At 42.2% G+C, this 57,671-nt stretch carries 49 protein-coding genes and 1 riboswitch (2 of these 50 cut by a window edge); of the genes, 38 read left to right on the top strand and 11 right to left on the bottom strand.

Annotated features, from left to right (window positions below; all coding sequences use genetic code 11):
* The 3 genes from MHI51_RS29985 to MHI51_RS29975 all read left to right on the top strand — a co-directional run.
* Positions 1 to 128, top strand: the 3' portion of a protein-coding gene (locus MHI51_RS29985; RefSeq protein WP_076276301.1) for an ABC transporter substrate-binding protein. It extends 1,459 nt beyond the left edge of the window; only the last 128 of its 1,587 coding nucleotides appear in the window; the start codon falls outside the window, past its left edge; it ends in the stop codon at positions 126 to 128.
* Positions 129 to 697: 569 nt separating this feature from the next.
* The gene (gene helD / locus MHI51_RS29980) at positions 698 to 3,124 is read left to right on the top strand and encodes an RNA polymerase recycling motor HelD (protein WP_405173464.1); all 2,427 of its coding nucleotides are present in this window, start codon (positions 698 to 700) and stop codon (positions 3,122 to 3,124) included.
* Positions 3,125 to 3,138: 14 nt separating this feature from the next.
* The gene (locus MHI51_RS29975) at positions 3,139 to 3,723 is read left to right on the top strand and encodes a Crp/Fnr family transcriptional regulator (RefSeq protein ID WP_405173463.1); all 585 of its coding nucleotides are present in this window, start codon (positions 3,139 to 3,141) and stop codon (positions 3,721 to 3,723) included.
* A gap of 8 nt (positions 3,724 to 3,731) precedes the next feature.
* On the opposite strand, the gene MHI51_RS29970 is transcribed toward MHI51_RS29975, so the two are convergent.
* Both MHI51_RS29970 and MHI51_RS29965 read right to left on the bottom strand, forming a co-directional pair.
* Positions 3,732 to 4,451, bottom strand: coding sequence for a DUF4386 domain-containing protein (locus MHI51_RS29970; protein WP_341004150.1), 720 nt, complete (start codon positions 4,449 to 4,451; stop codon positions 3,732 to 3,734).
* Positions 4,452 to 4,532: 81 nt separating this feature from the next.
* Positions 4,533 to 5,114: a TetR/AcrR family transcriptional regulator gene (locus tag MHI51_RS29965; RefSeq protein WP_341004149.1), complete on the bottom strand. Its 582-nt coding sequence runs from the start codon at positions 5,112 to 5,114 to the stop codon at positions 4,533 to 4,535.
* Positions 5,115 to 5,408: 294 nt separating this feature from the next.
* Between MHI51_RS29965 and MHI51_RS29960 the strand changes: the two genes are divergently transcribed.
* The 5 genes from MHI51_RS29960 (at position 5,409) to MHI51_RS29940 (ending at position 10,473) form a co-directional block, all read left to right on the top strand.
* A complete protein-coding gene (locus MHI51_RS29960) occupies positions 5,409 to 6,596 on the top strand; it encodes an MFS transporter (protein WP_076276341.1) in 1,188 nt (395 codons plus the stop codon).
* A gap of 75 nt (positions 6,597 to 6,671) precedes the next feature.
* A complete protein-coding gene (locus tag MHI51_RS29955; RefSeq protein ID WP_076179251.1) occupies positions 6,672 to 6,956 on the top strand; it encodes an alpha/beta-type small acid-soluble spore protein in 285 nt (94 codons plus the stop codon).
* A gap of 300 nt (positions 6,957 to 7,256) precedes the next feature.
* Positions 7,257 to 8,333 carry an ankyrin repeat domain-containing protein gene (locus tag MHI51_RS29950; protein ID WP_076220471.1) on the top strand — a complete coding sequence of 359 codons (1,077 nt, stop codon included), beginning with the start codon at positions 7,257 to 7,259 and terminating at the stop codon, positions 8,331 to 8,333.
* 118 nt (positions 8,334 to 8,451) lie between these two features.
* Entirely contained in the window at positions 8,452 to 9,369 is a 918-nt protein-coding gene (hprK, locus tag MHI51_RS29945) for an HPr(Ser) kinase/phosphatase (RefSeq protein WP_076140599.1), read from the top strand.
* A gap of 222 nt (positions 9,370 to 9,591) precedes the next feature.
* On the top strand, positions 9,592 to 10,473 hold the full coding sequence (locus tag MHI51_RS29940; protein WP_076220470.1) for an SMI1/KNR4 family protein: 882 nt from the start codon (positions 9,592 to 9,594) through the stop codon (positions 10,471 to 10,473).
* 448 nt (positions 10,474 to 10,921) lie between these two features.
* On the opposite strand, the gene MHI51_RS29935 is transcribed toward MHI51_RS29940, so the two are convergent.
* Positions 10,922 to 11,359, bottom strand: a complete 438-nt coding sequence (locus MHI51_RS29935) for a MarR family winged helix-turn-helix transcriptional regulator (RefSeq protein WP_076124207.1) — start codon at positions 11,357 to 11,359, stop codon at positions 10,922 to 10,924.
* Positions 11,360 to 11,480: 121 nt separating this feature from the next.
* On the opposite strand from MHI51_RS29935, the gene MHI51_RS29930 reads away from it, so the two are divergent.
* The 7 genes from MHI51_RS29930 to MHI51_RS29900 all read left to right on the top strand — a co-directional run bounded on the left by MHI51_RS29930 (position 11,481) and on the right by MHI51_RS29900 (position 19,013).
* Positions 11,481 to 12,068 (top strand): NAD(P)H-dependent oxidoreductase, encoded by a 588-nt coding sequence (locus tag MHI51_RS29930; RefSeq protein WP_036682318.1) that lies wholly within the window; start codon positions 11,481 to 11,483, stop codon positions 12,066 to 12,068.
* A gap of 523 nt (positions 12,069 to 12,591) precedes the next feature.
* Positions 12,592 to 13,833, top strand: a complete 1,242-nt coding sequence (locus MHI51_RS29925) for a cysteine desulfurase family protein (RefSeq protein WP_081387424.1) — start codon at positions 12,592 to 12,594, stop codon at positions 13,831 to 13,833.
* 16 nt (positions 13,834 to 13,849) lie between these two features.
* Positions 13,850 to 14,323: a hypothetical protein gene (locus MHI51_RS29920; protein WP_076220712.1), complete on the top strand. Its 474-nt coding sequence runs from the start codon at positions 13,850 to 13,852 to the stop codon at positions 14,321 to 14,323.
* A 22-nt stretch (positions 14,324 to 14,345) separates the two neighbouring features.
* A complete protein-coding gene (locus tag MHI51_RS29915) occupies positions 14,346 to 14,759 on the top strand; it encodes a hypothetical protein (RefSeq protein WP_076220711.1) in 414 nt (137 codons plus the stop codon).
* Between the two features lie 29 nt (positions 14,760 to 14,788).
* Positions 14,789 to 15,187: a hypothetical protein gene (locus MHI51_RS29910; RefSeq protein WP_076220710.1), complete on the top strand. Its 399-nt coding sequence runs from the start codon at positions 14,789 to 14,791 to the stop codon at positions 15,185 to 15,187.
* The gene (locus MHI51_RS29905) at positions 15,180 to 16,982 is read left to right on the top strand and encodes an ABC transporter ATP-binding protein (protein ID WP_076276297.1); all 1,803 of its coding nucleotides are present in this window, start codon (positions 15,180 to 15,182) and stop codon (positions 16,980 to 16,982) included. Before MHI51_RS29910 ends, MHI51_RS29905 begins: the two co-directional genes overlap by 8 nt.
* A gap of 618 nt (positions 16,983 to 17,600) precedes the next feature.
* Positions 17,601 to 19,013, top strand: a complete 1,413-nt coding sequence (locus MHI51_RS29900; RefSeq protein WP_076276296.1) for a sodium:alanine symporter family protein — start codon at positions 17,601 to 17,603, stop codon at positions 19,011 to 19,013.
* A 67-nt stretch (positions 19,014 to 19,080) separates the two neighbouring features.
* On the opposite strand, the gene MHI51_RS29895 is transcribed toward MHI51_RS29900, so the two are convergent.
* A complete protein-coding gene (locus tag MHI51_RS29895) occupies positions 19,081 to 19,479 on the bottom strand; it encodes a hypothetical protein (protein WP_076276295.1) in 399 nt (132 codons plus the stop codon).
* Between the two features lie 211 nt (positions 19,480 to 19,690).
* On the opposite strand from MHI51_RS29895, the gene MHI51_RS29890 reads away from it, so the two are divergent.
* From MHI51_RS29890 to MHI51_RS29880, 3 genes are all read left to right on the top strand, one after another.
* Entirely contained in the window at positions 19,691 to 20,257 is a 567-nt protein-coding gene (locus MHI51_RS29890) for a TetR/AcrR family transcriptional regulator (RefSeq protein ID WP_076276294.1), read from the top strand.
* On the top strand, positions 20,254 to 20,790 hold the full coding sequence (locus tag MHI51_RS29885) for a DUF2798 domain-containing protein (RefSeq protein WP_405173462.1): 537 nt from the start codon (positions 20,254 to 20,256) through the stop codon (positions 20,788 to 20,790). Before MHI51_RS29890 ends, MHI51_RS29885 begins: the two co-directional genes overlap by 4 nt.
* A 272-nt stretch (positions 20,791 to 21,062) precedes the next feature.
* Positions 21,063 to 22,244 (top strand): multidrug effflux MFS transporter, encoded by a 1,182-nt coding sequence (locus MHI51_RS29880; protein ID WP_076124195.1) that lies wholly within the window; start codon positions 21,063 to 21,065, stop codon positions 22,242 to 22,244.
* A gap of 100 nt (positions 22,245 to 22,344) precedes the next feature.
* Here MHI51_RS29880 and MHI51_RS29875 read toward each other — a convergent pair whose 3' ends face one another.
* From MHI51_RS29875 to MHI51_RS29865, 3 genes are all read right to left on the bottom strand, one after another.
* Entirely contained in the window at positions 22,345 to 23,235 is an 891-nt protein-coding gene (locus MHI51_RS29875; protein ID WP_405173461.1) for a diacylglycerol/lipid kinase family protein, read from the bottom strand.
* 135 nt (positions 23,236 to 23,370) lie between these two features.
* Positions 23,371 to 24,354 (bottom strand): GMP reductase, encoded by a 984-nt coding sequence (gene guaC / locus MHI51_RS29870; protein ID WP_405173460.1) that lies wholly within the window; start codon positions 24,352 to 24,354, stop codon positions 23,371 to 23,373.
* 166 nt (positions 24,355 to 24,520) lie between these two features.
* On the bottom strand, positions 24,521 to 25,129 hold the full coding sequence (locus tag MHI51_RS29865) for a LysE/ArgO family amino acid transporter (protein WP_405173459.1): 609 nt from the start codon (positions 25,127 to 25,129) through the stop codon (positions 24,521 to 24,523).
* Between the two features lie 281 nt (positions 25,130 to 25,410).
* Between MHI51_RS29865 and MHI51_RS29860 the strand changes: the two genes are divergently transcribed.
* The 6 genes from MHI51_RS29860 to MHI51_RS29835 all read left to right on the top strand — a co-directional run bounded on the left by MHI51_RS29860 (position 25,411) and on the right by MHI51_RS29835 (position 31,469).
* On the top strand, positions 25,411 to 27,201 hold the full coding sequence (locus tag MHI51_RS29860; RefSeq protein ID WP_076191568.1) for a hybrid sensor histidine kinase/response regulator transcription factor: 1,791 nt from the start codon (positions 25,411 to 25,413) through the stop codon (positions 27,199 to 27,201).
* A gap of 182 nt (positions 27,202 to 27,383) precedes the next feature.
* A complete protein-coding gene (locus MHI51_RS29855; RefSeq protein ID WP_076124185.1) occupies positions 27,384 to 27,980 on the top strand; it encodes a sensor domain-containing protein in 597 nt (198 codons plus the stop codon).
* A gap of 22 nt (positions 27,981 to 28,002) precedes the next feature.
* Entirely contained in the window at positions 28,003 to 28,608 is a 606-nt protein-coding gene (locus tag MHI51_RS29850) for a YkoP family protein (RefSeq protein WP_254847726.1), read from the top strand.
* Positions 28,608 to 29,372 carry a polysaccharide deacetylase family protein gene (locus MHI51_RS29845; RefSeq protein WP_076132805.1) on the top strand — a complete coding sequence of 255 codons (765 nt, stop codon included), beginning with the start codon at positions 28,608 to 28,610 and terminating at the stop codon, positions 29,370 to 29,372. Before MHI51_RS29850 ends, MHI51_RS29845 begins: the two co-directional genes overlap by 1 nt.
* A gap of 104 nt (positions 29,373 to 29,476) precedes the next feature.
* Positions 29,477 to 30,715, top strand: a complete 1,239-nt coding sequence (locus tag MHI51_RS29840) for an amidohydrolase (protein ID WP_076191571.1) — start codon at positions 29,477 to 29,479, stop codon at positions 30,713 to 30,715.
* A gap of 73 nt (positions 30,716 to 30,788) precedes the next feature.
* Positions 30,789 to 31,469 (top strand): uracil-DNA glycosylase family protein, encoded by a 681-nt coding sequence (locus MHI51_RS29835; protein ID WP_256717190.1) that lies wholly within the window; start codon positions 30,789 to 30,791, stop codon positions 31,467 to 31,469.
* 22 nt (positions 31,470 to 31,491) lie between these two features.
* Here MHI51_RS29835 and MHI51_RS29830 read toward each other — a convergent pair whose 3' ends face one another.
* Positions 31,492 to 32,406, bottom strand: coding sequence for a phosphatidate cytidylyltransferase (locus MHI51_RS29830; RefSeq protein ID WP_076132799.1), 915 nt, complete (start codon positions 32,404 to 32,406; stop codon positions 31,492 to 31,494).
* Between the two features lie 95 nt (positions 32,407 to 32,501).
* On the opposite strand from MHI51_RS29830, the gene MHI51_RS29825 reads away from it, so the two are divergent.
* Both MHI51_RS29825 and MHI51_RS29820 read left to right on the top strand, forming a co-directional pair.
* Complete coding sequence (locus MHI51_RS29825) at positions 32,502 to 33,062, top strand: hypothetical protein (RefSeq protein WP_036682293.1); 561 nt, start codon at positions 32,502 to 32,504, stop codon at positions 33,060 to 33,062.
* A complete protein-coding gene (locus tag MHI51_RS29820; RefSeq protein ID WP_405173458.1) occupies positions 33,059 to 33,814 on the top strand; it encodes a class I SAM-dependent methyltransferase in 756 nt (251 codons plus the stop codon). The genes MHI51_RS29825 and MHI51_RS29820 overlap by 4 nt, the downstream gene beginning before the upstream one ends.
* Before the next feature lie 60 nt (positions 33,815 to 33,874).
* On the opposite strand, the gene MHI51_RS29815 is transcribed toward MHI51_RS29820, so the two are convergent.
* Together MHI51_RS29815 and MHI51_RS29810 are read right to left on the bottom strand one after the other, a co-directional pair.
* The gene (locus tag MHI51_RS29815) at positions 33,875 to 35,149 is read right to left on the bottom strand and encodes a cell wall metabolism sensor histidine kinase WalK (RefSeq protein ID WP_076124170.1); all 1,275 of its coding nucleotides are present in this window, start codon (positions 35,147 to 35,149) and stop codon (positions 33,875 to 33,877) included.
* Complete coding sequence (locus tag MHI51_RS29810; RefSeq protein ID WP_076099753.1) at positions 35,149 to 35,826, bottom strand: response regulator transcription factor; 678 nt, start codon at positions 35,824 to 35,826, stop codon at positions 35,149 to 35,151. Before MHI51_RS29810 ends, MHI51_RS29815 begins: the two co-directional genes overlap by 1 nt.
* Positions 35,827 to 36,133: 307 nt before the next feature.
* On the opposite strand from MHI51_RS29810, the gene MHI51_RS29805 reads away from it, so the two are divergent.
* From MHI51_RS29805 to MHI51_RS29795, 3 genes are read left to right on the top strand one after another with little or no spacing between them, the layout of a single operon-like run.
* Positions 36,134 to 36,877 carry a polyphosphate polymerase domain-containing protein gene (locus MHI51_RS29805; protein ID WP_405173457.1) on the top strand — a complete coding sequence of 248 codons (744 nt, stop codon included), beginning with the start codon at positions 36,134 to 36,136 and terminating at the stop codon, positions 36,875 to 36,877.
* A complete protein-coding gene (locus tag MHI51_RS29800) occupies positions 36,870 to 37,550 on the top strand; it encodes a DUF4956 domain-containing protein (RefSeq protein ID WP_076132792.1) in 681 nt (226 codons plus the stop codon). Before MHI51_RS29805 ends, MHI51_RS29800 begins: the two co-directional genes overlap by 8 nt.
* Positions 37,551 to 37,573: 23 nt before the next feature.
* Entirely contained in the window at positions 37,574 to 39,646 is a 2,073-nt protein-coding gene (locus tag MHI51_RS29795) for a carbohydrate-binding domain-containing protein (RefSeq protein ID WP_076276290.1), read from the top strand.
* Between the two features lie 68 nt (positions 39,647 to 39,714).
* On the opposite strand, the gene MHI51_RS29790 is transcribed toward MHI51_RS29795, so the two are convergent.
* On the bottom strand, positions 39,715 to 40,347 hold the full coding sequence (locus MHI51_RS29790) for a TetR/AcrR family transcriptional regulator (protein WP_256718954.1): 633 nt from the start codon (positions 40,345 to 40,347) through the stop codon (positions 39,715 to 39,717).
* A gap of 203 nt (positions 40,348 to 40,550) precedes the next feature.
* Here MHI51_RS29790 and MHI51_RS29785 point away from each other — a divergent pair, with 203 nt between their 5' ends.
* From MHI51_RS29785 to MHI51_RS29745, 9 genes are all read left to right on the top strand, one after another.
* A complete protein-coding gene (locus tag MHI51_RS29785; RefSeq protein WP_076124164.1) occupies positions 40,551 to 41,312 on the top strand; it encodes an SDR family oxidoreductase in 762 nt (253 codons plus the stop codon).
* 427 nt (positions 41,313 to 41,739) lie between these two features.
* Positions 41,740 to 42,534, top strand: coding sequence for an alpha/beta fold hydrolase (locus tag MHI51_RS29780; protein ID WP_076220289.1), 795 nt, complete (start codon positions 41,740 to 41,742; stop codon positions 42,532 to 42,534).
* A gap of 38 nt (positions 42,535 to 42,572) precedes the next feature.
* A complete protein-coding gene (locus MHI51_RS29775; RefSeq protein WP_405173456.1) occupies positions 42,573 to 43,562 on the top strand; it encodes a sensor domain-containing diguanylate cyclase in 990 nt (329 codons plus the stop codon).
* Between the two features lie 224 nt (positions 43,563 to 43,786).
* Positions 43,787 to 44,167 (top strand): Crp/Fnr family transcriptional regulator, encoded by a 381-nt coding sequence (locus tag MHI51_RS29770; protein ID WP_405173455.1) that lies wholly within the window; start codon positions 43,787 to 43,789, stop codon positions 44,165 to 44,167.
* 190 nt (positions 44,168 to 44,357) lie between these two features.
* Entirely contained in the window at positions 44,358 to 45,206 is an 849-nt protein-coding gene (locus MHI51_RS29765) for an EAL domain-containing protein (RefSeq protein ID WP_305953541.1), read from the top strand.
* Between the two features lie 115 nt (positions 45,207 to 45,321).
* Positions 45,322 to 45,888, top strand: a complete 567-nt coding sequence (locus MHI51_RS29760) for a hypothetical protein (protein WP_076124374.1) — start codon at positions 45,322 to 45,324, stop codon at positions 45,886 to 45,888.
* A 157-nt stretch (positions 45,889 to 46,045) separates the two neighbouring features.
* Positions 46,046 to 46,132, top strand: a riboswitch (cyclic di-GMP riboswitch).
* Positions 46,133 to 46,389: 257 nt separating this feature from the next.
* Complete coding sequence (locus MHI51_RS29755) at positions 46,390 to 52,203, top strand: NPCBM/NEW2 domain-containing protein (RefSeq protein ID WP_405173454.1); 5,814 nt, start codon at positions 46,390 to 46,392, stop codon at positions 52,201 to 52,203.
* 244 nt (positions 52,204 to 52,447) lie between these two features.
* Positions 52,448 to 53,083 carry a response regulator transcription factor gene (locus tag MHI51_RS29750; protein ID WP_076218810.1) on the top strand — a complete coding sequence of 212 codons (636 nt, stop codon included), beginning with the start codon at positions 52,448 to 52,450 and terminating at the stop codon, positions 53,081 to 53,083.
* 84 nt (positions 53,084 to 53,167) lie between these two features.
* Positions 53,168 to 57,671, top strand: partial view of an AAA family ATPase gene (locus MHI51_RS29745; RefSeq protein ID WP_076276286.1) — the 5' portion only. 578 nt of this gene lie beyond the right edge of the window; 4,504 of the gene's 5,082 nt are visible here — the first part of the coding sequence; its start codon is at positions 53,168 to 53,170; the stop codon falls past the right edge of the window.

Raw genomic sequence — 57,671 nt, 5'->3', positions numbered from 1 at the left:
AATACGGCGTAATCAAAGATATCGACAAAGGTCTTGAAGATCTGAACAAGCAACTGAAATCCGCGGGCATTGATAAAATCCAAACCGAACTGCAAACTCAAATCGATGCTTTCTTGGCAAACAAATAAGCTACGGAATAAGGGAGACCTAACAGTCATCAAATGGCTGTTAGGTCTCCCTGTTTAATTGGTCATCCGCGGTTGAACCCGCTATCGGACACAGTTGACCCTAATGGCAGCTTTATCGCACTTTTGGAATACTAACGGACTCCACAGTCGCTATTAGCCTAAAACACGCCTAGAATGAGGCTCAGGATAAAGAATAGCTGCACTGGAGTCCGAAAGTCTGCTTTAAAGGCTGAAAATCAGTAAATAAAGTCACCTCGGTCCGTTAGGCAGACCAGAAACAAAAGGCAGCAACCCTTTTGCTAGGGAAATGGATACTTAGGGAGAACGGCTACTCTTTGCAGAAAGGAATAAAAAAGAAGAACCGGCATGAGCTGCCGGTTCTTCTTAATATATAATTTGCGCGCAATGAAATAACGTGATATTATGAGAAGACCACTGTTAATCTGCGTATTTCAGACAGATTTATTACATCTTATTTATACATTAATAATACCACGCGGATTGGCAGTTTGTCAAATTTGTATTTTTGCTTCTTGATAACAACCTTGAAAAGGAGCGTGTTAGTAAAAATGTTAAACGAAAAAGATTGGCAGGGAGAACAGAAACGGCTAGATTCGGTCATGGAAGAATTGCAATCAAAGATTGGCGAGCTGGAACCGGAAGTGACAGGATTACGTGAACAGGTGACGGACATCCGCAAGCAGTTTTGGGAGGAAGTTACGGTCAATACGAGCACACATGAGGATTTCGAGGAGACCTTTTACAGTATAAAACAGCAAGAAGCGTTGTTGTCTGAACGGGAACGTAGCCACCGCCAACGGCTGCTGCGTTATAAAAACATGAAACGGCTGCTGCCGTCACCCTATTTTGGACGAATGGACTTTCAAGAAGATGGGTTGAACTCCAGTGAGCAAATCTATATCGGGGTGGCGTCTTTCATCGATGCAGAAGGTGTAAACTTTCTGGTATATGACTGGCGGACACCTATTGCAAGTATGTATTATGACCATTCGCCAGGCCCCGCCACTTACGATACACCGGGAGGACAAATCTCAGGAACGATGATGCTGAAGCGGCAATACCAGATCCGTCAGGGTCAGCTTCAGAACGTGTTCGATACGAGCTTAACGATCGGTGATGAATTACTTCAGCAGGTGCTTGGTAAGGGTGCGGATTCACAAATGAAGAGCATCGTGGCGACTATTCAGAAGGAACAGAACGCTATTATCCGCAACGATAGTAGCCGTATGCTCATTGTGCAGGGGGCGGCGGGCAGCGGAAAAACATCCGCAGCGCTGCAACGGGTAGCCTATTTGCTATATAAACACCGCGATAGGCTCAAAGCGGATCAGATTGTTCTTTTTTCGCCTAATCCGATGTTTAATAGTTATGTATCTACGGTGCTTCCCGAGCTTGGCGAGGAGAATATGCAGCAAACAACCTTTCAGGAGTATATTGATTATTGGCTTGGATCTACGCTTCGTCTAGAGGACCCGTTCGAGCAGATTGAATATGTACTGACGTCCAAAGCTTCTCCAGAGTATGAAGCACGGCTAACTGGAATGCAGTATAAAGCTTCAGAAGCATTTCTGCATGCTTTGCAAAACTATGCGTTGTGGTTAGGGAAGGAAGGGATGTTGTTTCATAGTATCCGTTTTCGGGACCGCGAGTTGATTACTGCGGAGCAGATGAAATCGCAATTTTACAGCTATGATAGCTCCATCCGTTTGGCTAACCGCATCGTTTTATTGCGTGAATGGCTACTGCGTCAGTTGGCTTCGCTGGAGCGTCAGGAACAGGAGGCATTCTGGGTTCAAGATGAACTCGATTACCTCGATACCGATCAGTATGCCGAAGCCTACAGTGAGATACTTAAGAAGTATCGGCGGGAGGAAGCCGTCTTTGATTTTACGACTCAGTATCTTGAGAACTATGGGGATTTTCCTAATCAGGATCAAGGGGAAGAGAATGTTTTTGACTTTGGTCTGCAGGAAGAAGAACTGCTGCGCCGCATGATTGTGAAGGAGCACTTTACACCGCTGAGACGCGATGTCAAACGGTTTAAGTTCATAGATACGATTGGGTTATACGATCAGTTGTTTAGTGCCGATGCCAGTTATCGGCAAATGGCGAACGAGACTGAGGTGCCTGCTCAGTGGCAGGAAATCTGTAAGCAAACGAAGGAAAAGCTGAGCCGCGATGAACTCTTTTGCGAGGATGCCACTCCATTCCTGTATTTAAAAGAACTTGTCGAGGGTACTCGTATGAACACAGAAGTTCGGCATCTGTTTATCGATGAAGGCCAGGATTATTCGCCGTTTCAATACGCGTTTCTCAAACAGCTGTTTCCCCGCGCGCGCATGACTGTGCTCGGCGATTTCGGCCAAGCGATTTTCCCTCAAGCAACGAATTTGCACGAGGTGGATTCACCTTTGATCCGGCTTTATGGTGAAGATGAAACGAGCCTGATCCGTCTAATTCGAAGTTATCGTTCAACTCGTCAGATTGTGGAGTTTACGAAGGCGTTGCTGCCTAATGAGGAGATCGTACCTTTTGAAAGAGAGGGTAAGAAGCCGTTCCTAATGAACGCTAGTAGCGATGTAGAGCGGGCGAAAAGAATTAAAGAAGATCTCGCGGCGCTGATGGCTGAAGGGCTTGACTCTATTGCCGTGATTACCAAGACTGCAGCTGAAAGCCGTGCGGCCTATGAAGAATTAAAGTCACAAGGATGCGAAGCTCTGCGGCTCATTACGAAGGAGACGCTCACTTTTGAGAAGGGCATTTTAGTAATTCCCGCTTATCTCGCAAAAGGGGTTGAATTCGACGCCGTACTGATTTATGATGCTTCCACACAGACGTATGATCGGGAAAGCGAACGCAAGCTTTTTTATACAGCCTGTACGCGTGCGATGCATCGGCTTCTGCTGTACACAACAGGTGAGTGGTCACACTTTATTCAGCCGTTAGAGGTATCTTTATATGAGGTTGTGCAATGAGATTGGAGAGATAAATGAGAAGCATATTGTATAAGTTTATGAGCAAATTTACATCTCTTAACGAAGTGGAACGGCAGGATATTGTTGAAGGTATTCCTATTGAGGAATACAAGAAGGGAACGGTACTCCTTAGACAAGGAGACGTTCCCTCAAAATGTTTTTTTGTGTTAAAGGGATGTGTGAGGCAGTCCTCGATAGATGAATCGGGCAAAGAAGTCACATCTAATTTTTATACGGAAGAGCAAGCGGTTTCGATTTTTAATCGGCATCAGGAGAGTAGACCCTCAGCGTACACCTTAACCTGCCTAGAAGACAGCATATTGGTGGTTGGTGATCTTATTGCGGAACAGGATATGCTCCATAAACACGCTCAGCTGGAAACCATGATACGCAAAATGGTAGAGGAAAACTTGGGTGAGGTTCAGGATGAGTTGACTTTCTTTATTGCTTCCAATCCTGAAGAACGTTACAAAGCCTTGTTACAAAAAAGACCTCATTTACTTACCCGTGTCCCCCAACATCAATTAGCCAGTTATTTGGGGATTACGCCAGAGTCATTAAGTAGAATTAAGAAGCGGGTTCATTCCGGTGATGAATAGCAAAATCGTTATACACTTTTGGGGATTTTTCCACCTCTAAGCAGTAGCCATATCCCAAAGCCTAGTTCTCCTACAATCATAGGAATAGTAAAAATAAAATTAAGTGTTGTAATGACCGCCTCATATTGTGGGAGAAACATTTTGCTTAGATGAATGATAATATAGCCTATTGAAGCAAGCAGCAGCAAGATGCTGATTACTTCAGGAATGACATCGGATTTTAAAGCCACATAGCCCACTATTAACAAATGCCCGCCAAAAACGACCAGCCCCATAGACCAAATGAATTGAAATGCATCCAGAAATAACATCATAAATGCTTGAGTTTGTTCGATTGTTAATGAGGAAAAGCCATTTGTGTTTCCCGTGAGCAGCAGCACAAATATCAAGGTTAATATAGAGATTGCCAATATAGCGGAATAGGTTAGACGGAGCCATGCGCCGAGTAATGAAAGATTTTGGTTGACGGGTTCTAGAAACACATAAAACGCCCAGGCGACCAGAATGTCAGTAATCATAATGATGATCCAGCCCAAGATTTCCCCTTTGAAAAGGTTGTTGGAAGATACGATGTTAATAAATGTGGCACTGGCATCGCCTTGCACAACAAGAGTCCCATGGACAAAGCCATATGAAAAAAATGAGGCGAGGGTCATGACGATCAGTGATATTCCAGCTGTTAAAGCGGACTTACGCTGATTCGTTAGGTCTTTTTCTGAGATAGCCATAAGATAGCCTCCTAAAGGACTTTTATTTCATTGTAATTAGGAGTACTATGTCGGGCATTGACTTAAATCAAGACTCTGAATTTAATCAAGCGAAGTAAGTATCACTGTTATTGCGTTATCAACAAAGGATCGCTCCGGGCGGGATTTCAAGAGTACAGTAAGCCCTATTAGCGATACGATTAGTGCTTGTGCCAAGGCCTTCGCATTTACACCACCCTTAAGCTCACCTGATTGTATACCGCGTTCAACAGTTTCTTGAAATATAACCGATAGATACATTTGGTGTTCTCTTGTAAGAATCTCGAACTTCTCATCATGAGGTGCCAGCTCGACCATTGTATTGATGCAAAAACATCCTCGGTTCACACTGCCTGCATACTCCTCCGCCACCACATCTTCAAAAAAACTACGAAAGGCTTTTTTCGCGGATGGATTGCTTTGAAGTTGGGCTCGGACACGGGAAGCATGGGACATCGTGTATTTACGTAGCGCAGCTTCGAATAATTCTTTTTTGTCTCCAAAAGCTGAGTATATACTGGGGCGTTGAATGCCCATTCTGAAAGTTAAATCGCTTAATGAAGTAGCCTCATATCCCTTCTCCCAAAATAGCTCCATAGCTGATTCTAATGCTTTTTCCTCGTCAAATTCGCGGGTTCGAGCCATTATTAACACCCCTCGTTTTATTTGATTTCAATGATTTATTACCGAACAGTATTTTATAATACTAGAACTAGTCGTCTATATTGTCAAATCAAAGTCGGTAGCATCAAACATTTATGTTGACACACACCGTTTTGTAAGATAAATTTACTGAGCATAATAACATACTGATCAGTATGAAATTTGTTTGCGATTTAAATTTAACAGAGAAAGGGTGTTTCCAAAATGCAGGGGACTAAAGAGAAGCTTTCGTCACAAGAGACGCATACGCCATCTGATTCTATTCATGCTTCCTCGATGCCTCGGTATATGACACTTTTGTTTGCCGTTGTCTGCGGGATGTCGGTTGCAAACATCTACTTTGCTCAACCGTTGCTTGATCATTTGTCGAAAGAATTTGGTATTGATTATTCAACCATTGGTATTCTTATTACTATCACGCAGATTTTTTATGCAGTGGGGCTGTTACTACTCGTGCCACTAGGAGATTTACTGAATCAGCGCCGCCTGATTATCGGCCAGATGTTATTATCTGTGGTGGCTTTGATTATCGTGGGTACTGCCTCTTCCAGCACGGTACTATTCGTAGGTATGGCCTCAGTGGGACTACTCGCTGTTGTAACGCAGACGCTTGTTGCGTTCGCGGCGACAATGGCTGCCCCTGCCGAACGCGGGCGAGTCGTAGGCATGGTCACAAGTGGAATTGTGATTGGAATACTTCTTGCGCGATCCATTTCAGGAATACTTACAGATCTTGCAGGTTGGCGTTCCGTATACCTTTTTTCTGCTGCTTTAATGCTTTGTATGGTGTGTACATTATTTAGGGTGTTGCCAAATGTGAAACGTGAGGTAAAAACACTGTCATACGCTCAGCTGCTTAGCTCAGTGTTTATGTTGTTTGTACAAGAGAGAGTATTGCGTATCCGCGCTATTCTGGCTTTGCTGATTTTTACTGCTTTCAGTATTCTGTGGACTTCTGTGGTCTTGCCTCTTAGTGCTCCGCCGTTATCACTTTCACATACTGCAATTGGGGCATTGGGTCTGGCGGGAATTGTGGGAGCATTAGCTGCTGCACGGGCGGGAAAGCTAGCGGATCAGGGTCATGGACAGAGAACGACAGGCATAGCTTTACTTCTATTGTTGATTTCATGGTGGTTTATCAGTTTTACGGAGCAGTCGCTGTTGGCATTGGTCATTGGTATTGTTCTGCTTGATTTGGCAGTGCAGGCGGTGCATGTCACCAATCAAAGTATAATACTTACCTTGCGCATGGAGGCACGTAGTCGGCTCACCGCAGGGTATATGGTTTTTTACTCCATTGGAAGTGCTACCGGATCGATTGCTTCCACTCAAATATATTCTCACTATGGCTGGAACGGGGTATGTTGGCTCGGGGCTTCTGTTAGTGCTGTGGCTATTTTATTTTGGGCTTTAACCTTGCGTGCTACGAATGCCGCGTTGCAACGGCGCCCTGCTTGGAAATAATCGGGGCAAGTCAATAAGGGTGGAGGTTCCGCTTTCCGGGCATGTTATTTAAAACAGGTTTGGGAGGGGATAAGGATGTCTAGAAGGAACAGGAAATATGCAGTGCCGGGAGCCAGCCGCGGAATGCAAATTTTTAAAGCGGAAGTGATGCGGCGCGAGGGGTATGATGTAGATCCAGAGCGGCCTGATGATGTGAAATACGAAGTTGCAAAAGAACTGGGTGTCCCTTTGGAGCGCGGTCAAAATGGTCATTTGAGCACAGAATCGGTGGGCCAGATCGGCGGTAAAATTGGTGGATCGATGGTCCGCGAAATGATTCGTCTCGCACAGCAGCAATTGGTGGATCAGGAAAGGCAGTAGCATTTTTCTAATTTATGTTGCAGAGATCGCGGGAGGCGGTTTTCGTCCTATATTGTAGGGAATTGAGACCGTCTTTCTGTGTTTGTAATTGGGAATTGAACGTAAAAGAGTATTATTTGCGTAAACAGGAGCTTCGTGAATTTACGGAGCTTCTTTTTATTATAAAAAATAGCAGCAATAATCTTGCCGATCTGAACATTATGAGGACTATTTGTTAGAACAACATCCTTAGTTTGGATTGTTTTTTACTATACGGTTCTCTATACTCTTCATAATACTTGAAGTAGGAGTGGATAATGGATGATCCGTCTGAAGGATATAGGGAAGTTCGAGGAACTGCCGCAAATGGCCATGCATATTTACAATGGAAATATTCCGGAATTAGAGGCTGCCATTAGAGCAGGCTGGGATATTGAAGAGGGAATCGTCCTTAGCCAATATACTACGTTAACCCCGTTAGCTTTGGCGCTTATATCAGAGAGAATGGATGTCATAAAGCTGCTGGTACAGCACGGTGTAAATCTGAATGTGAAGAATAATCCGGCTTTTTTGCTCGCGGTTCGCTATTGCAAAGAAGATATCGTCCGCTATATTGCAGCACAAGGGGCCAAACTGGACAAGCTTAATCAGGTCAAGTCAGGTGCATATTCGCAGGCCTACTATGGCAACAAAAACAATATCCCGCTCATACATGAGCTAGGATTAGATATTAAGCAGCATGGTGGGGCTGTATTACGCAAAGCGGTGTCAGATCACGACCTTAAGACCGTTGCTTATTTATTGGATCATGGGGTGGACATTAATTACAACAATTCCGATATGGTCTATCCTTATCAAGCCACTCCGTTAACGGTTGCCACAAGAATGGGTAATCAAGCGATGGTACAATATTTGATTGAACGTGGCGCAGACGTTACCTTGGCGGAAAAAGATGGCGATCGCCCTTACACCATTGCTGTGAGCAATAAGAATACAGCTTTGGCTGACTTTTTGAAATCGTTAGAGCCGGCTGAATTTCATGATATCGAGAATAAGAAGTTTGAGCTGAGAAAATATAAATTGTCTGATGAATTGGTTAGCTTTCTTACTGGAACAAAACTGCGTCTTGAGCTAACACAAAATGAATATGAAATTAGATATATCGACTTTTTCACATTAACTGATACCATTGAAATAAAAATCGGCCGGCAAAAGCTGCTCCGTCTGTCAGCCGATATAGATAATTACTCTGATCTGCTGCTTATGTGGAATCCGAAGAAAAAAGGCCTGATAGGCTGTTACGACGTGGAACATCAGACGTACGCGGATTTATGTAGTTTTGCAGATTTTCTCACGCAACCGGAGATATACCTGATTAATTTTCTTGAAGGAACATAGTTGTTAATATCTCATGATCTGTCTATTTCTTTTGCAGGAATCATTCTATTCGTCGTTGAATATATCCCGGTAACCGTATTACGTATTCAAAATACGTAGCCACAGGAGGAGAACAACATTGAAATCGATTACCGTTCAAAGCCTTACGGAAACGTTTAAGCTGGAAGTGCTTGCGGGTGCTAGCTGCATGGACCGCGAGATCACTCGCTCTAAGACACATAGACCTGGCCTGGAGTTCGTGGGTTACTTCGACTTTTTCCCCATGAAGCGAGTACAAGTATTGGGCCGTAAAGAAATCAATTATCTGCTAAAGCTAAGCGTTGAGCAACGCAAGTTACATATTGGCAATATCGTTAAGTATCATCCCCCATGTTTTATTGTGACGACGGGTCAGCAGGAGATTCCCTATTTGACTTTATTCTGCGACCAAGAAGGTATACCACTACTTCGGACGGAAGAGACGACGTCAGAGTTCATCGCAAAGATTGATACTTATCTGGTGAAGGCGCTGGCGCCAGAACTTTCAATTCATGGAGTGTGTGTGAACGTGTCTGGCATAGGTGTCCTATTGAGAGGCAAGTCCGGGATCGGAAAAAGCGAAACCGCTCACACGCTCATTAGAAGAGGCCATCGGTTTGTAGCCGATGATGTAGTTGTGCTTAAGAAGCTGGGACCGGCGACGCTTCTCGGCACGCATAATGAAACGACCCGTGAATTCCTAGCGCTGCGCAGTATTGGTCTGATCAATGTTGTACGGCAGTACGGGCGTAGAGCTTTTCAGGAAGAGACACGAATTGTACTCGACATCGAGTTGTCACCATGGCGGGAGAATTCCTTGAATAATGAGCTCGAAATCGAACCCCAGTTCACAGACTATCTTGGCGTGCAAATTCCGCATATTGAAATTCAGCTTCAGCCTGGCCGTGACGTGGCTGGCCTGATCGAAGCGGCTGCGAACAATTGGTACCTTAAGCAGCTTGGCTATAGTGCCGCTGAAGAGTTCCTGCAGAGGATCGAAAACGGGATGCAGTCGTAAAGGCAGGATAGAAAGCAGCAATTATAGTTACCATAATTAAAATGGTTTTCTGTATACGAAAAACAGGCCGCAGATAAACGCTGCGGTCTGTTTTTCACAGCAAAAAGGGAAGTTGCTTTTTGATTGATAGGGCTAGGACATGCGTTATTGGCTGGGCATAGGTTAGAAATGGTATAATTTCTAATAGGTATTTTGAGTGATCGTTAATAGGAGGTATTAATGATGAGTGATGAGTTATTGGCAAAATTGGATGAATGGCATGAGGAAGATGAATTTCAAGAAATCGTGGATGCAATCACGGAAATTCCTGAAGAGGAAAGAGATTATGTTCTAACTAGTCATTTGGGCAGGGCGCTTAATAATCTCGGGCAATATGAAGAGGCTTTAGAGCAGTATTTGAGCATTGAAGATGAGGGTGAAGGTGACCCGCTCTGGCATTACCGTATCGGGGTTTCTTATTATTATCTGAAAAGATATGACGAAGCTTTAAAAGCGTTTACGATTGCCGATCAGCTGGAACCTGATGATGAAGACACATTGGAGTTTCTGGGCTGGATCAAACGTAAATTGGCTAAAAAAGCTGCGAAAAAGCCTGTAAACAAACCTGCTAAGAAGCCTGTAATAGCGTTGGATGCCACTAATTTCTGGGATGACAGCGAGTATGCGTTCTCAGAATATATTTCTGACCCGCCTTCAGATGCATTGATTACTTCTGTACAAGAAGAGCTGGTCTTCAAGCTGCCTGCTTCCTATGTGGATATGATGAAGTTACATAATGGGGGAATTCCTCATAACAATCGTTATCCGATTCCGGGAACAGGAGAATTTATTACGATTTCTGGTATCCTCGGAATTGGACGAGATAAGAATAAGTCGCTGTGTGGGGCTTCAGGCAGCCGGACTGTGATTGAAAATGGACGTTATCCTGAAGTTGGTGTGGTGATTTGTGATTGTCCTTCTGAGAATGAAGTGGTGATGCTGGATTACCGTGAATTCGGAAATGATGGCGAACCTGAGGTTATTCATGTAGATCGGGATAACAAATACAAAATCACACGTTTGGCTGACAATTTTGAGACCTTTATCAGCGGACTGGTGAAATAGTCCGTTTCGCTGGCTAAGAATACTTATAATCCAATCAAGGCATTCCTTAAGAGGAGTGCCTATTTCTATTAGGGGATTATTAGGGAAGCGTCTTTCGGACTCAGCTGACCTTAAATGCAGCTTTTTCGCATATTTGGAATGCCAACGGACCGTATAGCAGCTATTGGCATAAAAAACACCCAATATGAACCCGATTCATAGGAATAGCGTCGCTGGAGTCCGAAACTACGCACAAAAGGCTAAAAACATGCCTATAACGTCATCTGGGTCCGAAAGCCTCAGTGGACGAATACGATTCGGCGATTTAGCTGAAGGTGAGGCTGATTCGAAGTCGTCAGGCTTTAACTAGCCAATAATCGTTCTTGAGTCAGCTAACCAACGACCCAAAACACAGAGCAGCGGTGCTCCCATTAATGGGGAACCGCTGCTCTATTGTCTTTTTCTCGGATCATTGCTGGGTATTAAACACCTTAGATTGCAGGATATCGAGGGCATGGTTAATCTCGGCTAATTCCTCTGGGGGAACCTCTTTAATCCGGTTTAGAAAACGTTCACCGATCCGTTCAAAAGCCTCGTTCATCATCGCTTGTCCAGCATCAGACAACCGGATCATTTGCTTACGCCGGTCCTCGGCGACATCAAGCTTCTCACACAGGTTTTTTTCTGTTAATTTCTTCAGCTCACGGCTGGTATTCGGCATAGAGATATTCTTACAATCGCTGATTTGGCTGAGGGTAACAGGCTGGCTAACCGCAATATATTCCAGAATACTATATTGAACGGGAGTAATGCCTTCCGGTCTAACATCTTTGGTAAAGTCAAATGTTACTTCATGGACTGCTGTCGTAAAGGTAACAATTTTCTGAAAAAACGCTTGTTTGTCCATAAGGATCACCTCTTATTGTAAACCTTAACAAAATAATTATCATAATACAATTATCATTTGACAACTAAATAACGGTTGTGATACCATTTTGTTATCAAATGATAATTAAAGAGGTGGAGCAATGAACGTTTTAGTCATCTATACACATCCGAATCATAAAAGTTTAAGTTATGCTTTTTTCAATAAAGTCATTCAGGGAAGTAATGAGAATCAAAAGATCACGAAGATAGAGGTCCTTGATCTTTACGAAGAGCAATTTGATCCTGTGCTGGTATTTAATGAAAATAAACGTAGAAGAGACATGCATATCGATCCCAAGCTCGAGAAGTATCGGGAGCAGATTCGTCAGGCCGATAAAATTGTGTTTGTGTATCCAATCTGGTGGGGACGTCCTCCCGCGATGTTGCTCGGTTATATTGACCAAATGTTTGCTTCTAATTTCGCTTACAGAGAAAAGGGTGGTCTCATCCCCGAAGGGCTGCTGAAAGGAAAGTCTGTGGTTTGCATTTCCAGCATGAAGGGGCCGACCCTTTATCCTTTATATTGGCTGAATAATTCCCATAAAGTGCTGATGAGAAAAGCACTATTTCAATATTGTGGCATCAAGAAAGTGAAGTTTTTCGAATTTGGGAATATGGAGAGTCCAAAAGGGAAACATGATAAGAAGTTAAATCAGGTGTACCAATATTTTAAAGCTGTGGCTAATTAATACCTCAAAGATATCTGCTGTATGATTATTTGGACTCGTCATAAAGGTCCCTCTTAAAAAAAACATCAATGTTAAATGCCGAATATATAGCTCTAAAAATGCTAAATTCATAAATTTGATTCATACTGCATAGGACTTACTCATTTTGTTAGAGAGGTATCAGAATACTATATAAGTTTAAAATAACCAGTCACCGGAAATCAATCGGTGACTGGTTATTTAGTTTCGCTTGAATTCAGAAGTCAGTGTATAGAAAAAATAAAGTACTAGATTGAGGAGCGTTGAGCGGTTATTGGACGTCCACAGTACGGTAACTATGAGATCTGGCCAATTTTTGTGAAAACCTCAAGCTACTGAATGGAATAATGATTTTAATTTAGTCATGTTATTTGAAAACCAAGCAAGTGAAAAATAGATGTAATTCCTGGATTGACTCACCAAAAAATGGCATGTATATTTATATATATGAATTAAAGTAAATTATTACAATTAATTTTAAATAATAGGATTGGAGGAATTTAGTTTGAATAGTGGTATTTTAAAGAATGGCTCAGAAGAAATAAACTTAACTCCACTGTATTTTGATTATTGTGCTTCTACACCAATTGATCCTATGGTTTCACAAGTTTTAATGAGTTCATCATTAGAATATTATGCAAACCCTTCCTCGACACATATGATGGGTTTAGAGATTGAGCAGCTAATTAATGAAGCACGAATTTCTATTTCAAATTTATTAGGTGTGAATTCCTCTGAATTAATATTTACTTCTGGAGCTACTGAGAGTAATAACTTAGCTATATTTGGTGTTATAAGGGCATTACAAAATAATAATAGACGACTCCATGTCATCACTACTAAAATTGAACATCCTTCTGTTATACGTTGTATAGAATTTTTAAATGACCAGGGAGTAGACGTAACTTATTTACCTGTTGATTGTAATGGAATGGTGAATATTGAATCTTTGAAAGAAGCAATTAAAGAAAACACTGCTTTAGTAAGTATTATGCAAGTAAATAATGAAACAGGTGCTATACAACCTATCGAAGACATAGGGAATTTGTTGAAAAATTATCCTCACATTTATTTTCATGTTGATGGAGTACAGGGATTTGGAAAAATAGCTATTTCTTTAGAATACGTAGACCTTTATACCATATCAGCACATAAAATTGGAGGCCCAAAAGGGATGGGGCTTTTAATGAAGAAAGGACATGTCAATATCTCTCCTATTATGTTTGGAGGAAATCAAGAATTTGGTATTAGACCAGGAACAACCAACATTACTGGTGTCCTGAGTATGCAAGAAGCCATTAAGATAGCTGTTAACCAACAAGAAGAGAGATTAAATTCTTTAACAATGATATATAAACGGGTTTATTCAGTTTTACATAATATAGACGGTTTGCACATCAATAGCCCAAGTCCTGGTTTAGGTTCACCCCATATTTTGAATTTTTCATATACAGCTACAAGTTCAGCTATTTTTTTATCTATATTGGCCAAAAAGGGGATTATTGCATCGTCACAGTCTGCTTGTTCTTCTAAGGGGAGTAAAGAAAGTCGGGTGCTAATGGCAATTTGCAATGATCAGGCTATAGCTTCCAGCAGTATTAGACTCAGCTTTCATGAGTCAATTACTGATGAAGATATCGACCGCCTAATTGAAGCGCTAGAACAAACAGTTATTTTAATAAAAACAAAAAAAGTATTCTCCTTTCTGGCAGATAAATCTCTTGAAGAACAAAATATTTACTCGTAATTAGGAGGAAAATTTAATGAATACGCAAACATCAATGATAGATTCACTTTTCAAGCCTCCTAGAAACTTTAGTCCTGAGGTAGGAGACTATTTATCGAACTTTGATATTGACAATAGTGACTGGAAACTGCTTGATTTAATCCGCAATGAACATATTCTTGCCGTTTTTCTTAGTATGGAATGTAAAGCTTGCGAGGTTGCTATGGAGGTTATTGATGACTACATCAACCAACACTCTAATCTTAATGTAGTGATTTTTATGAATGTCGATGCAAATACAGTAAAGGAATTAAATTCTTATTTTCAAAATAGAGCTCGTGTATTCTCTCTTAGTAAACAGAGGATGAAAGAAGAATTACTAATATTTAATTATCCAAAGGCATTTACACTTAATAAGTTCGGGCAAATCTTAAAAGCTGAAAACTGTGGGGCGGATTTTATGTTAGATATCTTGACTCAGCCCCTCAGAAAGATCCTCTTAAATTATTAATTTTTTTATAAGGAGGTTTGAGATGATTTTAAAAGACGTTTTGAAAAGAGCTACTCTTTTAGAAGATGAAGTAGTAACTGCGGAAAAACGATTTGAAAAGATATTTGAAGAAATCCCTCTGCCAGCAAAGGAAACAATTTATTGTATGGTTTCCTTCAGCTGCCTGCATTGTGTCGATGTTATACCCAAATTATCACAAGTTGAATTAAACGGTGAGTTTATATTGGTAACCGATGGAGAAGAAGCAGATAATGAGACTTTAATAAATGAGTTGGGCTTTGATTTTCCAGTAATATCTTATACAAGTCCTTATATTCAATTAGGCATTGTTAATACTCCTACATGTGTGCAAGTAAACTCTGCAGGTGAGGTTATCAGAGAACAGTATACGGAAAATATAGATGAATTATTAAGATTTTTACATGACTTTGATTAAAGTACTATCTAAAGGGTGTGGAGGAATATATGGATTCAGTGAAGGCAAGTCTATTTGTAGCATCCTCTGGCTTTTATAGTCACGATACTGGCTCTCATACAATGGAACATATTTTGAATAGAGTTAACGTTTCATATCTACCTTGCTCTATCAAAACGTTTGTTTTAATTAAATTGCAGCTGCCGTTTCCTGAGTATGAAGAAGAGGGATATTTAGATGTCTATGCACCTGATGGGAAAATTGATATGAATTCTTCTCTCTTTCCCATAAAAAATTATAGACCCCAATACATGTTTCCAGGTGGAGATACTAGTATTCAAGTGAATTACCCTATAGTCCAAGAGGGGAATTACATATATAAAATGTGCATACATGGACAAGTCATTGCAGAATATCCACTTTATATTGGTCTGGATAGGAATGAATAATGTATATCAAAATGTTCATAAGCATTGCGTCCTTTTTCATAAGGCCACTTTAAATCAGAAAAAGAAAGTTCTAATTCTTAGTATTCTTTTTTTCATTGAAAGCTGTATTCCGGCAGCACAGATTTATATTATCAGTAAACTAACTGATTCTATAAGCAATGTGTTCCAATTTGGAAAATTAACTGAGAACTTAATTTTCTTTTTTAGTTTAAATATTTCATTATTGGTTATTTCTAGTTTTATTATTGATTGGAAAATGCTACTCATTAAACGTCTTAACCAAAATGCCGATTACTACTTAGAAGATATGAAGGCTCATAAGTTAATGGACACACCTGTAATTTATTTTGAGGATACTAACAATTATAACCTGCTTGAGAGAATCAGTGGTTTAGGATCAAAATGTATAAGTACATTTGTTTCATTATTGGGATTATTGAAAAACGTATTTATTTTAATCTCTTATTTAATTTTGTTAGTGAGAATTAATTGGAGCCTAGGAATTGTTCTTGTTATCTTGATTATTCCTAGTCTCTTTATTTATCTTAAGGCCTCAAAAGATCAGTATCTTCAAGGATTTGCACAGTCATTAGACGTGAGAAGAGCGGGGTATCTAATTAATTTATTCAAGGATAGAGAAGCTCAACAGGAATTGAAGATATACAATCATGGTCAGTTTCTTCTGGATAAATGGAAATCGCTGTATTGGAAAACATCAAATGACCAGTATAAGTTAACTAAAAGTGTTACATCAAAGAAAAGACTATTTTCTAACCTTACCCATTTATTTAATACATTTTATTTTTTTGGATTAATTTATTTTGGAACTCATGATGGGATGACAATCGGTGAATATATTGCGTACTCCTCTTTGTTTACGTCTAGCATGGCAGGAATCATTTCATTAGTAAATGACGCCGGGTCTATCTATGGGAACTCGTTTGTAGTTGAAGAGTTTTATGATTTTGTTTTCTGCTCAAAGGAAAAAGATTATATAGAGGAAGCTTCTGATCAATACGAAATAAACTTGCAAGATGAAATTACCGTTAAGAATTTATCTTTTCAATATCCCGGACAGGCTAATTCAGTATTAAAAGATATATCATTCAGTATAAAAGCTGGAGAAACGGTAGCAATCGTAGGAGAAAACGGATCAGGAAAAAGCACTTTAGCGAAATGTCTTATAGGTTATTATGAGCCGACTTCGGGTTCTGTTTTCTATGACCACAAAAAAGTGACTAAGAAAAATGCAAATAAGGTGTGGAGTAAATTAACTGTTTTATTTCAAAATTATGTTAAGTATGAATTTACTTTGGTAGAAAATGTGTTGTTTCATCGAAGTAATTCGTTGAATGATTTGAATAAATTGGAGAGGCAAAATACATTCGAAGATTACAACATAATTTCTAAACAATTATCTGCAGGTAAAGATTCATTATTAGGAAGAGTATACGGAAATGGAACCGAGCTTTCTGGAGGGCAGTGGCAGAAAGTGGCTCTGACAAGATCACTTATCAAAGAGGCGGATATATTCTTATTGGATGAACCTACATCTGCAATGGACCCTTTATCTGAAAGAAAGCTGTTCGATCTTTTTTTTGAGATGTGCTCTGGGAAGACAGCAATTATTATTACTCATCGTTTAGCCAATTGTAAGAAAGCGGATAAAATAATTGTTCTTGATAAAGGGGCAGTTGTAGAATTTGGAGATCATGCTAGTCTGTTGGAATCAAGAGGAGTGTATGCTGCTATGTTCACTGCTCAAAAAGAGCCATTTGATTTAAATGTGAAATAATAATCTTGAAAGGAGGTGAGAAGATGGGACCGATATGCGGAGAATATGAAGATTGTTATGATACACCGTGTAGTGGAAGACGTTCAAAGTATAGACAAACGTACAGATGCTCAGAGATTGCAGCAACAGTAACCTGTGTTACTTTTGGTGGATCTTATTGTGATGGCAAGTGTTCCACTTGCAGTTCATATGTGAGTTCAACTTTTATCTCGTGTTGTCCTTAGGGAACTGGCATCTTCTTATTGTTTTAATCATCAATTAATAGAATGGCAACTAAATCTTCGGAAGAAGAATTGGTTGCCATTTTTATAGGGTACAGTGTCGGTTCACGACTAACCGGTGAACGACCCGAATATTAGAGTCTTCTTTAACTCGGTACTAAAAATCCGTAAAGTGGTTCAAGGCTTCATCCGATGGATTAATGAAATACGGCTGAACAGTTGTGTCACCAATTCTAAATGTTAAATGCCAAATATATATTTGACTAGCCAGAACCATTTTATTGTTGCTGGCTAATTTTTTTTGTTGGCTTTTGAAATAAGGGCTGTTATATTTGAAAATACTATGTAACTTAAGGTTCAGCAACTGGGTATCGACACAATGGAGAGGCGGATTTACATGCAACAAATGTTAGACAGTATGATTAGCGCAACAAATGACTTTCTTTGGTCGAAGATTTTGGTGGTTCTGCTTATTGTTTGTGGAATTTATTTCACCATTCGATCGAAGTTTGTTCAGTTTAGCATGTTTAAAGAAATGTTTAGGGTCCTTAAAGAGTCCAATGAAAGGTCAAAAGATTCCATTTCGTCATTTCAGGCTTTCTGTATCAGTATGGCAGCAAGGGTTGGGACAGGGAATATTACAGGGATCGCAATTGCTATCGCAATAGGTGGACCAGGGGCTGTTTTTTGGATGTGGGTCATAGCTATTATTGGATCAGCGTCCGGATTTATTGAAAGTACTCTGGCACAGGTGTATAAAGTGAAGGACAAGACTGGATTTCGTGGGGGGCCCGCCTATTATATGGAGCAAGGCCTGAAAAAACGTTGGATGGGCGCGGTATTTGCGGTTCTGATCACGTTATCCTTTGGTCTTGTATTTAATGCAGTTCAATCCAATACGATTACAGTGGCCTTTGAGAATTCATTTGGCACTAATCGGGTGATTCTTGGACTTGTAGTCGCTGCTGCATTTGCTGCTGTTATCTTTGGTGGGGTTAAACGTATTGCTAGAATGTCCGAATATATTGTAGTGGTAATGGCAGGGATCTATATTGGGGCTGCTGTTATTATTATGTTAATTAATATTACGGAAATACCGGCGATTCTGGCGCTTATTGTGAAAAGTGCTTTTGGATTTGAGCAAATCGCAGGGGGATCTTTTGGGGCAGTTATTTTGCAAGGGGTGAAAAGAGGACTATTCTCCAATGAAGCGGGGATGGGTAGTGCTCCTAATGCTGCGGCAACTGCAACAACTAGTCATCCGGTGAAACAAGGGCTGATGCAAGCGCTGGGTGTACTTACAGACACGTTACTTATTTGTTCTAGTACTGCTTTTATTATCTTGTTATCGGATGCGTATAAACAGCCAGGGCTGGATGGAATTAAGCTGACACAAGCGGCATTAAGCGAACATATTGGTTCGTGGGCTTCTGGATCCCTAGCGATCATGATTTTGTTGTTTGCTTTCAGTACGTTAATCGGAAATTATTATTATGGTGAGACCAATATAGAATTTTTGAACTCCAATAAAAAAGTATTACTGATCTATAGATACAGCGTCTTGGCGATGATTATTTTTGGCTCCGTGGCTAAGGTCCAATTGGTATGGGATTTGGCTGATTTATTTATGGGCTTCATGGTCATCGTGAATTTGATCGCTATTCTTCTATTATCTAAGGTTGCCTTTGCCGCCCTGCAGGATTATAAGCGCCAGAAGCGCGCAGGGAAGGACCCTGTCTTTTATAAAGATAGCATAGTGGGTCTGGAGAACGTGGAATGTTGGGACAATTCTTCAGAGATAAAAACATAGTAGGGTAAGTATTTGCGGGCTCAGGAAACTGAGCCCTTTTTGTTGTAGGCACTTAAATGTCTATGCATTATTTGTTGAGAATTTCTTCTATGATTTGTTTTGACTCTATTTTAAACTGCTCAATATTTTCGCTTACAAGCAGCACTTTTTTATTGTCCAATAGGATATATGAAGGGTAAGTGTTGGTCTTCAAATCCTCTTTTAAGCGGTCCCCCTCTTTCGAATCTTTTTTGATAACACCTGCTTTGCTGATAGAAGTCATATTTTCCTTGTAAATATCCTCAAGCTCTTTAGTTTGCTCAAAAAAACGATCGTTCTCCGATAAAATTAGGATTGAAAAAGATTTATTTTCTTGAGTAAGGTATGGCGTCAAAAAGTCATCTTTTTTCTGATTACCATTACAAGCTGCGATAAAGATTAAAGTAATCAAGCTTATCAGCATAATTACTAAGGCGTTTTTTTTCATATATACACCCTATTCTTTTTTATTCATAACGACAATTATGTTTTGAACTCCACATTAACTTCTAGACTTACTAGATCATATCCTGTTTTCAGTTATAAATGAAAATAATGAAATATTTTTTGAAAAAAAGCAAAAAAGACTTACATTAATCAACTTTATATTGTTATAATAACAAACAGACCGGTTGGTATGTTAGGGGGAGTACGTTATTGTGGATACAAAATCGCTAATGATTGATACAGCTACACTTCTTTTTCAGCAAAAAGGATATAAAAATGTAGGCGTGAATGAAATTTTAAAAGCCTGTAATGTGACCAAAGGAGCGCTTTATCATCATTTTCCAAATGGAAAAGAAGAACTATTAATTGCTTGTTTAAAGGGCTTAAATGAAGCAATTACGATAGATATTGAGGATATTTTTAAAAAGCATCCATCGACGTTAGAAGCTATACAATCCATGATCGACAAGTTGATTCACAACTTAGAAACCGAGGGCACGATTACCGGATATACCTTTAGCAGTATTGTCAGTGAAATGGCTACGGTGAGTGAACCTGTTCGCCAGGCATGTAGCTTGCTCTATGAGAACATGGAACGAATTTACTGCGATAAGCTTGTAACTGAAGGTTATTCGCAGGAATCAGCCTTCGAGATGGCATTGTGGATGACGGCTTCGATCGAAGGGGCGATGATGTTGTGCCTAACGCAAAAATCTACAACTCCCTTAAAAACTATCGCCAAACTATTACCGACAATATTGAAAGGAAGAACATCATGAATCAAGAAGCAAGATTACCAAGAAACGCTAAGGAGGGGGCATTATATGGTGCAATCATTTCTACACTGACGGTACTGTTTATGTCTTCAATAAATATCATTTTTGGGGTTGGAGAATTTAATGGTGAGGTTGCCTTAACGATTCTTAAGGTGTTTCCGATCATTTGGGTAATTGTCATGATTATTGAGCCTGTTGTTATTGGCCGTATTGCCGAAAAGCTGACAGCTATATTCACAGAACCTACAGATAGCTTCAACGCCAAAATCCTATTCCGTATCCTATTCACCGTACTGGGAATGTCATTTTGTATGACGTTTATTGGAGACATTATCGGAAACGGGTTGAGTTCTCAAACGTTTAATCACTTCTTAGCCAATTGGCCAAGAAATTTCCTGATTGCACTGTTCGCTGAAAGTATATTGATACAGCCGTTTGCAAGATTTGTGATGGTAAAGCTACATGCTTCTCAGGACAAAAAGAAATCCAGCGCTGTTGGCGTAACTATACATGGATTATCAGAACAAAATTCCTAACCTAAATAAGCTCTCAGGCGAAGCGATTCGTTTGAGAGCTTTTCTATTACCGTGTATAATGATGTTTTGGTTGAATAATTGAAACTCAAATCTTTGCCCGATATCTTTCGGGTAAGCCCTCCTATAAAAAAATGAAAGCATAACAATGAAAGGTGATTTTCTAACATGATGATCTATAGTCGTCTTGCCATAATGATGCCCCCATTTCCCTAGCTAGGCTCATATTCTTGTAGTTGTTCGAGGATATAAGCTTGTAGGAGGGCGAAAATAAGATGAAAAAATATGCAGCACCATCGTTACTTTTAATGATTGTTCTTGTGGCTTTTCCGCAAATTAGTGAGACGATTTACACCCCATCGTTACCGGATATCGCAGTAGCACTTGGGGCCACCAATAGTTCTGTACAGTTAACGTTAAGTATATATTTTATTGGATTTGCTTTAGGTGTTTTTAGCTGGGGTTGGTTGTCTGACTTCATCGGGCGGAGATCTTCCATGCTGGCTGGACTTCTTGTATACGGTATGGGAAGCTTGATGTGTTTTTACTCAGAATCCATTCATTTGCTGTTAGTCAGCAGGTTTATACAAGCGTTTGGAGCAGCAACAGGTTCGATTATTACCCAAACCATTCTTCGTGAGAGTGTCTCCGGGAATAAACGGCATGTTATGTTTGCCCAAATCTCGGCGGTCATTGCTTTTACTCCCGCAGTAGGTCCGTTAATTGGCGGATGGGTGGATCAAGCTTTTGGTTTTCGAGCGGTTTTCTTTACATTAGTAATGATGAGTGTGTTGTTATTTATGTATGCTTTTTGGAAGCTGCCAGAAACCACTGATGTTTCCATGAGAAAAAAGGTGGCTATTCTGCCTATAGTCAAAAAAATGCTCGCATTGCCACGTGTATTGGTGTTTGGGTTACTAATTGGAGGCATTAACGGAATCTTGTTCAGCTATTATGCTGAAGCTCCTTTTATATTTATTGAACACTTTCAGATTTCGCCAGGAGTCTATGGTTTTCTCGGCATTATTGTGGCTTTGGCGTCGATTGTAGGCGCAATGATCTCCAAAAGATTATTAACCCTCTATGCCCCAGAAAAAATAATCCATATCGGCTGTCTAGTAATGGCGAGCGGAGCCTTGCTATTAACAATCGCAAGCAGTCTTGACTCGCTGCCGGATATGATAGTGATCGTATGTATTCTAATAACACTGTTTGTCCTATTAATGGGTGCAGGGATTGCTTTACCTAATTGTCTAAGTCTTGCTCTTGTTCAATTTCAGGATGTTGTAGGAACAGCAGGTGCGATATTCAGCTTGGGTTATTATTTGCTTGTTAGCTTGGCGACGTGGGGAATGAGCGCTCTCCATAATGGTTCATTACTGACGATGCCTATTTATTTCTTAGGGATTAGCGGCGGAATGTGGTTATTAGGCAAAAAATTTATTGTAGTGGAATAGAAATAACTTCTTAGTCATTTGATTAGTAAGATATGGATCGGGGCGTCCATAAATTAAGGGCAGTCTGGAACTTTTTGAGTTCCGGACTGCTTTTTGTTTGTTAGTCCACTTCTGGCACAATGACTTGGATATGACGAGGGAGAACACTTAGCGTAATAGGCAAAGTTGGACCTTCTTCGCCATCTACATTGGTTCTTACGGTTTCTGGAGAGCTTACACTTACACTGTGGGCTGTGAAATAGACAACATCTTTATGATCCTTGAGGGTACCCAGCAGTAAAGATATACTGGCTGTAATGGTATTGAATATACTGAGGTCCAAAATAATAAAACAATGAAGCAGACCGTCGTCAACCGCAGCATCCGGTATTAGATTCTCGAACCCGCCGACTGAGTTGGTTAATACGGCGAGAAAGAGTAAGGAATCTCCTTGCCACATTTGTCCATCATGGTGAATGACAAGGGGGTGGGCTGTAGGGCTTGTAAGTTGTTTAAGACCTTCTTTTAAGTATGCCAATGAGCCGAGTTTGGTTTTATCTTCGGAGGATACAGAGGATAATGCTCCGGCAATTGAACCTACAGCAACCACGTTGCCGAATAGGCGGTCATTTAAGCGACCGATATCTACTGTTTTTAAATTTGAGGAGGCAAGGGTTTGAATGGCTATTTCGGGATTCAGTGGAATTTGTAATGCACGGGCGAAATCATTAGCCGTTCCTAAAGGAACCACACCTAACTTTGGGTGGTGTTCCTGATCGATAAGACCATTAATGGTCTCGTGAAGCGTGCCATCCCCGCCGATGGAGATCACCAGATCATAACCTTCCTCACAAGCAGCGATGGAATAACGAGTGGCGTCTAGTTCTTTTGCCGTCTCCTTGATCGTAACGGAGTAGTCTTTATCACTTAGAACTCTTGTTGCATATCTGACATATTGGCTGGCTTCTTCTTTGCCGGAGGAGGGGTTAATAATAATCATAGCTTGCCGCATAAGGATAATCCTCTCTATTGTGATCTAGTAGAAGTTTATTCTTACCATTACCCCAAAGTAGGCAAGTGGAACTCGTTCCCATAAAAAAAGGTGAGCAAGATTGACCTAAGTCATCCTGTCCACCTGTGTATTCAATTAATAGACTTTATCTCCATTAAAAATGGAGTTCTTAACGATAACGTAATCCACATTACGGATAGCCTCTAATTTATTGCCACCTGCATAAGAGATGGAGGATTGAAGATCCTGCTCCATTTCTCTTAGGGTTTCTGCTAAAGCCCCTTTATGCTCAACCGCAATTTTTTTACCTTCGACGTTCTTCTTTTCACCTTTTTGGTATTCTGAAGCGGAGCCAAAGTATTCTTTATAGAGCTTCCCAGCGATTTCAATGGTTTCACCCGGAGATTCCTCATGACCGGCAAATAGTGAACCAATCATGACCATAGAAGCGCCGAATCGTACGGATTTAGCAATATCACCGTGTGTGCGAATGCCTCCATCGGCAATAATTGGCTTGCTTGCAGCCTTGGCACACAAGCGTAGTGCAGCTAACTGCCAGCCGCCTGTACCGAATCCAGTTTTGATCTTAGTGATACATACTTTCCCTGGTCCAATCCCAACTTTAGTAGCATCAGCTCCAGCGTTTTCTAATTCTCTAACGCCTTCAGGTGTTCCTACATTTCCTGCAATAACAAAACTAGCAGGCAGGTATTGTTTAATATGTTTGATCATCCGAATAACTGCTTCGGAATGGCCGTGTGCAATATCAATTGTAATGAATTCCGGAACCAGCTGTTCTTTGGATAATTGTTCGACGAAATCATACTCTTCTTCTTTAACTCCGACGCTGATGGATGCGATTAATTCACGGGAGTGCATGTCTTGGATGAAAGACGTACGTTTCTCCGGTTCAAAACGATGCATAATGTAGAAATAGCCATTTTGCGCCAAGGAGATAGCGATCTTCTCATCAATGATGGTTTGCATGTTGGCAGGTACCACCGGCAATCTAAATTTATGCCCACCGAGGGTGACTGATGTATCACACTCCGAACGGCTGTTTACGATACATTTTGCAGGAATTAATTGAATATCTTCATAATCGAATACTTCTTTCATAATTTACACCTCTAAATGCGAACATTATAGTATTTTGGTTTGTTAATTGTTCGTCCAAATTGTAATGTACCTCATTCTGCGCCGTAAGTCAAAATTCTAGTACATTATGGTGTAAATTGGACATAATTATACGGCAAATTGGTGTACAGCATTCTTTTTCCTCCACTTAAAAAAGCTTGAAGGCAATATAAGCAGCAACAATCCAAATAATGATCGCGGAGATCTTATTAATAATCCGTATGATTTTGCCGCTGGAGTCGATTTGTCCTACGGTTTTTCCGGCTACAGCCAGCCCAAAGAACCAAATCCATGACACTAGGATAGTCGCGCCAGCAAATACAACTTTGTCTACGCCTGTGTAACTAAGTGAGCTAGTGCCGATGACGCCAATAGTATCCAAAATCGCATGTGGATTTAATAAAGAAACGGACAGCGCGAACAGGATTTGTTTTTTGGAGGATAGAGGCGTTGCGTCTTGCGCTGACGATGTAGGTGTACTTTTCCAGATAGACCAGCCCATATACAAAAGAAATAAAAGTCCTACAGCAAATAAAGCGGTCTGCAGAACGGGAATGGCAAACACAAGGACTGAAACACCTAATACGGCTAATAAAATAAGCAGGGTATCGCATAAAGCGGCTGTAACAATAACGGGAATGGCTTTTTTAAAATGTGGCTGCGAGGCCCCTTGGTTAAATACAAAGACATTTTGTGCACCAAGTGGAAGAATTAATCCAAAGGCCAGTGCAATGCCATGAAGTAGTGCGGCTAACATAGTTTATTATTCCTCCGATAGTGTTCATACTTTATAGAATTGGCTGTCCTATTGGTTCAATTGGTTTACTACAATTTTATGGACAAATAATATGTACTATCATACAGTCTGTGTTTTGATTTAAAAAGCTGCTTATTCAGAGGGCATTGAATGATTAATTACACTAATTACACCATTAGTAAAAATGTCATCTCAACTCATGACTTTTTGTAACTAGTGAGCCCTTAAGGGGTTACACTATAATAAAGATTAAGTCAGCAGAGTATATAGGGGGAAATGCCTTGTTTAATCTGGTCAAACAGTGGTTCTGGTACGATTGGCTCGTCCTCCTGTTTCGGATTTGTTTTTCTACTTCTTTTTTGGTCACCATGTGTTATCTTTCGGAGGATTTTACGATTCCTTTCTGGATCGCGTTTGTTTGGGGCGTGGTCTCTTTTTCTGTGCCTTGGTTTTGTTTGCAGCTGCATTACAAGTATTATCTGATAGCGGAGATCCTTTTTTCGGGTGGGCTTTGTTTATATTTGGCTGCTTTGTTTCCTGAATCGTACGTAACTTTTCTGCCTATCGCTTTTATGATCGCCAGCAATAGTGCACAGAAGTCCTATCGTTGGACAGCTCCGATCACGGTCATTTTGATTCCAATTATGTTATCTAGATTGTCACAACAAATGGATGCTGTATCGATGATTGTTAACATGGGTTTGGTGTATACGCTTGGGTTCGCTTTTCATTTACTGGTGGTGAATCACAAGCAGGGCAGAATTATTAAGGAGCAAAATGCTGTTTTAGAGCAGTACATCTCGCAAGTTGAACGTATGACACTTCTGGAAGAACGAGATCGTTTATCCAAAGATCTGCATGATACGGTGGGGCATTCTTATACTTCAATTATTATGGGGCTAGAGACTTTACGTTCGGAGGTGAATACTTCTGAAGGGGAGCACAAAATAGATGCCTTGTTAAAGTTAACCCGCAATGGCTTGGATGATGTTCGGCGATATTTGCACCATGTGGGCGCTTCGGAGGATTCATTGACGCTAATGCAGTCCCTACAGAAATTAGTGGATGATTTCCAGACCTTCTCCAAGGTTAAGATTCGCTTAAGAACATTCGGAGAGCCGTATACAGTATCTAAGCAGGCCCAAATGACATTATACAGATGTTTGCAGGAGTCGATAACCAACGCTGTACGTCATGGTCAAGCCAGTGAAATTGTCATCAGCTTACATTATGAAGAGAAGCTGATTCGGCTGGATGTGCAGGATAATGGATTAGGCACTGAAGATTTAAAAGCAGGATTTGGTGTGAATGCGATGAAGGAGCGTGCCTCCAACTTGCAAGGACAAGTGTATTTCTACTCTAAGCCAGGGGAAGGGACCTTAGTGACCTGCAGTTTACCAAGGCTTGAAGAGATACAGGAGGAAACGATTCGTTTATTGCTGGTAGATGATCAACCCTATATCCGGGATAGTCTGCGAATTATTCTAGAGCAGGAGCCGGATTTTGTGATCAATGGGTTAGCTGAGAATGGTGAACAAGCGATAAGCTTCTGCGAGCAGGAACAACCTCACGTGGTGCTGATGGACTTAAATATGCCGGGCATGGACGGTGCGGAAGCGACCAAGCTTATTAAGCAAAAGTGGCCAGGGGTACGAGTGTTGATCCTGACTACTTTTCAAGAAGCAGATATGGCAGTCGAAGCACTGCAAAACGGGGCAGATGGCTACTTGTTAAAGTCTACCGAGCCGCAGGAGCTGTTCGAAGGAATACGTCTCGTACATCGGGGCGTAAAGATGATTACACCCGATATTACGAATGTATTAATTGATCACTATGAGATGCATCCAGCTTCAGAGGCGCCACCGACAGAGAAGAGTAATGAATATGGACTGACTCCGCGTGAGCTGGAGATTCTAGAATGCCTCTCGAAGGGAATGCGTTATAAAACTATTGCCGCTAAACTATATCTGTCCGATGGAACGGTGAGGAATTACGCGTCCACCATCTATGCCAAGCTCGGGGTACGAAACCGTGAGGAGGCAGTCGAGAAGGCTTTTGGCATTTCGGATTAATCCTGACCGAAGTATTTGAAATTGATGAGCACCTTATTGTTTGCTTTCCCTTGTGGGAGTAGGCAGTAGGGTGTTTTTTTTGTCATATGACATTATGGCACTGGTCGATTTTACACCAAAAGCACTAGCATAGGAGTTACTTAGAAATGAACAATTTTTATTGCAGAGAGGGAGAGAAAAACATGAATCAAATAATCCGGAAACATGTGAGGAATTTTTGTTTCTTATTAATTACTTTTGCCACAGGGCTATTTTACTTTTGTTTTTATTTGGTGGGCATTACCTTTGGAGTTTCGATGTCCTTCACCTTAGTGGGGATCCCGATCCTTTATTATGTTTTGCGTTCTACCGAGACTTTTTTACAGCATGAGCGAATTCGAACTAAAGTCTATACGGATATCTCGGTTCGCACGCTTCCAACCCGATCTCAAGAAGAAGGCAGCTTGTGGGAAAGGGTTAAGGCAGAGTTTCTGGATGAACATAACTGGAGAGCGATTTTAGGGTTGATGTTGCAGTTTGGAATCGGCATGGTCAGTCTCATTTGTGCCACTCTTTTTTACTTGACCCCTATTATTCTCTTGTTGTCACCTGTCCTGTATTTATTAGATGTGTCCTCTATATCGCTATTTGGGATTGAAAATAAAACATTCAACATCTCACTTTTCTTCATGTTGTTAGGTGCAGTGTCTCTATGGATAGGTGCTTATCTCGGAAACAGTCTGGTAAAGATGATCGGCAGGTATACGCGGCGTTTAGTGAAGGATTTTGCTAGAAGATAAACTTAAACAGGAAGAAGGAAAAATGATGGTAACCTCAGTTCCATTTATAAAATTATTCTCACAATCCCTTTGGATGATGTGGGAGAACATATTTGCTGTCATCACCAAATTTCGTAGTCAGTCCGTGCGTAGATATGGGATATGTAAGTTGGTAGTGTTGAAATATCACGGAGAAAGTTTGGTCTGCCAAGATGGGCAACGGATACTTCCGGGAGATTGGGTGGGTGAGCTTCATTTGGACAATCGCCAGATTGTGCAGCTGACACGTACGCTTGGCGCAGATCGGGCCGGAATTCGTACGGCACGCATGCTTCGCGAGGCTATGAAGGAGATCAGTCGTGATCTAGACAGCAATCCGGAACTAAGCAAAGTAAACGCGCTAACCGGGATTACACTGCTTCACCGGGGGATTATTCATGGAATAGGGTTTGAGCAGCGTCCTATCAAGTCCAAATGGCAGCGGCACTGGTTCGGGATATACCTTCGTTTTTTACTTCGCATGCTGCATCCGGAAGGGAAACATCGTGTAGAGGACAGCACAGAGAAGTTATCTCCCATGATGCTTGTGCTTAGCAAGCAGTCCTTGAAAGCGCGGTTTGCCCCGCGTAAGACAGAGGCGGCTTCCTAATGTGGGCCTTCATAATTTTAGCAGTGGATGTGATTGTTCTTTATATGATCGTTCCTTTTGCGCTTACCCGAATATTGGGATGGGGGGTTCACTCGGAGGTAGGTGCAGAGAAAGAAATTGCGTTTACGTTCGATGACGGTCCGGATCCTTGTTATACACCTGAACTTCTAGATCTATTAAAAGAGCATGGCATAAAGGCGACCTTCTTCGTATTGGGCAAAAAAGCGCAGAAATATCCGGAACTGATCGAGCGTATGCACAGAGAAGGGCACCAAATCGGCATTCATAATTATACTCATACACCCAACTGGATCCAGTTCCCCTGGACCAATAGACGGAAGCAAGTAGATCGCACAGCAGACATTGTTGAGCGAATTACAGGAGAGCGGCCTATCTTTTACCGCCCACCTTGGGGGCTTCTCAATCTAGGGGATTTCTTTTTGCTAAGAGAATCTTATCGAATCGTATTGTGGTCTGTTATGGTCGGAGATTGGAAAGCGTCACTGAGTGCAGAACAATTAAAGGATGCCTTAATAAAAAAAATAAAACCAGGCTCAATCATTGTTCTACACGACAGCGGAGATACACCGTGGGCAGATGAAGAAGCGCCCTTGAATATGATCACTGGATTAGAAGAAGTCTTAAAAGAAATGGATAAAAAGGGTCTGAAGTGTCTGCGGATGGATGAACTGCTGAACAAGGAAGTTAGTTATAGTAGAGAAGCTAGATCCAGAGTCAAACATAGGGGTCAGATTGATCTGTAGCTATTGAAATTTCTCAATCATTTTTTATATGGCAAGGGCTATGGTAACATTTAGAGTAAAGCGGTCCGTACCTATATAAATTGTTGAGAAAAGGATGGGGTAGCATGTTGAATGCTTCTTATTGGTTAACCAATATAAGATTAGAACAAGGTTATGTTATTGAGGATGGGCAAGTAGCGGGTACGAATACGAAGGTTTGTCATCTCCGCATTGACGGGGATAAGATTTCAGAAGTTGTTGGAGCAGACATCGAGCTTCAGAGCCAGCTCCCGAAATACGACTGTAAAGAGTTGTTGATGCTGCCTTCTTTCGAAGAAGCACATATCCATTTAGATAAAACATATTTCGATGGACCTTGGAGAGCGGTAAAGCCTGCGTCCAGTGTTTTCGAACGGATTGAGGAAGAGAAGGTATTATTGCCTAAGCTGCTGCCCATGGCGAGACAACAAGCAGAGAGCATCCTGACGCTTATTCAGGGGTTTGGTGCCACACATGTGCGCAGCCATTGCAATATTGAGCCTGTCAGCGGCTTGCAACGATTAGAAGCGACTGTACAAGCATTAAATGCATTCGCGGGTAAAATTTCATCTGAAATTGTGGCGTTTCCGCAACATGGCCTGCTGCGCTCGGATTCTGTACAGCTGGTAAAACAGTCTCTGGCAGAGGGAGCAACCTTTGTAGGCGGAGTAGATCCTTATACGGTGGATGGAGATATCGAGAAGTCACTTCAGACGATGGTGGAATTAGCAGTGATGAGTAATGCCGGCATTGATATTCATTTACATGATGGAAAAGAAGCGGGAAAGAAAACACTGACGCGGTTAGCTGATCTGACGGAAGAAGCTGGCTTGCAAGGAAAGGTCACGGTCAGTCATGCGTTCTGGTTCGCAGGAGCTCAGCAGCAAGAGGCAGAAGAGGTAGCTAAACGGATGGCATCACTGGGTATGACTATTGCATCCACAGTGCCTATTGGAAGAATGATGATGCCACTTCCGATGCTGCACAGCCAAGGGGTAAAAGTGAAGCTGGCAACAGATAGCCTTACCGATCACTGGTCCCCTTTTGGAAATGGAGATCAACTGGAGAAGGCAGGGCGTTACGCGGAGTTGTACGGCTGCAATGATGAATTGGCATTATCTCAATCTCTCAGATTTATAACAGGAGGATTAACACCCCTTGATCCAAAAGGCGAGCAGGTATGGCCAAAGGTTGGCGACACTGCTAGCTTTGTGCTGCTGCATGCCAGCTGTTCGGCTGAAGCAGTAGCCCGAAGAGCGCAGCGCCAAGCCGTCTGGTACGAAGGCCGACTGGTGAGTGGTTCGATAACAAATAGAGACCTGTGAGGCAGATGATATGCTCCTCTCTACCTATCTGCAACAGTATAAATCTGCGATCCTCTCACTCCCGAAGGGTACAGTGCTAACTAAACAGGATCTGCAGGTGGATAAGCTTCTAATGGAGCGTAATGGCAAGGTGGAAATGTATTATGCCCCCCATAATGAGTACATTAATCCTTCTGCTAAGGTGATCATTATAGGGTTAACGCCCGGGTTCACACAAATGGGCATAGCGATACAAGAAGCGATCATAAGTCTGGAAGCTGGTTTGTCAGATGAAGAGGTATGTAGGACAGCGAAGGAAGCGGCCAGATTCGCAGGCTCCATGCGGAACACGTTAATTCATATGTTAGATACACTTAAACTGCATCAACACTTGAACCTAACCTCTTGTGAAGAACTATTTCAGCAGCAGACGATCCTGCACACTAGCTCTTTATTGCGTTTTCCCGTGTTCGTGGATAAGAAAAATTATAGTGGGGCCCAGCCCAAGCTACTTTCAAATTCACTCCTCAGGGCGCAGGCATTATCTTCCTTGCGTGAGGAGCTGAACATACTGAGCCGGGCCTTAATTATTCCCTTAGGAAAAACAGTGGAAAGTATACTTCAACTCCTTGTGTCCGCAGGTGAGCTTGATAAACAACGCTGCTTATGGGGATTTCCCCACCCCTCGGGCGCCAACGGACATCGATATAAGCAGTTCGCCAGCCAGCAAGAACAAATGGTGAAGATACTGCATAATCATTCATGGAGGGGCTGATTCAAGCTTCCCATCAGATGATCTACATGAAGTCGAAAAAATAACGAATGACATGAAAAAAGACCGGTGAAGTGTAGGTCAAGCTATCGATCCGGCTTAAATGGCTTTGCTTCAATGCCACGAATTTATCGCCATCGCCGATTAGCAGATCCCGCTTTAACACGGAAACCGTTAAACTGCCAAAGAAGCCGCTCAAGCTGATCAACATGCCTGACAGTAACCCGAAGATTGGGTTGAGCGGCGTCAGGTAGGGATAGATTAGATAGGAAACTCCTGTTGTGATGACAAATGCGAAAGCGAAACCCTCCCAAGTCAAATACGGATTGGCGGTGGGAACTATTTTCCGCTTCCCTACATAAAGTGATGCGAGATAGTGGACCACATCATTGAGCTGCGTTAGCACTACTAGAAAAAGCACAAGCCCCGCTCCATACTCCGGTGTAGCAAATTGAAAGTAGGCCAAGTGGCTAAGTCCGAATACCATCAGCATAAGCCCCCATTGGGTGGAGCTGACACTACGCATAAAACCAACCGTGCCCTTATTAATCATTCTGGGCAGCGGTAGGAGCAAGAATACATAAACCGGGATGAAGACAATAAACATTCCGTACCACTCGATATAAATCCAGTAGAACTGCAACGGGATGGATAAGTAAGCCCACAGAAATAGCCTGCGGTCCGATTTTCGTGATTTCATCATAGAGAAATACTCTTTCAGTGCAAAGAAGCAGAGCACCATGAGAGACAGCAGAGAGACGACGGGATTAAATAGGGTAGCTAGGCAAAAGATAAAAAGCATTCCCCACCACGTCTTGATACGAAAGCCAATGCCCGTATAATCCTTATTTGGCTGTAGCTTCCCTATAACTACATACATCAAGTGAATGGCCGATAAGGCCGCAAAGATAAGAATTATAGTTAATAAAGAGCGGTCGATAATTGATCACCAACTTGTCCTAGAGTAGATTCCATTAATGGGTTCATATGTTATTATGAAGGAAACGCTCAAACTTGATAAGGGGAAAATTGTAAATGGCAGCAGATCCATCGGTCTTTATATTACTGACGAATACCGGGACGCTTTTTACGAAGCTCATTCAAGGCTATACAAAAGCACCCTATAATCATGCCTCGATCTCCTTTAATCGGGAGCTTTCCGAGCTGTATAGCTTTGGCAGAAAGCATCCGAGCAACCCCCTGAATGGAGGGTTTGTGAAGGAGGATATTAAGACAGGTACGTTTAGCAAATATCCAAATACAACATGTGTCCTATATGAACTTCAAGTTACAGCCCGCGAAGTGGAGAAAATGGAGCGGGTCTTGCAAGTCTTTATCCGAAGCCGTCAAAAGTATCTCTATAATATTCTCGGCGTAATTGGCATTGCCCTGAAGGAGCCTGTCGAATTCAGCAACTCTTATTTTTGTTCGCAATTTGTAGCGGAAATTCTAGAGCGGTCGGGCATTAAGTTATGGAATAAGCTGCCCGCACTCGTTACTCCGGATGATTTTCGCCAAAGTGATCGGCTGCGATTGGTTTACCAAGGTAAATTAAGTGAATATGAACCTGAGCGCCTAGGAGGAGACGAAGGATGAATAGCAAAGAAATATTTTCTAATCGGGTGGATTCGTATGTAAAATATCGGCCGAGCTATCCTGGAGAAGCCATTGATTATTTGTACAATACTATTGGGCTCCAACCCAATTGTGATATTGCTGATATTGGTGCAGGAACAGGAATATTCTCAGCATTACTTCTGGAGCGCGGGAGTCGTGTGACTGCCGTTGAACCCAATCCGGAAATGCGTAGAGCTGCGGAAGAGAATTTCGCAAAGGTTAACCATTTCTCTATATCGCCGGGGTCTGCTGAACATACAGAATTATCCGACCAGTCCATGGACTTTATCGTATGCGCCCAAGCGTTTCACTGGTTTGATAGGGACGCAACGCAATTGGAATTCAAGCGGATTCTAAAACCGGGTGGAAAAGTGGTTCTGATATGGAATTCCCGGCTTACTTACGGTACCCCATTTCTGGAGGAATATGAGCAGCTGCTACAGTCCTTCGGGACGAACTACACTCAAGTTAATCATAAGAACATTACTCCTGAGATCCTTAGTTCCTTTTTCAAGAAAGGACAGATGCAAGTAGCGCATTTTAGCAATCAGCAGGTATTTGATTTGGAGGGATTAAGCGGGCGGCTTCGATCGTCTTCCTACACTCCGGTCCCCGGAGATCCAAGCTATGAGAATATGATGGCCGAGCTGCGGAATATTTTTGAACGAAATAATCAGGGTGGGCAAGTGTTTTTTGATTATAATACCGAAATTTATTGGGGCGAAGTGTAAAGTAAATAAAAAGACTCAAACCTTTGAGATAACAGGGTCTGAGTCTTTTTTACTTGGTAGTTATGAAAGATGTACGTAAAACGTGGTGGACTCGCCGACGAAACTTTTGGCATAAATTTTTCCTTTGTGCTGCTCGATAATGGATTTGGCAATCGCCAGCCCTAGGCCATATCCCCCTTGTTTACGCGCCCGGGAAGCATTTGTACGGTAGAATCGGTCAAAGATGCTCGCTAAGTGCTCCGGCGCAATGCCCTCCCCAGTATTGGTGACCGCTAATACCATGTCATTATGCTGTTTTTTAAGGGATAAGGTGACTGAACCTTTAGGGTTCGAATATTTTACAGCATTGTCCAAGAGGATCATGATCACTTGTTTGATCTGTTCACTATTGCCTAGCACTGTCAGATCAGGCTCGATATCATATTCAAGGGAGATATGCTTCTCAAAGATTACAGCTTCCATCGTTAAAATGATATTTTCAACCACGTCGCTCAGATTGAATTTCGAATAAATCATTCTCGATCTGGAATCGTCCATCTCGGTCAGGTACAGCAGATCATTGGTCAGGCTGGTCATTCTTTCTGTTTCCGATTTGATATAGTGCAGCCACTTGGACTGATTGTGAATGGTGTCATCACTGTTGGACAGGAGAACATCCGCATTGGTGTTAATAATAGTCAACGGCGTCTTTAACTCATGGGAAGCATCCGCAATAAATTGTTTCTGTTTCTCAAAAGCCTCCTTTACCGGCGCAATTGAACGATTAGCAAAAAAGCGGCTAGCGAAGTACAAGATAATCAGCATCACTGAGCCAACTACAGAGAAGGTATAGATTAGATTGGTGAGGATTTTTTGCTCTGCAGTGATGTCCAGAAATACAAGCATCGCCCCATCATTCGTATGCTGGATGTTGAAGATCCATTTGCTGCTATCCAAGGTGAACCTTCCGGTATCTTTACCGGCGCTTAGTGCTTCTTGCAGAGCCGTATTATAAAATTCATCGTCCATAGTAAATTTGGAATCTTTCCCCGTAAGGTTGGACGCTGTATCTATTTTCAGCATAAATGAGATTGAGCGTTCTGGAGGAGGTGTTCCGTTATCCGTACGTTTATTATCCACACGTGGTAACGTGGCTCCTCCTTTGGTATTGCCTAATCGTCCTGTGTCACCACCGGGAGACTTGTAGTTTTCCATGATTCTGTGAAGATCCATCTGAATATCGTTTTGGACATCCCGGTACGTAATTACATATATGGAGATGAAGGCCACAAGCATGATCACCGAGATGGTGACTAAGTTAACAATAAGAAACCGATTTCTGAGCTTCGTGAACATTAGGTCGTCACCTCTAATACATACCCTACGTTTCTGATCGTACTAATGCGTACGGTCGAATTTAAGAAGGTCAGTTTTTTTCTCAAAAAAGAAATATACACCTCTACATTATTGTGCTCAGCATCTGAATCAAAGCCCCACAGCTTCTCAATAATTTGTTCTTTGGAGGTTACAGCTTGTTTCCTCAAGATCAGAAGCTCCAATAGCTCGCATTCCTTTAGATTGAGCTTGATCTCTTTGCCACCCACGGTAAGCTTCAGATTGGATGTATTCAGTTCAATATCCCCGAACTTTAAAGCATCATCTGGTATCACCTCGCCTTTACGTCTTAGTACAGCCCTTATTCTTGCCAATAAGATCTCCGAGGAAAAAGGTTTGGCGATATAATCGTCAGCCCCATAGTCCAGCCCAGTGACCATATCTGTAATTTCACCCTTTGCGGTAAGCAGGATAACGGGAGTGGGTATCCCCTTTTTCCGCAGCGTCTTGAGGACGCTGACCCCATCCATCTCAGGCAGCATGATGTCGAGCAGCAGCAAATCATAGATTCCACTTAGTGCGTAATCCAGACCCGACCTGCCGTCATGGACTGCATCCACCGAATAATTATGTTTTTTTAATATTTGAGTTAAGGCCTCAGCGAGATGAAGCTCGTCTTCTACTATTAATATTCTCATGGTTTTGCCATCCCCTACATAGAACCAGTATTTGTTATTGAGGTCATTATATCAGGATTACCTTTATTGAACCTTAATGAAGGTTGAGATAGAAGTGACTGCGAACAGCAGTTTGAAATCAAGAAATCTGCAGACAACAGCGGCCGGAAGTCCAACATTCACCGCAGTTACGACTTACACCTGTGTTAAGGGAATGTAAAAGATAATCAATAATTTGTAAAACCATTTAAGATTCATTAAAGGTTTGGGATCTAAGATACATTCATAAGCACACGAGACAACGATAAACAGAAAGGATTGATCACATATGGCGATTGAGGTATTCAACCGTTATGAGAACAAATATTTGTTGGACAACGAAGCCTACTATAAATTTTATAACCAATTGCTTGAATACATGGAACTAGACGATTTCAACAAGCAACATGAGTTTTACTCCATAACCAACTTATATTATGACACGGAGCACAACACCCTGATTCGTAACAGTCTTGCGAAGCCCAAGTACAAAGAGAAGCTTCGTTTAAGAGCTTACGGTGTTCCAAATCAAGATACGAAGGTGTATCTGGAAATCAAGAAGAAGGTATTTGGTCTTGTTAATAAAAGAAGAACGTCGCTCAAATTAAACGAGGCTTATGATTTTGTCGCCACCGGCATGGAACCGGAATTCAAGGATTACATGAATAAACAGGTCATTGAAGAGATCAAATATTTTCTGACACGCTTTGATTTACAGCCCAAGGTGTATCTGTCTTATGACCGAAAAGCGTTGTTCTGTAAAAACAATCGCGATCTAAGAATTACATTCGATACAAATATTCGCAGCCGCCGGTACGATCTGAAGATGGAGCACGGTGTTCATGGCGAACCCTTGCTGGAGCCGGGGCAGTGGCTTATGGAAGTAAAAGCTGAGAACACGATTCCGGTCTGGCTGGCCAAAATGCTCTCAGAGCATCAAATGTACCGTACAAGCTTCTCCAAGTATGGCAACGAATATAAAAAAATGCTGAAGAACAGTAAAACAGAACGGGAGAGTGCCCTCTATGCTTGATTCATTATTTACCGTAGCAACTAGTACAGAGTTAACGTTTACCAACGCACTGCTAACTATTTTTATAGCTATTGCTCTTGGCGGGATCATTAGCTACACCTATATGAAGACCAATGCCAGCGGCTATTCGCAAAGCTTCACACTAACAATGGTACTACTGCCCGTAATTGTGGCCATCATCATTTTGCTTATCGGCAGTAATGTTGCCAGAGCTTTCAGTCTTGCCGGGGCGTTCTCCATCATTCGGTTTAGAAGTGCGCCGGGCGATCCGAAGGATATCACATTTGTTCTGTTCACCATGGCTTCTGGACTTGCCTGTGGAGTGGGTTCCTTTGGATATGCAGTCTTGTTCACCCTTATCCTTTGCGCTCTTATGTTTATCCTTAACCGGACTAACTTTGGCGTAAGAACAACGTCGCAAAAAACATTAAAGGTAACCATCCCGGAGAGTCTGGGATATGAGGAAGCCTTCGCTGAAGTGTTCAATAAATATAACGTTGGGTATGAGCTTAAAAAGATTAGAACGACTGAGCTTGGCAGTTTATATGAACTGGTCTACGCTGTAACGCTGGGTGAGGCTGTGAACCAGAAGGAATTTTTGGATGCGATTCGTACCCGGAACGGTAATTTAGACCTGTCTCTGACCATGACTCCAACTGCTAATGACTATTAAGATAACGAAAGGATGGATGAAAAATGGATAAATATATAACCGGAAGTAAAGTAGGAATCTTGCTATTGTGTGCATTACTTATGTCGGCTTGCAGCACCAATTCCACAACAACACAGTCTGAAGCCGCGGGTACAGCAGCAGCCTCGGCAACAACGATAACTCAGAACGGGGCTGTCACGGGAGTGCAACTGGCAAGCGCCAAACTATCCGATCTGGTGACGTTCGATGAAGAGGATTCTAATACAACTTGGACGGCTGACCAATCGACGGAAATTGCTTTGGCTGGAACAAGTGCGCTTGTTGACGGCACCGGGGCTGAGTCTAAGGATGGCTCAGTGACAATTACTGCAGCAGGAACTTATGTGCTGTCTGGTAAGCTGAGTGATGGACAGATTGTAGTTAATAATCAGGATGAAGGTACTGTGCACTTGGTACTGAACGGTGTGAACATCACGAACAGCGATAGTGCAGCAATTGATATTAAAGAAGCGGGGAAAGTGATCATTACCTTGGAAGACGGGACGGAGAACTCCGTATCTGATGGAGCAACTTACGTGTATGCCGATGAAACTACAGATGAACCGAGTGCGGCTATCTTCAGTAAAGCGGATTTAACGATTAATGGGACCGGGAAGCTATCTGTTTACGCTAACTATAATGACGGAATTACGAGCAAGGACGATCTGAAAATTATGGGTGGCACTATTGAAATTAAGGCTGCCGATGACGGGATTGTAGGTAAAGATCTTGTCGCTGTACAAGACGGAAATATCAGCATAACGGCAGAAGGCGATGGAATGAAATCAACCAACGATACTGAGACGGACAAAGGCTTCATAGCAATAGCAGCAGGAACATTTGATATTACGGCTGGTAATGATGGAATTCAAGCTGAGACTTCACTTGTAATAGATGGCGGAACATACACCTTAGTTACGGGTGGGGGCAACGAGAAGGGTGAAGTGAAAACAGGTGATCAAGGGCAAGGTATGGGCATGAGAGGTGGCCGAGGTCAGGGAACAGGGGATCAAGCACCAGGAACAACAGGAACAACAGGAACCTCAACATCTGAAACCAAACCAGAGACGATGCCAGAAACAAAACCGGAGATACCAACAACGGAAGCATCAACAACGGCAACAACTACAGAATCTGAAACACCAAGTACTAAAGGCTTGAAGGCTGGAGGAGATATAAGCTTAAATAACGGAACCTTTACCATCGATTCTGCTGATGATGCAGTGCACAGCAACAGTAACATTGCTATAGCTGATGGAGAATTCAACATCAAAACTGGCGACGATGGAATCCATGCGGATGCTTTGGTGGTGATATCTGGTGGTAAAATTGATATTACGAAGAGCTACGAAGGGATTGAAGGAGCAAACATCGAGATTTCCGGTGGCGAAGCTCATGTGGTTGCTTCTGATGATGGAGTGAATGTAGCAGGAGGTAACGATGAGGCGACTGTAGGCGGCGGCCCTCAGGAGCAGGATCAATTCAGCGATTCTGCTAGCAATATGCTAACGATTAGTGGAGGAACACTAACGGTCGATGCTTCAGGTGACGGGCTGGATTCGAACGGCTCCATCACAATGTCGGGTGGCACGGTTATTGTCAATGGACCTACCAATAGCGGTAACGGTGCACTTGATTTCGACGGTAGCTTTGAACAGAGTGGAGGAACTTTGGTGGCTGCGGGAAGTTCGGGCATGGCACAAGCACCGTCTGACACCTCTAGCCAACATGCAGTCAGCATGACCTTCCCTCAGACCCAGGAGGCTGGAACATTGGTTCATCTAGAGGACAGCGAAGGCAACTCGATCCTGACCTTTGCTCCTTCGAAGAGCTATCAAACGGTGGTGATTAGTTCACCGGATCTGAAGGACGGCGGTTCTTACACCCTCTACTCGGGAGGTACCTCGACCGGTAGTGAAGCGAACGGACTGTATACGGATGGTGAATATACAGGAGGAACAAAAGTAGTAGCGTTCGAAATTACAAGCAGCGTAACTTGGCTAAATGAATCCGGAGTAACAACCGCAAACACTAATCAAGGTCCAGGTGGCGGTGGTGGTGGAAACAGAAGACCTTAGGTTATAAATTGCATATCAAAAGCCACTCCAGCATTATTTTGGAGTGGCTTTTTTTAGTTTGAGATAAATTAGTCGCCGTTAATAGGGATGGAATTCTGTTTAATCGGTTGATTTGAAGTGTTGATGATCACATTATGTGAATTAAAAGACAGAATTTCAATCAGCTGCTCTGCCATATGGTTAGCTGTATATTTAAATCCGCCTTTTACCCACTCTATGATTAATCCAAATAGAGCATAGGCGGTATAACTGGAAAACAATTCGATATTTACATTGGTATTAGTGTTATTAACTGCGACTAAGTCCCGCTTGGTGAGCTCCTTTAAGAGGTCGCAAATCCTATTTTGGAACCCTGGCAGAACATTGGAATTTATAATGATGGTATAAAAATTAGAGTAAGAGACCACATGTTCAAAAATCTTGATGCTCGAGGTGGTCAGCTCACTAACTATAAATTTATCGGTATGAAGATAGGGTTCTTTATAAGCCTTAATTAAATCCTCCAACACATCATCAATTAGCTCATTTAGAAGTTCTTCTTTGGTTTGATAATGTTTATAGAAGGTTCCGCGGTTTAAATCGGCAAGGGTAACGATATCGGTTATCGTAATGGTGCGGAAATTCTTTTTTTCCATGAGTAATATCAATGCGTTTTTAAGCTCTTTACGCGATTTGCTAGTTCTCCGATTATTTTTAAGCAACAGAAGACCACCTAACTGTCTATTTTCTAATCCTATTTGAACAGAATCCCACGTTATATATATTTATGAACATTTGGTGTCTCATTTGTATATTGATAGTTAAATTTTAGAGGATTAAACTTGAGTAGTATAAATTTTAAGCGTTAAAGAGATTTTATATATTGATATTTACATTATAGATAAACGTAAAGGAGACTTCCAACATGAAACTTCAAGACAGAGTTGCAGTGGTTACTGGGGCGGCATCGGGTATGGGGAAATCTATCGCAGAGTTGTACGCTAAAGAAGGGGCAAAAGTGATTGTAGCCGATCTGAACCTAGAAGGTGCTGAACAAGTAGCCGCAGGGATCAATAGTAACGGTGGAGTAGCTAAGGCACTGAAAGTAAATGTTGCCCTGGTTGGAGATATTGATAGCATGATTGATACCGCTGTAAAAGAATATGGCACGCTAGATATTTTAGTGAATAACGCAGGGATTATGGATGGCTTTGAGCCAGTTGGTGATATTACAGATGAACGATGGGATCTTATCTTTGATATCAATACCAAAAGTGTAATGCGGTCCACTCGTAAAGCACTGCCTATTTTTCTGGAAAAAGGAAAAGGGGTTATCGTTAATACCGCTTCTACAGGTGGCGTAAGTGGTGCCCATGCGGGAGCAACTTATACTGCCTCTAAACATGCTGTAGTAGGCTTGACGAAAAACACAGCTTTTATGTATGCCAACAAAGGGATTCGTTGTAATGCTATCGCACCAGGAGCTACTGCCACAAACATCAGTGCTTCAATGAAAAATATAAATGAATTCGGCGTGAGCCGTACGCAATTAACACAGGCTGTGATCCCTCGTGTAGGTACACCTGAAGAAATCGCACAAGTTGCGTTATTCCTGGCTTCGGATGATTCCAGTTTTGTAAACGGAGCTATCATCGCTGCTGATGCGGGTTGGACTTCTGCATTCTAAATGTTGGTTGTCTACCTCTGCCTCAACAATTTATCCACGGAGTCTTAGGGACACAGATGACGTTATTCGCAAATTTTCAGCCTTTTGAGAAGGGATTCGGACTCCAGAGACGCTATTTCATATAAATCGGCCCATATTTTGTGTTTTCGCGCCAATAGCTGCAGTGGAGTCCGATAGCAATTCAAATGTGGAATAATGGCGCATTTAAGGTCTTCTGGGTCCTCTAACCAATTTTTTGGGGCAAAATGTTATCGGATTGAACGCAGGGGTGCCCCGGCACGCTACCATTTTGCCAAATGATGACCCAAACGGGAGGCTACATAAAACTCCGCTAGAGATTAATCTAGCGGAGTTTTTTCTACGCTTGATATTTCCAGGGGAACCCTGCAAAATAGAGAGAATGCTAACTATAGAGGAGTTATATGAAATGAACGATGTTATGGTGCGGAATCATGTAAAAGTCATTGGAGCAGGAGAAAAAACTATCCTTTTTGCGCATGGATTTGGGTGTGATCAAAGCATGTGGCAGTTTATCACGCCATCATTTGAGAAAAAGTATCGAATCGTTCTATTTGATTATGTAGGCTCAGGCCATTCAGATTTAAGCGCCTATACATCGGATAAATATCATACTCTCCATGGTTATGTACAGGATGTACTAGATGTCATCGAAACATTTGAACTCAAGGATCTTATTTTTATAGGTCATTCTATTAGCTCTATGATCGGTTTGCTTGCTTCAATCGAGCGGCCGGATTATTTTGATAAAATGATTATGATCGGACCTTCCCCACGTTATTTAAATGAGGGAGATGCTTATTTCGGGGGCTTTGAAAAAAGTGATATTACTGAGCTTCTGGATATGATGGAGATGAATTTCGCGGGCTGGGCTAGCTTTATGGCTCCACTTGCGATGAATAACCCTGACCCGATGTTGACTAAACAGCTGGAACGAAGTTTTATTTCGGCCGACCCTATTATCGCTAGAGAATTTGCGGAAGTTACATTTTTTTCGGATCATCGAGAAGATCTGCCTAAAGCGACAGTGCCTACCCTCATATTGCAATGCTCGGATGATAGTATCGTTCCTATAGAAGTAGGAGAATATTTACATAGACATATGAATAATAGTACGTTCCGGTTAATGGAGGCCAAGGGCCATTATCCACATATTAGCCATCCCCAGGAGACCATTACTTTGATTAATGAGTATCTTGGGTGAGATGGAGAAGATTATGGTGTTGAAAGGATATTTAGACAATGGATGACCGGTTAAAATATGCGCCATGCGGATATGTTTCCATTACCCATGAAGGAATGATCCTCGATGTGAATCAAACCTTTTTGGATGGGATGGGATATCAGCAGGTTGATTTGGTAAATAAACATTTTGAATCTATCATGTCTACGGCAAACAAGCTTATTTTTCATTCATACTTCTATCCTTTTATCAATCTGAATGGACATGTAGAAGAGCTATTTATCAATTTGAAGGACAGCAAGGGGCAAGCCGTGCCTTACTTGTTAAATGGCAGACGCCTTAAGTGTGAAGGTGTAGAGGTCATTGATTGTATTCTCGTACAGATGGGCAAACGTATTGATTATGAGCTAGAGCTACGATCTGCGAAGAAGCAAATAGAAGAGGCTTATTGGGAAAAAGATCAGGCGCTTGCAAAGCTCAAACAAATTCACCTGGAAATCGAGCAAAAGCAAGCTGAGTTACTGGAGATGAATGCCGTTTTAGTAGAGCTATCTACTACAGACAAGCTTACTGGATTAAAGAATAGAAGGTTCCTGCAAGAAAAGCTGGAAGAGCAGATTGCAGCGTATCACCGTGATCAGGCGCCTTTTTCATTATGTATTCTAGATATTGATCACTTTAAAAATGTGAATGACACCTACGGTCATCAGATGGGTGATTATGTCCTGGAGAAATTGGCGAGTATCCTGAAGTCCCAATCTCGTAAAGAAGATATCGTAGCTAGGTATGGTGGTGAGGAGTTTATCCTTCTGCTGCCTAATACAGATTCATCGGATGCCACGGCTATAGCTGAGAGTTTACGACAATTCATAGCCAGCTCCACTTGGGAGATTGGCAGCATTACGGTAAGCATTGGCATAGCTACCTTTGAAGCAACCGATACAGACATCACTCTTCTGGAAAAAGCTGATCAAGCGCTTTACGTTTCTAAAGAACAGGGGAGAAATCGCGTTACGCATATTATGGATTTGAGTGAAAAGCTTCTTTAATTGGAGGCTTTTTTTGTTATTTATAAACGATACATCCTCTTTGCTCTAATTGCTCTAAAATGTCTGTTCCCTTCAAGCTGTAAAAGGGAATTCGGAATTTCATGAATGGATCTCCTTTGTAATTCGTATTGGCATCAAGCCTATGTGACAACGTTACGATAGAATATAACAGGATGATGATTTATTATCAGTATGTTGGCATACAAAACTATGGAATGTGGATCATGCCTACATTATCTATTCGGGGATTATGGCGATCTGGAAGTGATCCATCCCTCCAATATAACAGTGCTGCTGCGGTGGCTATGAATGATACTGTATTATTTGAGATTAAACATGAGCCTTTTAAGCAGATGCTTGCCGATTACCCGTTGATTAAGGAGCAATTGATGCTGCTGCAAATGGACCGTTTATTTTTATTGAATCGGTTATTACATGAAATGAAATTTCATGATGCGAGAGCGCGTGATATGATCGGAACGTTAAGGGAGACGGCTACCCTTGTACTTAAAGATCTGCAAGAGCAAAAGATTATTGAGATTCAACATCAGCAGATCACCGTGTTAGACCCGAAGTATTTACTGGAGTATACGAATTTCGATTGAGAAGAGCCGTTCCGGGATCTTTTTCAGAGAATTGATTATTAAAGGGGTTATGAATGTGGCTTGTAATCATTGTGTAGTAAGAGATCTGAATTTTGAAATCAAGGCTCATGGTGAGCTTAATCTTAGGGTTTTACCTGAGGTTATTCATCACCTGAGTAGAAGTAATACGATACATAAGGTGGAAGAAAATGTGATTACAATTAAGGAGGCTGGGGTGCGGGATTTTCTGGATTTCTGTAATGACCATATGGAGTCGGAGCAGGTTGAATTCCGTATAGATGACCAAACATGGAGACCCCTATCCGAATTACCCACTGTACTTGATATGGAGTGGATTGATGAGGTTATCACTAAGGGTCTTGTTACTTGCTACTTCCAACCGATTGTGAACGTAAGGGAAGAGATTTTTGCATACGAGCTCCTATCCAGATTTAAAAAAGAAGACGGATCTCTTATCTATCCTAATGAGATTTTTGCGGCGGCACGTAATCGTGGGCGTTTATATGCTTTAGACCGGTTATGTAGAATGACGGCTGTAAAATATGCTGCACCCTTAAATAAAAAAACGTTTATTAATTTTATCCCAACGTCGATCTACGCTCCAGAGTTCTGCTTAAGATCAACCGTTGAACTGGCCAATCAATTAGGCGTCGATCCTTCTCTTTTTGTCTTTGAAGTTGTTGAGACGGAGAAAGTGGATGATCTCGCTCATTTGAAAGCTATTTTGACATATTACAAGGATCGGGGATTTGAATACGCTTTAGATGATGTTGGTGAGGGCTTCAGCACGATCGAGATGTTATTGGAGCTTAAACCCCATTACATGAAGCTGGATATGAAATATGTTCAGGGTGTGTCCAGCGATCTGAACAAACAGAAAATAGCAAAGCAATTTTTAGAAAAAGCTTTAGAAATCCAATCCGTTCCTTTAGCAGAAGGTGTGGAGTTTAGAGAGGACTTTGAATGGCTTAAGCAGAGTGGTTATCAGTTGTTTCAGGGATATTTATTTGGAAAGCCTGATCCTATTCCCAAACAGTAATCCTAATGAGTATATATCCGTCCAGAGGATGAGATGAATTTCAGGTCAGAGTCTGAGTACAGCCAACCCCCGGGGTTGTATAATTTAGGTAATTGAAAAGGGGGACGGGATGGATATGAAATGGCATCAATTTGTAACGCGCTGGGCAGATTCTAGGGGCTTTGATGGACGAGAGATTGATTATCAATGGCCTTCTCCCTCATTTCCGGTCATCAGTATTCGCAGTAATCTAGGGCGATACTCAGGTCAAGCGTATGGTCGTGGAGGTAAACCCCGTGTGAAGACAGCCGTTGGATTAATCGCTATTGGAGATGTAGCTGTCGGCTTGATTTCCATAGGTGCGATAAGCGTGGGCGTATTATCCTTAGGAGCAATATCACTGGGAATGTGGTTAGCGATCGGAGCAATAGCACTTAGCTGGCTTGGCTTCGCAGTGGGAGCGATTGCGATTGCAGGCGTGGCTGTAGGAGCGATCGCAATCGCGGAAAAAGCGTTAGGGGCCATCGCCATAGGGGATACGGCGTTTGGTGCGATAGCGATAGGCAGGATCGCTGGGGGTGCCATAGCTATCGGACAATGGGCATATGGTGTAATCGCAGTTGGCGAACATGGTTTCGGATTAATTCCCATCACGGGCGATGTGTGGAATTGGTTCCGGCGGTTGTTTGGATCGGGGAGTTAAGTAGACCTACAGTCCTAAAGGATGCCCTTCTCTTCCGGGATGGTCGATAAATAATATCTATCACATAAGAAAAACTAATTGCAATTACCTATATTCATTTCATACCAATTAATCATGCGATCCGATCTAGGCTTATGTTACTCTTTGAATGTATTCGAAACTTCATAGGCAAACCTATGGAAATGTAGGGACGCAAAGCTAAAGGGACTAAGGTTATCATAACTATTGTCAGCCAGCTGCCAAAGAGTGTGTAACGCTTTTTGTTAAAATATAAGAAAGTATAAGTTATACACCTATACTTAATATCTTATATTTCTCGCTTAAACGCTTGCCGTCCTTATAGGACGCTGAAGGCGTTTATGCTTGTTAAGGTTTAATAAAAATTAAGTCTTAATTTTTAGGCGACTTTATACGCAATCAAGCTACTCTTTTGGGGTAGTTTTTTTTGTGCCCATTTTTGGGCACTGGAGAGATTCATATGACATCTGGGGGTAAGAAGAGATGAAGAAAATGATTGCGATCGCTACATCGGCGGCCATGTTGGCCAGTTTTTCGAGTGAGGCAGGTTATGCTTTAGCAAGTGAGGCAAGCAAGGTAAATGTAACAAAAACAGTGGCGCAAAGTAAGGTTAACTTATTAAGCAACGCTTCGGTTATTCCGTTTGAGCTGTACGGCAAGGATGCTCTAAATGCCTATAATGAGGTTTTTAGAATGAATCCAGCAAATATTAAATCCATCACAAATAACGGTGGCAACTACTCAGGCTCGCCTATAGCTAAGGCTATGGATGGGGATATGAGCACGCATTGGGAGACTGGCAAACCGAATAGTTCAACGTTTACGAATGAGGTTGTGTTTGTTTTCAATGAGTCCACTGAATTAAATAGAATGGTATACGCGGCTAGGCAATCCGGTGCGAAAGGTAAAGGTTTTGCTCAAGAATTTGAGATCTATGGTTCCACTACCGATGGGGGTGATTTTACGCTCGTGTCTTCTGGAGAATATACAGGCTCAACCGGTGATGTAGTGGAGATTCAGTTCGCACCTACGGCTTTTAAGAGACTTAAATTTGTCTTCAAAAAAGCGAACCAAGATTGGGCGAGTGCGGCTGAGTTTTCTTTTTATAAAGAGGATAGTGTCTCTGCTAAAATGAAAAATTTGTTTACAGATGATACCTTGAGCCAAGTTAGTACTGCCTTTGATACGGCAGAGAAATTAACAGCTTTAGAGAATGAAGTGCAGGCACATCCACTGTATGCGCAGTTTAAAGAAGAGATAGAGAATGCAAAGATCCTTTTGAAGAACCATCAGGTAGAGGCAACGACAGCCAAGGTTTCGAAGCTAAAAGGGTATGGAACAACCTATGAAAATGCCTATAGCCAAGCTTATAGAATGCCGAATGCAAACGTATCAAAAGTAACGGTGAACGGTGGAAGCTACTCAGGTACGAAGCCTGAATATATGCTGGATGACCAGCCCACTACGCATTGGGAAACGAACAAAAACAATGATGCAAGCTTCACGAATGAAGTCGTGTTTGAACTAGCGCAAGCGGAAGTGCTGGACAGAGTGGCTTTTTTGGCTAGAGATAACCGCAAAGGATTCCCAGAGGCTTTTGAAATCTATGCATCAGAGACGAGTAAAGGAGAGACCTTCCAACTTGTATCTAGCGGAACCGCGGTTAGTACCAATGACTTTCTGGAATTTAAATTCGAACCGACGAAGTTTAAAAGATTAAAATTTAAGTTCACAAAAGCTAATATCAACAGACCTTTTGCGGCTGAATTTAGATTTTATACAGAAGATAAAGTAAGCGAAGCTGTAAATGGTATTTTCACAGATGGAACGATGAGTGCGGTTGTGCCTGCTTATAATAGCGTCGAAGCAATCAACGAATTAGAAGAAGCGGCAAAAGTACATCCGCTCTATCCAATCCTGAAAGATTCTTTGGATTTAGCTAAGAAGCTAGTGAATGGTGAAGTTCAAACCGAAGGCACCATCATTGAGGCGGAACAACGTGGAGATATGAAAAAGCATGCGCAGGAAAACCTGAGAATTGGTTTTGGTACGAACAACCAGCCTACAGGTCTCGTTGCAATGCCTGGAGATACGATCAACGTTTATGTGGACGCAGCTTCTAATGATAAGCTACCTTCTTTAGTCTTTTCTCAACAAGAGGCCGCTTGGAATGTTTGGGCTAGAGGTGTGCAATTGCGTCCAGGTAAGAACATTATAACCGTTCCTGAATTTGCTACGAATAGTTATTATGCACATGAAGTGACTAAGGGCGGTACAGTGTATATCGTCAATCCATATACAGCTGAGGAACAAGGGAAAGCGCCATTGATCCGCTTCGAAGGTTTAGAAAAGATTCCTTTTATGACCAAGACCACGGATCCAGAACAATTCAAAACCTTCTTAATCACATACAAACAAAGACTGGACGAAGATAAAGCGGCTCATCCAAATGTTCAAGATCGTAAACTCATAGATGTGGTAGAAATGGCCAGCGATCATGTTATATTCACAGGAACGGCGACGGAGGCGTACAACAAATATATTACGCAAGGAAATAACCCGCTGGACACCGTAACTGGGTATGACACCTGGATGAAGAGCATTTTTGCCTTCTATGGCTTGGATGGCAGTAGCGAGATTCATGATGCCAAGCTAATTCGTGAGAATATTCGCTTGATGCAGCCTTATGGTGCGATGTATGCAGCGGGAGATCATACAGGGATCCAACTTGGAACAGTAGGAACCATGTTAGGTGATTTTAATAAAGCCTATCCGGGCTGGGGACTGAATCACGAAATTGGGCATCGCTTGGCTATGGGTGAACGGGAATATGGCGAAGTAACTAATAATATGGTGTCTATGTTTATGTCTGTCGCAGCGAATTCGATAGATAATCGTATACCGTATGAATCAGATATCTATAAATATGTCCTCGAAGAAAATAAAGTGGTTATGAATCAGCAGGGCTTATTTGCACAACTCGGAGCCTATTGGCAGCTGGAGCTGGCACATCCGGGATACTGGACAGAGCTGACCAAGCTATATCGGGAGCGGAAGGTCACCCTTACCAACGGTGACAATTCCAAGCAGCAGTATTTGGTGGAGTTCTCCTCCGAAGTACTGGGATTAGATTTAAGCAGCTATTTTGCCAGACATGGCTTCACTGTGAATCCTGAGACAAAAGCGAAAGTAGCCAAGTATCCGGCACCGCAAAAGTTATGGTATTTAAATAACTCGGTGATTAATTATGAGGGAACTGGAATGGCGGATAAAAATCTGGCCATTAAGGTTAATATCACACCTAACACCACGGATAGAACGAACACGTTAAGTTTCAGTATAGATAAAGAGCTTAAGCAAGACTTTTTAGGATATGAAGTGTATAGAAATGATGTGTTAGTTGGTTTTACAGGAACTGAGCAATTTGTGGATCAGAATGTAGATGCGAGTATCAACTATACGTACAAGATCGTCGGTTATGATAAAAAGCTGAACCCACTGAAGCCCGTACAGGTTAAAGCCTTTAAGCCAGCCTTGTCTGTTGAAGATCAGCTCACTTTAAAGCTTAATCAAACCTTTGATCCGATGAGCTATGTAAAAGCGGCTAACTATCTAGGAAACGATGTTACTGCAGATGTCTCTCTGAAAGCCAATAACGTTGATGTAACGCAAAAAGGCAACTACGAAATTGTATATGAAGTGAAAAGCGAAGGGGTTACGGAAACGAAAACCACACAGGTTACGGTAACGAGCGACTACGCCTATATTTCCGATCTCAATGCCAAGTCAGTCGTTGTAGGCTGGGGTGTATTAAAGAAAGATAAAGCCGTTTCCGGAGGAATCATAACCCTTGTTCGCCAAGGGTTGGCTGCGACATACGCGAAAGGGATTGGTGTTCATGCCAACTCTGAGGTAGTTTACGATATTGAAGGTAAGGGTTACGACTTCTTTGAAAGCTACATTGGGATTGATCAAGCCATGAAAGGGAAACCTTCCTCGGCTACTTTTGCAGTGTATGTGGATGGAGAACAGAAATTTGAGAGTGATGTTTTCCGGGCAGGAACAGAACATCAATTTGTGAAAATCCCTGTGACTGGCGCAAGAGAGGTGAAGCTGGTTACAACAGATGCTAAGGATGGCAATGCTTCAGACCATACGGTATGGGCGGATGCGAAGTTCTCGAATAATTCAAGCAAACCTACCATTACAGTACCGGAAGAGACAACCTTCGTTAAGCTGAACAGCGAATTTGATGTGTTGAGCGATGTAACAGCTTTTGATACGGAAGATGGTAACTTAATTGGAGCCGTTAAAGTGCATTCAAATGGATTCACATCAAGCAAAACAGGGACTTACAATGTCGAGTTTTCAGTTACAGACTCAGATGGGAACTCCGCTGTGCAGGCCAGAAAGATTGTTATATACAGCGCTAGTAAATACCTGAGTGATATAGATTGGCAATCGGCAAAAACGGATTATAATGTGGTTCGAAAAGATAAGGCTAGCTCTAACAATCCGATTAAGCTGCTGGTAAATGGCGAGGTCAAAGAGTTCGCTAAGGGCTTAGGAACCCATGCCAGCTCTGAAATCGTGTATAATCTGGCAGGTGCAAACTATGAATATTTTGAAACGTATGTAGGGGTTGACAGAAATATCCCTGAGCAAAGCAACTCCAGTGTAATTTTCAAAATCTTTGCCGATGGGGCAGAGGTTTATAACAGCGGTCTGATGAAATTTGGTACAGAAGCCAAGCTTGCGCGGATACCTGTTAAGGGTGTAAGTGAATTGAGGCTGGTGTTAGATAATGCAGGTAACGGAAATGCTTCAGATCACGGTGATTTTGCTGATGCGAAGTTTATGATCTTGAACAATACACCAGAGCTTACCATACCTAAATCTGTCTCAACCAAAGTGGGTCAAGCGATTGATATCAGTGAAAGCTATTCCGCAATGGATTCGGAAGACGGTGACTTGACGGCTCAAGTGAAGGTCACAGGCCAAGAGCAAGTTAAATTCAACCGGGCTGGAAAGTATCCAATCACTTACACAGTAACAGATAGTGATGGAAATACGACCACGAAGATTAGAACTATAGCCGTAGTAGACATGACGGACTTTACGTATCTGACGGATTACGACTGGAATTCTACTCAGAACAGCTATACTGCACCTTTGAAGGATAAATCTATTAGTGCAAATACGCTGAGATTAACAGATGAGAACAATCAGTTAGTGTCCTATGAAAGAGGAATTGGAGCGCACTCTAACTCGACGATTGTATACAATCTAAGCGACAAAAACGCGGACTATTTCACTTCCTATGTAGGTGTAGATAGACAAATGTACGGTTCTGTTGGTTCGGTGAGCTTTGAGGTTTTTGTCGATGGAGAGAAGAAATTCGATAGTGGGGTCATGGGTTCGAGAGATCCGCAGAAATTCATCGAATTGGATATTAATGAAGCAAAAGAACTGAAATTAGTCGTCACAGACGGGGGAAATGGCAACGGATCTGACCATGCTACATGGGGTGGAGCCAAACTACATTTCGCGAATGGAGATCACTTATTCACTAGAGATCTCGAACAGGCGATTGCAGCGGCTAAAGCAATTTCTCTAGAAGGCTTCACACCTGAGAGCATCGCGGCATTTACGTCCAGCCTCTCGACAGCAGAGACAGTGTTGGCTAACTCTTCTGTTACGCAAAGTGAAGTAGACGAAGCTGTAGCAGCGTTGCAACAAGCAACCGAAGGTTTGGTCCAAATAGATCTTACGCAACTGATTACTGTGGCGGACCCGTATTTAAGTGCTTCGATCAAGACTACATTGGGCGTAACTGGAGAATTAACATTAGGTGATATGTATAACCTTACAACGTTAACCAGCGAAACCAGAAGAGCCAGATCCTTGGGAGGTTTGCAGTACGCGAAGAACCTAGAGACACTTGATATTACTGGAAATGAAATTACAGATTTCTCCCCATTACAAGGATTAACTAAACTAACGAGCTTATTGGCCGACCCACAAATGGTAGAGGTAGGAGAATTTAAGGGACCTGTAGTTGAAGTGGCCAATCTGGTGAAAGGGCTCGATGGCAGCAAAGTGATCCCTAATTCAGCTGGGGTAAGAAACACTAGAACATCTAAAGAAATTGTGTTTGATATGAAGGAATGGGCTGCTAATCCGGATGTGTTCACTATTGACCTATCAAACGAGGAGAAAGGAACTTACATGCTGGGGTTAACTTACCAAGTCGCAGGTAATCTCGTGCAAATCATTTCTTTTATTGATAATAATTAAATTCCCAAGAAAGCAGGCGGATTGTGGTCTCTATAACCATGGTTCGCCAGTTTTTAAATGAGGGGTTTTTATGTAAAAATATCCATTTTGTCATATGACAAAAGAAATGACAACGCTCACTATAAGCGGTGTAGTCTTTTAACTATACTTAATCAGAAATGCGCCAAATTTAAATGAATACTCCAATTGAAGCTTTTTATACAAAGAAGTAAATAATGTATGCGGTTTAGAGGGAGGTGTTTCTGTGAAAATCATCATTGTAGATGATCATCCTTTAGTTAGAAGAGGGCTGGCATCTGTCATTGCAATGCAATCGGATATGCAATTTGCCGGTGAAGCTACGAATGGTCCGGAAGCACTTGATGTGATTGAAGAGACAAAGCCAGACATTGTCCTCATTGATCTTAAACTTGCTGATGAATCAGGACTGGATGTCATTAGGATAGCACGTACCCGCGGCATTGTTAGTAAATTCATACTGTTGACTTCCTCTGCGAGCAGAGAGGATTTTTTGAGGGCTGAAGAAGTATTGGTAGACGGATATGTTCTGAAAGAGGCACTGCCGGAGGAATTACTGTTTGCTATCCAGTTGGTGTACAAAGGGAGAAAATACTATGATCCTGGTCTAATGGAAGAAAAGATGCGAATGAGCGCCGGCAGTCCAACAGATGAATTGACACCAAAAGAGAAGGAAGTCCTGATTCAGCTTGGACAAGGTGCTTGCAATAGAGTGATTGCCACACGTCTTTTTATCAGTGAATTTACGGTGAAGAAGCATGTCAGTCAGATTTTAGCGAAGCTGCAGGTTACTGACCGGACACAGGCGGCATTGTGCGCGAACGCGATAGGATTAACGAAATATGAAATGTCTTATGAGTAGAACGGCAAGATCAGATGTTATAATGGCTTTAACTACTTTGTGATATTGAGTATTCTGTCTAATTGTAATTAGGGAGTGCTGTTGATGTTTGAATTGCCAGGATACCAAACCTTAGATCTGATAGATAATACCGCAGATATCAGGTTATACAGACTCCTACGTCAAGAGGACGGCCTAAGAGTTATCGCTAAGACAACAATAGGAGAATATCCGGGAGCTGCCATGGTCGATGCTTTTCGTCATGAGTATGACATGCTTAAGCGACTTTGCGGTCGTGGTGCAATAGAGCCGTACAGTTTGGAAATTATGGCGGACCGACCAGTCCTTCTCTTAAAAGATATAGAGGGGAGTACCCTTGGGCAGATCCTGCGTATGCCTGTTAATTCACTGGGTCTTCCAGCGCTAATTCGAATCGCTACAGCTATTGCTGATTGTCTTATGCAAATTCATCGTGAAAAAATAACACTAAATGAACTAACCCCCGCTCATCTAATCGTCAATCCCATTACTTTTGAAGTGAAATTTATTGATATAAGAATGTGTTCTACCGAAAACACCACGAGTCCTTTGTCACCGTTAGGCGGCCGGCCCGATGTTCTGCTTCCTTATATCGCTCCAGAACAAACGGGACGAACCGGAGTCAAACCGGATTACCGTTCTGACTTTTATTCGCTGGGGATCATCCTGTATGAATGTCTCTCGGGCAGCCGCCCCTTTGAGCTGCATGATGTTGTTGATATTGTATATCGTCATCTTGCAGATACACCTGAGCCTCTGCACCGCAGGTTCCCCACTATCCCTCTATCGGTCTCTGATATTGTTGGTAAATGCATGGAGAAAATGCCTGAAGCGAGGTATGCCAGCGCGTTTGGCATTAAATCGGATCTTGAGGAATGTCTATCCCGTCTAGAAGAATCCGGGCATATTGAGCCTTTTCCACTAGGAAGCTGGGATATCCCAGAGCGCTGGATGGTATCAGGACGCTTCTATGGAAGACATCTTGAGCAACAAAGCTTAAGGGAAGCACTGCAACGAGCATCACAAGGTGCCGTAGAGACGGTTTGGATTAGCGGGGAGAGTGGTATCGGCAAAACAACCTTTCTGAAGGAGACCCTTACAAATACAGTCTCTTTGGATGGTTTCTTCGCCAGAGGCAAATTCGAATCCCGACATACCTCACTCCCTTATGGCATCTGGCATCAAGTCTTAGAAGAGTTGGTTAGTCAGCTGCTGATGGAAACAAAGCTGCAGGTGGAGGTTTGGAGGCTGCGTATTCTACAGGCAGTGGACAATTACGGTCAGTTGCTGATCGATTTTGTTCCTAAGCTTGAACTCTTGATTGGCCCACAACCCTCCGTACCTCCACTGCCACCGCTGGAAGCTCAGCATCGCTTTCAATTAATCATGAGCCGATTTATTCAACTCTTTCCTCATGAGGATCATCCTTTGATCTTGGTATTGGATAATTTGCAATGGGCTGATGATACGTCGCTGCAATATCTCACTTCGCTTATAGAGGATACGGCAACGACTCATCTGCTAATCGTGCTTTCCTATCGCAATCGGGAGATTACAAGGCTGCACCCGCTCAGTAGGCTGGAAAAACATCTGATTGACCGCAACGTAGCCATGAGCAGAATTTCTTTACAAGCGCTTGAACTCACCGATTTAAAACAACTGCTACTTGATGTTATGCGTTACGAGGCAGCTGACTTGGACGAGCTGGCGCGCGTGCTGCTTCATAAGACAGATGGAAACCCGTTATTTATTAAGCAATTCCTTCAAGATTTGATAGATGACCAGCGAGTGGAATTTGATGAGAATATTCGAAGCTGGAAATGGGATCTCCAGCGTATTACTGAATTGAATGTACCCGATAACGTAGCTTCATACCTTTCAAGTAAATTGCAACAATTTCCTGAACAGACGGTATGTGCACTTAGTAGAGCCGCATTTATAGGCAGCCTATTTGATTTACGTACACTTGCTGATATTACGGAGACACCGATAGAGACATTGAACGATGCGTTGGCGGTTGCTGTACATGGGCGCTTGTTGCAGCCCGTTAACGGGGAGGAATATCCGCATTATAAGTTCCAGCACAACCGCATTCATCAGGCAGCATATACTTTTATTTCCGAAGAGGAGCGTTCCGAGCTGCATTGGAGGATTGGTCTGTTATTGCTAGGCCGAGGCCCGCTTAGTGAAGGAACGACTCTATTCGAAGCTGTCCATCATTTGAATCAGGCACTTACATGGTTAGACCGCCCTGAAGAGAGGCTTCAACTAGTAGAGCTGAACTTACAGGCAGGGATAAAAGCGAAGCAAACAACCGCACATGAGACAGCCTTGCAATATATGCTTCAGGCAACGTCATTATTAGAGGAGCAGAGCTGGGAGGCGCATTATGGGCTGACCTTCCGGGTATTCCGTGAGAGGGCGGAGCTCGAATATTTATGTTCCCATTTTGATACGGCTAATGAATTATTCCATCTGTTAATTGATAAAGCTACGACAAATATGGATAAGGCTTACGTCTACGTAATGAAGGTGCAGTTGGAAGCAAGTAATGATAACCATGAAGAGGTGATCTCCTTAGGCCAGCATACCTTATCGTTACTGAAAGTGAAGCATCAATTTGATCCTGGTTATGCTCAATTGACGCTTCAATGGTTACGATTGCGGCATAGACTCAAGAAGGTCTCACTCGAATCGCTTACTCTTTTACCTCCAATGACTGATGAAGCACGTAGAATCGCAATGTCTACTTTAGATCATTCAAGTAATGCTTGCTTCTACGTCAATCGAGAAGGGTGGCTCGCTTCTTCCTTCACCATGATTGAATTAACGCTTGATTATGGGATGACTCCGGAGGCTTCCATTGGATTCATAGGTTATGCAATGTTTCAATACTATTACTTCCGTAATGATGAAGAGACATTCAAATGGGCCATGCTGGCGTTCAGCTTATCCGAACCCTATCCGAAACAGCATATGACAACCTTAGCCGCGTTCGCCATGTGCTACGATAGCTGGCGGCATTATGATCCCGCTATGCTCCATACGTTTACCGAGAAAGCTGGTAAAGTAGGACTGGAATCAGGTGACTTATGGAAGGGCAACCAGAATGTGTTGATCAACTGTGCCTCCCTTTTGCAATTTGGTCATCCTCTCGGCGATATCTATGAGCGGTTAATTACTCATTCCGGTGATTTGCTGCGCCATAACAACAGTCTTCATTGTAAGCAGGCTATTGTAGCAGCGGCCATTCTTGTTCGCTTGACAGGTTATCGCTCTATAGATGATCCCTTTCCCATCGCGGAGATTAGCGAGCCTGCTTTTGCACAGTCGGTTCATGGGGACACCTTTGATTTTATACAAGAAATGGTCTGGATCTATCAATATTTGACGGGCTATGTATTTGGGGAATACCGGGAAGCCAGTGAGGCATTAGCCAAATCAGCGGCCATTATAAAATCACGCGAAGATGGCTTAGACAGTCCCATGCAGATCATGTATGAATGTTTAGTCTGGGCTCAGTTGTATGAGGAATATAACGCTGAAGAGCAACGTACATATCGGGCAAAAATGCGTAAATGCTTGAAGAAAATGAAAAAGCTTGCCAGGCGTTGTCCGGGGAATTATCAGCATAAATATCTGTTAATGAAGGCTGAGTTAACTCGTCTATCGCGAGATCCCCGCCAAGCTGAAGCATTGTATGAGCAATCCATTGAGAATGCTCGGGTCCACGGTCATATTCACGATTTAGCGATGGCAGCGGAATGTTACGGTAAATATGGGCTTCGTCATGGCAAAATGCATCTGGCAAGAATCTATATGACTGAGGCCTATGAGGCTTATCTGCAATGGGGCGCAAAGGCTAAAGCGGCTGACCTGGAGCAGCAGCATCGCCATTTGCTGCATATTAAACGAGAGCCCGGGCTCGATCGTGTGGATTCCCTTTCTGTGGTAATGTCTGCCCAAGCATTATCGGGCGAGATGGAGATGAGCCGATTATTGGCCACGCTGATGCGAATCATGCTCCACAATGCTGGGGCAGAATATGGGGCTGTTATTTTTGATCATGACGGCAAATGGATGGTGGAAGCTTATGGGACCTCAGAAACCCAGCATATCGAATCTGTTCCACTTGGGGAAGAATCGGGGTTGGTCCCGGCAGCGATTATTGCTTACGCGGCAAGAACACAAGAACAGGTTGTATTACATGATGCACTCAGTGAAGGAATATTTACCCGTAATACTTACGTTAGGAATAATAGACTGAAATCGGTTCTATGTCTCCCCATCATGAATCAGAATAAATTGGTTTGCCTGCTCTATTTGGAGAATAATCTATCACCGGGTGTATTTACTCCAAGCAGACTCGATGTGCTCAAGCTGCTTGGTTCACAATGCGCAATCTCAATCGCTAATGCCAAGCTGTATTCGGGAATCCAATATCTCAAAAAAAATCTGGAGGATCAGGTGGTAGAAAGAACTCGTAGCCTGGAGCGTTCGATGCGTGAAACATCTGCGGCTTTGGCCGAAGCTACTGTTTTTGAGGAACGCAATCGTATTGCCCAAGAGA

Source organism: Paenibacillus sp. FSL H8-0260, assembly GCF_045040625.1.
Classification (GTDB): Bacteria; Bacillota; Bacilli; order Paenibacillales; family Paenibacillaceae; genus Paenibacillus_AQ; species Paenibacillus_AQ odorifer.
This window is presented reverse-complemented; position numbering and strand designations above follow the sequence as displayed.

What these genes read in the sequence shown, in the direction of transcription:
- MHI51_RS29865 (WP_405173459.1), bottom strand. Translation starts at nt 25,129, where the DNA reads ATGTTAGCCGCACTACTTCATGGCATTGCACTGGCCTTTGGATTAATT.
- MHI51_RS29935 (WP_076124207.1), bottom strand. Translation starts at nt 11,359, where the DNA reads ATGGACAAACAAGCGTTTTTTCAGAAAATTGTTACCTTTACGACAGCA.
- MHI51_RS29910 (WP_076220710.1), top strand. Translation starts at nt 14,789, where the DNA reads ATGGATTCAGTGAAGGCAAGTCTATTTGTAGCATCCTCTGGCTTTTAT.
- MHI51_RS29800 (WP_076132792.1), top strand. Translation starts at nt 36,870, where the DNA reads ATGCTTGATTCATTATTTACCGTAGCAACTAGTACAGAGTTAACGTTT.
- MHI51_RS29965 (WP_341004149.1), bottom strand. Translation starts at nt 5,114, where the DNA reads ATGGCTCGAACCCGCGAATTTGACGAGGAAAAAGCATTAGAATCAGCT.
- MHI51_RS29955 (WP_076179251.1), top strand. Translation starts at nt 6,672, where the DNA reads ATGTCTAGAAGGAACAGGAAATATGCAGTGCCGGGAGCCAGCCGCGGA.
- MHI51_RS29970 (WP_341004150.1), bottom strand. Translation starts at nt 4,451, where the DNA reads ATGGCTATCTCAGAAAAAGACCTAACGAATCAGCGTAAGTCCGCTTTA.
- MHI51_RS29805 (WP_405173457.1), top strand. Translation starts at nt 36,134, where the DNA reads ATGGCGATTGAGGTATTCAACCGTTATGAGAACAAATATTTGTTGGAC.
- MHI51_RS29825 (WP_036682293.1), top strand. Translation starts at nt 32,502, where the DNA reads ATGGCAGCAGATCCATCGGTCTTTATATTACTGACGAATACCGGGACG.
- guaC (WP_405173460.1), bottom strand. Translation starts at nt 24,354, where the DNA reads ATGAAAGAAGTATTCGATTATGAAGATATTCAATTAATTCCTGCAAAA.
- MHI51_RS29875 (WP_405173461.1), bottom strand. Translation starts at nt 23,235, where the DNA reads ATGCGGCAAGCTATGATTATTATTAACCCCTCCTCCGGCAAAGAAGAA.
- MHI51_RS29960 (WP_076276341.1), top strand. Translation starts at nt 5,409, where the DNA reads ATGCCTCGGTATATGACACTTTTGTTTGCCGTTGTCTGCGGGATGTCG.
- MHI51_RS29775 (WP_405173456.1), top strand. Translation starts at nt 42,573, where the DNA reads ATGGATGACCGGTTAAAATATGCGCCATGCGGATATGTTTCCATTACC.
- MHI51_RS29940 (WP_076220470.1), top strand. Translation starts at nt 9,592, where the DNA reads ATGAGTGATGAGTTATTGGCAAAATTGGATGAATGGCATGAGGAAGAT.
- MHI51_RS29810 (WP_076099753.1), bottom strand. Translation starts at nt 35,826, where the DNA reads ATGAGAATATTAATAGTAGAAGACGAGCTTCATCTCGCTGAGGCCTTA.
- MHI51_RS29885 (WP_405173462.1), top strand. Translation starts at nt 20,254, where the DNA reads ATGAATCAAGAAGCAAGATTACCAAGAAACGCTAAGGAGGGGGCATTA.
- MHI51_RS29845 (WP_076132805.1), top strand. Translation starts at nt 28,608, where the DNA reads ATGTGGGCCTTCATAATTTTAGCAGTGGATGTGATTGTTCTTTATATG.
- MHI51_RS29920 (WP_076220712.1), top strand. Translation starts at nt 13,850, where the DNA reads ATGAATACGCAAACATCAATGATAGATTCACTTTTCAAGCCTCCTAGA.
- helD (WP_405173464.1), top strand. Translation starts at nt 698, where the DNA reads ATGTTAAACGAAAAAGATTGGCAGGGAGAACAGAAACGGCTAGATTCG.
- MHI51_RS29950 (WP_076220471.1), top strand. Translation starts at nt 7,257, where the DNA reads ATGATCCGTCTGAAGGATATAGGGAAGTTCGAGGAACTGCCGCAAATG.
- MHI51_RS29880 (WP_076124195.1), top strand. Translation starts at nt 21,063, where the DNA reads ATGAAAAAATATGCAGCACCATCGTTACTTTTAATGATTGTTCTTGTG.
- MHI51_RS29770 (WP_405173455.1), top strand. Translation starts at nt 43,787, where the DNA reads ATGCCTACATTATCTATTCGGGGATTATGGCGATCTGGAAGTGATCCA.
- MHI51_RS29850 (WP_254847726.1), top strand. Translation starts at nt 28,003, where the DNA reads ATGATGGTAACCTCAGTTCCATTTATAAAATTATTCTCACAATCCCTT.
- MHI51_RS29785 (WP_076124164.1), top strand. Translation starts at nt 40,551, where the DNA reads ATGAAACTTCAAGACAGAGTTGCAGTGGTTACTGGGGCGGCATCGGGT.
- MHI51_RS29975 (WP_405173463.1), top strand. Translation starts at nt 3,139, where the DNA reads ATGAGAAGCATATTGTATAAGTTTATGAGCAAATTTACATCTCTTAAC.
- MHI51_RS29900 (WP_076276296.1), top strand. Translation starts at nt 17,601, where the DNA reads ATGCAACAAATGTTAGACAGTATGATTAGCGCAACAAATGACTTTCTT.
- MHI51_RS29855 (WP_076124185.1), top strand. Translation starts at nt 27,384, where the DNA reads ATGAATCAAATAATCCGGAAACATGTGAGGAATTTTTGTTTCTTATTA.
- MHI51_RS29815 (WP_076124170.1), bottom strand. Translation starts at nt 35,149, where the DNA reads ATGTTCACGAAGCTCAGAAATCGGTTTCTTATTGTTAACTTAGTCACC.
- MHI51_RS29780 (WP_076220289.1), top strand. Translation starts at nt 41,740, where the DNA reads ATGAACGATGTTATGGTGCGGAATCATGTAAAAGTCATTGGAGCAGGA.
- MHI51_RS29795 (WP_076276290.1), top strand. Translation starts at nt 37,574, where the DNA reads ATGGATAAATATATAACCGGAAGTAAAGTAGGAATCTTGCTATTGTGT.
- MHI51_RS29915 (WP_076220711.1), top strand. Translation starts at nt 14,346, where the DNA reads ATGATTTTAAAAGACGTTTTGAAAAGAGCTACTCTTTTAGAAGATGAA.
- MHI51_RS29820 (WP_405173458.1), top strand. Translation starts at nt 33,059, where the DNA reads ATGAATAGCAAAGAAATATTTTCTAATCGGGTGGATTCGTATGTAAAA.
- MHI51_RS29760 (WP_076124374.1), top strand. Translation starts at nt 45,322, where the DNA reads ATGAAATGGCATCAATTTGTAACGCGCTGGGCAGATTCTAGGGGCTTT.
- MHI51_RS29905 (WP_076276297.1), top strand. Translation starts at nt 15,180, where the DNA reads ATGAATAATGTATATCAAAATGTTCATAAGCATTGCGTCCTTTTTCAT.
- MHI51_RS29895 (WP_076276295.1), bottom strand. Translation starts at nt 19,479, where the DNA reads ATGAAAAAAAACGCCTTAGTAATTATGCTGATAAGCTTGATTACTTTA.
- MHI51_RS29755 (WP_405173454.1), top strand. Translation starts at nt 46,390, where the DNA reads ATGAAGAAAATGATTGCGATCGCTACATCGGCGGCCATGTTGGCCAGT.
- MHI51_RS29840 (WP_076191571.1), top strand. Translation starts at nt 29,477, where the DNA reads ATGTTGAATGCTTCTTATTGGTTAACCAATATAAGATTAGAACAAGGT.
- MHI51_RS29930 (WP_036682318.1), top strand. Translation starts at nt 11,481, where the DNA reads ATGAACGTTTTAGTCATCTATACACATCCGAATCATAAAAGTTTAAGT.